The sequence below is a fragment of the Stenotrophomonas sp. GW821-FHT02D01 genome, assembly GCF_059421765.1.
The window spans coordinates 226,912-282,241 of record NZ_JBWKVP010000004.1; the positions used below are offsets into that span (position 1 = coordinate 226,912).

The window sequence follows — 55,330 nt, forward strand, 5'->3', positions numbered from 1 at the left end:
TCGAAGGTCACTTCATCGAGCGGTTTCTCGCCGTCGAACAGCATCGACGGGTACATCGGCAGGATCGCACCGGCACGCACGAACACCGGCAGCGTGGCCAGGTCCACTTGGCGGTCCAGCTGGCGGCCATCGGCGGCGGCCTGCACGCGGCGGCCATCCCAGTAGTCGATCCAGCCGCCGGCGGGCAGGTGGATGTCGCGGCGCCAACCACGGCTGGCGGCCTGGCTGCGGTACACCGGTGCAACCAGCAGGTCGCGGCCGAGCAGGAACTGGTACTTGTAGGTTTCATCCTGCGCGTGCGGATCGCGCGGGTTGTCCCACATCAGGCCACGCACCGGCGGTGCACCGGTCTGTGCGGCCTCATGCACCAGCCCATACATGTACGGGGTCAGGCGCATCTTCAACTTCAGGTAATCGCGGTTGATGCTGCGGTAGGGCTCGTCGTACCACCACGGGTGCTTGCGCGCATTCGACGACCAGCCGCTCATGCCCATCAGCACCGGGGTGAACGCCTTCCACTGCAGGTCGCGGGTGAAGGTCTCGGCGCTGCCGCCGAAGATCGCGTCCACATCGCCGCTGGCGTAGGCCATGCCGGACAGGCCCGAACCCACCAGGGTCGGCACATGCCAGCGGATGTAGTCCCAGCTGCTGCTCTGGTCGCCGGTCCAGGCCACGGCATAGCGCTGGATGCCGGCCCAGCCCATCACCGTCCACAGGAACGGGCGCGAATCGGAGTTGTCGAGGATGCCGTTGAACGCCTGGCGGTTGGCATCCATCGCGAACTGGTAGCCCTTGCCGGTCCAGGCCACGTCCAGTTTCTGCACGCGGCTGCCGGCCTTGCCCACTTCCCAGGCGATCTTGTCGACGCCGTTCTCGGTCCACAGGCCGGTGCGGAAACCGTACCCGGCCAAGCCCTTCACCGTCTCCGGCAACTGCTTGTAGCCGCAGCCATAGCCATCGTTGGGCAGGATCCAGCCGCCGGGCATGTCATTGGCGCGGTACTGCTTGGCTACGCTGTCGATCACATCGGGGGTGGTGCCGGTCGGGCCGTCGCTCCAGCCCTCGGGCACGGTGCCGGGCTTCTTGCTGTTGTCGCCGTCGTTGTAGCAATCGGCATCGCCGTAGGACAGCGCCCAGCGCGCGACCATGTTCGGGCGGCCGGTCAGCTGGGTGTAACGCTCTATCAGCTTCGGCAGATCGGCGCCAACGAAGTAATACGCATCGAAGCGGTCTTCGCGATGCAGCAGGGTGGCCTGGTCGCTCTGCCGCAGGTCGTAGCTGCCATCGCTCCACGTATTGCGCAGCATGCCCCAGCCACGGCTGCTCAGCAGCATCGGTGCCGGGCTCGGGCGATCCCCCTCTTCCCAGCCACCGGAGTACGAGACTTCCAGTTCGCGGCCCTTGAACTGGTAGCGGCCGTTCTGCTGGCCACCGCCGTAGTAGCCTTCATCGGCCTGCGAGGACAGCACCTGCACGCTCTGCGCGGCGTCCAGGTCCAGCGGTTGCAGTTCCTGCCACAGCGCGGTGGCCTGGCCGTTGTCCAGGCGCTCCAGGCGCAGGCGCAACGGCTGCCGCTGCACATGCAGCACGAGTGCAGCGGTACGCACGCGGATCTCCTGCGCGTCTTCTTCCAGCTGTGCCTGCACGTTGGCCTTGGGCTGCGGCAGCACGATCGGCGCGGCCTTGTCGCCGGCACCGGTCAGCTTGCCGTTGCGGCCGGCCTGTACGCGGATGATGTCGGTGGCCGGCAGTTCAATGCGGATACGCGTGCCGTTGTCGGTCTGCAGGTCCCAGCCATTCACACCGTCGGTGCTGGCACTGGCGCTGACCGAGCGCAGGTTACCGACCGGTGCGGCCTGGGCCGACAGGGACGCCGACAGCAGTGCCGGCAACAGGGCCAGCAGCAGTGGCGAACGACGAACGCAGATTTCCACACGGACTCCCAACCCGTTCACCGGGCGTTTCGAAAGCGGTTGGGCCGACTCTAGGGCAGCGATTCGAAAGATGTCAACAAATTGAAAGGAAAAAGGAAGATATATTTACATGAAACGAAAGTTGTTGCGGCGCAACACTTTGTGTAACCGCTTGCAGCCGCCTGTTAAGCATTGTGCGATACGGCATCCGGCGGTTTCTTTCGTTTCCAGAGTGATGCCGCGCGAGGAAAGTCATCACCGCGATATCTTTCTTTTTACTTTCGGTATTTGACATTTCGAAAGAAAACGCAGATGGTGCGCTGGCCCAACTGGAACCTCCGAATGGACGTCACCCTGCTTTCCGATGTGTCCGCCTGGCAGCGCCGCGGCGGAGCCGATACCGCTACCGAAATCGCCCAGCAGCCGGCGCTGTGGGAAGCCCTTGCACAGGATCTGTCGCGTGCCCGCGATCGCCTGCAAGCCTTCCTCGGCGACAGCCTCAACGACCCGAACCAGCGCGTGCTGTTCACCGGCGCCGGCAGTTCCGGCTTCATCGCTGAAATGGTGGCCGATGCCATCAACGCGCAGTGGCCGGCCGAGGTGCGCGTGGTGCATACCACCAGCCTGCTCACCCATCCTGCGCTGTACCTGCAGCGCGATCGTCCGACCCTGCTGGTGTCGTTCGGCCGCAGCGGCTCCAGCCCCGAAAGCGTTGCCGCCGTCGACCGCGTGCGCAGTGACGTGGACGATGCGCGTTTCCTGGACATCACCTGCAATGCCGAGGGCGAGCTGGCCCGCCGTGGCGCCGGCCGTGCCGACACCTGCACCCTGCTGATGCCGTCGGCCAGCTGCGACCGCGCCTTCGCCATGACCAGCAGCCTGACCTGCATGCTGCTGGCCGCGCTGACCGTGTTCGACCGTTCGCCGTGGGATGCGCGCATCGCGCGCCTGAAGCAGATCGCCGGTCTGGCCCGCGAAGGCCAGGCGCAGTGGGACGCGCCGGTGGCCGCGCTGGCGCAGCGCCCGTTCAACCGGGTCATCTACCTTGGCAGCGGCCCGCTGGAAGCACTGGCGCGCGAGGCTGCGCTGAAGGTGCTGGAGCTCACCGCCGGCCGCGTGCTGGCGCTGGCCAACACCCCGCTCGGCTTCCGCCATGGACCGAAGTCCACGCTGGACGGCAGCACCCTGGTGGTCGTGCTGCGCAGCGTGCAGCCGCTGGCACGCCGCTATGAGCAGGACCTGCTGGAAGAGCTGCGCCGCGACGGCGTGGCTGGCCAGGTACTGTCGATCGGCCCGCATTCGGATATCGGCGCCGACGATGACTACACCCTCACCGTGCCTGCCCTGGATGACCCGTGGCTGGCGCCGGTGTGGCTGGGCTTTGCGCAGCTGTACGCGCTGCAGCGTTCGGCCGCACTCGGCCTGACCCCCGACAATCCGTTCCCGGACGGCACCGTCAACCGCGTGGTCAAGGGTGTCACCATCCACCATGGCTGAGCTGATCGCCAACGCCTGCTACGGCATCGACATCGGTGGCACCAAGATCGAGCTGGTGGTGTGCGATGCGGCGATGCAGGTCACCTGGCGTCGCCGCGTGGCTACCCCGCAGGGCGACTACGACGGCTTCCTGCAGGCGGTGGTGACATTGGTTGCTGAAGCCGATGCTGCGCTGGGTCGCAGCGATGCGGCCATCGGCATCGCCCTGCCCGGCGTGCGTGATCGTCGCAACGGCCGCCAGCTCAGCGCCAATGTGCCTGCGCTGACCGGTCAATGCGTGGCGGCTGATCTGCAGGCACGCCTGCAGCGTCCGCTGCATTTCGGCAACGACCTGCAGTGTTTTGCGCTCTCCGAGGCGCATGGTGGCGCCGCCGATGGCTACCCCAGCATGTTCGGCGCCATCCTCGGCACCGGTGCCGGTGGCGGCTTCTGCCTGCAGGGGCGCCTGCTGTCCGGCTTCAACGGCCTGGCCGGCGAATGGGGCCACTGGAGCGTGCCGGGCCACCTGCTGCAGCGCCATGGCCTGCCGCTCATCGATTGCGCCTGTGGCCTGCAAGGCTGCGTGGAGCGCTACGTGTCCGGCAGTGGCCTGGCGATGATCGAGCGCCACCTCGGTGGCAGCGCTGCCGATGCCAGCGTGGTGGTCGCCCTGGCCGAGGCCGGCGATGCGCGTGCACGGCAGGCACTGGACATCCATCGCGACCTGCTCGGCCACAGCCTGGCCGCACTGGTGCTGGCACTGGACCCGCACGTGATCGTGCTCGGTGGCGGCCTGTCCCAGTACGCACCGCTGTACCAGCTGTTGCCGGCGGCCATCGCCGCGCATCTGTTCAACGGCGTGCAGGTGCCGCCCATCGTGCCGCCGCGCTTCGGCGATGCCGGTGGTGCACGCGGTGCCGCCCTGCTGGCCTGCCAACCCTCGTTTTCCTGATGTCCGGAGCTTGACCATGTCCCCGTTGCAGACCCTGCTTGCCTCCCACCGCGCCGGCCACAACGTCGGCCTGTACAGCGTCTGCTGCAGCAACGAACAGGTGCTGCGCGCGGCCATGCACGTGGCGTTGGCGCACGATACCGTGCTGCTGATCGAAGCTACCTCCAACCAGGTCGACCAGTTCGGCGGCTACACCGGCATGACACCGCCGCAGTACCGCGACTACGTCGGCACCCTGGCCGATGAGGAGAGCTTCCCGCGCGAGCGCTTGATCCTCGGCGGTGACCACCTTGGCCCGAACGCCTGGCAGAAGCGCCCGGCCGCCGAAGCGATGACCCATGCGCGCGTGCTGATCGAGGCCTACGTCGCCGCTGGTTTCCACAAGATCCACCTGGACTGCAGCATGTCCTGCGCCGATGACCCGGTGCCGCTGCCCGATGCCATCGTTGCTGCACGTTCGGCCGAGCTGGCCGAGATCGCCGAGCGCACCGCCGCCGAGCACGGCCTGCCGCCGCCGGTCTATGTCATCGGTACCGAAGTGCCGATTCCCGGTGGCGAAGCCTCGCTGGCCGGTGGCCTGCAGGTGACCACCCCGGCCGCCGCTACGCAGACCCTGGCCATCCACCGGCAGGCCTTCGACACCCCGCTGCTGCGCGATGCATGGCAGCGTGTGCTGGCCATGGTGGTGCAGCCGGGCGTGGACTTCGACCACAGCAGTGTGCACGAGTACGACGCGGCCGCCGCCAGCGAGCTGGCCGACTTCCTCGAACAGCAGCCGCGCATCGTGTTCGAAGCGCATTCGACCGATTACCAGCGCGAAAGCGGCCTGCATGCGCTGGTGCGCGACCATTTCGCCATCCTCAAGGTCGGCCCCGCGGCCACCTTCGCCTACCGCGAAGCGCTGTTCGCACTCGCTGCCATCGAAGCCGAGCTGCTGCCGGCCGCGCAGTGCTCGCGCCTGCCGCAAGTGCTGGACGAGGTGATGGTGGCGCAGCCGAAGTCCTGGCAGTCGTACTACCAGGGCGACGAAGCGACCCTGCGCCTGCTGCGCAGCTATTCCTTCAGCGACCGCTGCCGCTACTACTGGGGCGAGCCGGCGCTGGTGCAGGCCGTGCAGACCCTGTTCGCCAACCTGGAACAGCACGCGCCGCCGCTGGTGCTGCTCAGCCAGTACCTGCCGGAGCAGTACCGCGCCGTGCGCGAGGGCACCCTGGCCAATACGCCTACTGCGCTGGTGCAGCATCGCATCGGCCTGTGCCTGGGCGAATACGCCCGCGCCTGCAGCGCCAACCAGGCTGGAACCCGCAAGCACAACGAAAGTTCGGCTGCCGCCGATCTTGCGAACGGCTAATCTCTACCTTTCCCCGCGAAACCGAGAATGGCCATGCGCAACACCCGCTCCCGCCGGCAACAGATCCTGCAGCTGCTGATCGAGCACGGCTCGGTGCAGGTGGCCGATCTGGTCGAGCGCTTCGGCGTGTCGGCGGTGACCATCCGTGCCGACCTGACCCACTTCGAATCGCAGGGGCTGGCCACGCGTACCCACGGCGGTGCCACCCTGGTGCGTACACCGCCGCAGGAACAGGACATCCACGAAAAGGATGCGCTGAACCTGCCGCTGAAAGACTCCATCGGTACGGCGGCCGCGCGCCTGGTGCAGGCCGGTGACAACATCATCATCGACTCCGGCTCCACCACGATGACCCTGGCCCGCCATCTGCGCGAACACCGCGATGTGACGGTGATGACCAACGGCCTGAACATCGCCTGGGAACTGGCCAACGCCGCCGGCATCACCGTGCTGCTGACCGGCGGACTGCTGCGTCAGCAATCGCTGTCGCTGCAGGGCAGCCAGGCCGAAGCCAGCCTCAACTCCTACAGTTTCGACACGCTGTTCCTGGGCGTGGATGGCCTGGACCTGCAGTTCGGCCTGACCACCCACGACGAAGCCGAAGCCCGCCTCAACCACCGCATGGTCGAACGCGCGCGGCGCATCGTGGTGCTCACCGACGCCTCCAAATTCGGACGCGTCAGCCTGCACCGCATCGCCCGCCTCGATCAGATCCACGCCATCATCACCGACGCCGGCATCGACGACGCGACCCGCGAGGGGCTGCAGCGGCTGGGCATCGAAGTGATCATCGCCGAGCCTCCCGCATGACCGATATCCGCTCCCTGCACGGCCGCATCCTCACCCCGTTGGGCTGGCGTCGCGGCCAGGTCCAGTTCGATTCACACGTGCGCCAGCTGCAGGTAGACGACCACAGTGGCGGCGATGACCCGCAGCTGCCGGTGATCCTGCCCGGCTTCATCGACCTGCACGTGCATGGCGCCGCCGGCGTGGACCTGATGCAGGGCGGCGACGTGGCCCGCACCATCGCCCGCACCCATGCGCGCTTTGGTACCACCACGCTGCTGGCGACCACCATGACCGCCGGCCTGGACGAGATCGAATACGCGCTGCAGGGCGTTGCGGCAACGATGGCAGCGCCCGATGCCGATGCCGCCTGTATCGCCGGTGTGCACCTGGAAGGCCCCTTCATCAGCCCGCAGCGGCTGGGCGCACAGCCCAATCGTACGATCGAGGCGACGATGGCGCTGGTGCGGCAGCTGCACGCGCTGGCACCGATCCGGGTGATGACGCTGGCGCCGGAGATCGGCGAGCACACCGCGCTGATCCCCGCGCTGTCCGCACTGGGCATCCGCGTGCAGCTCGGCCACAGTGCCGGCACCTACGAGGAAGGCGTGGCCGCGTTGCAGGCCGGCGCTTCCGGTTTCACCCATCTGTTCAATGGCATGACCGGCGTCGACCACTACCGGCCGGGCATCGCCGCCGCTGCCCTGGCGCATGCGCAGTACGCCGAGATCATTCCCGACCTGCAGCACATCCATCCCGGCGTGATCCGTCTGGCCGCACGCGCGATTCCGCGCCTGTATGCGGTAACCGACGCGACGGCCGCCACCGGCATGCCCGATGGCGAGTACGCGCTGGGCGAGCAGCGCGTGCACAAGTGCGGCGGCTGCGTGCGCCTGGCCACCGGCTCGCTGGCCGGCAGCGCGCTGACCATGGACCAGGCGCTGCGCAACCTGGTGCAGGTGGGTCTGGATCTGGCTGACGCATCGCAGCGCGTGTCCACCTTCCCGGCCGATTACCTGGGCTTGAGCGATCGCGGCCGCATTGCGCCCGACGCCCGCGCCGACCTGGTGGTGCTGGATGCGGAACTGCGCCTGCAGAAAGTGGTGGTGGGCGGTCGATTGATCGATCTGGACTGACACACGCCATGCGGCCCGGATGCCGCACACAAGACGCGCAAGCGCATTGCATCAGCCACGCACCATCCCGTTAGTCCAGGAACGAGCCGATGACCGCAGCCACTGCACCTGCCGTACCCGCTTCCACCGCCCCGCGCTGGCCCGTACGTTACCTGCTCTTCATCGGCGGCCTCGGTGGCCTGCTGTACGGCATCGACATCGGCATCATCGCCGGTGCCCTGCCCTATCTTGAAGCCACCGCCAGCCACGCCTGGCAGCTCAGCAGCCAGCAGCTCGGCTTCGTCGTCGCTGCGGTGCTGCTGGGCAGCGTGCTGTCCTCGCTGTTCGCCGGCATGATCGCCGACCTCATCGGCCGCCGTGGCGCGATGCTGCTGGCCGGCGTGCTGTTCACCGCCAGCATCCCGATCATGGCGCTGGCGTCGGGTTACACCCCGCTGCTGCTGGGGCGCCTGCTGCAGGGTGTCAGCGGCGGCCTGATCGGCGTGGTCATTCCCCTGTACTTGGCCGAGGTGCTCAGCCCGGAACGACGTGGCCGCGGCGCGGCGATGTTCCAGCTGCTGCTGACCGTCGGCCTGGTGCTGGCGGCTTTGATCGGCCTGTACCACGCCCATGCCGTGGACGCTGCCACAGAGTCGGTGCGCTCGCTGCCGGTCGCGCAGCAGGCGCAGGAGCTGTTCACGGTGAAGGACCACGCCTGGCGCACCATCTTCTGGACCTGCCTGGCACCGGGCCTGCTGTTCTGCGCCGGAATCTTCTGGCTGTCCGAATCACCGCGCTGGCTGGTGCGTCGTGGCCGCATCAATGATGCGCGCCGGAGCCTGCAGCGCGTGCTGCCCGCTGCCGACGTCGAGCCCACCCTGGCGCAGATCCAGGCTCCGGAATCGAGCAGCAGCAGCGGCAAGCGTGACCCGCTGCTCAGCCGCCGCTACGTGGTGCCGTTCGTGTTGGCCTGCGTGGTGCTGGCCTGCACCCAGGCCACCGGCATCAACTCGGTGCTGGCCTATGCGGTGAACATTCTCAACCAGGCAGGCCTGTCCGGCTCGGTGGCCAATGGCGCCGACGTGGCGATCAAACTGCTCAACGCGGTGATGACCGTCGCCGCGCTGCTGCTGGTCGACCGCAAGGGTCGCAAGTTCCTGCTGATGCTGGGCAGCGGTGGCATCTGCGTGGCCCTGCTGGCCGCAGCAACGCTGTTCTTCCAGGCCGAACGGGGCCGCGCCGACGTGCAGCCGCACCTGCAGGCCGCAGTGAGTGGCGATGGCCTGCAACTGGTACTGGATGACGCGCAGTGGCAGCGGCTTGCCGGTGGCATCGACCGCGAAGGCCGGCCGCTGCAGCTGACCGTGTCCTACGCCTATGGCGACTTCACCAACGTGCGCGCGCTGCGCAGCGACAACCTGACCGACCGTGAGCTGCGCATCGAGCGTGCCGGCACCGTGCAACCGGACAGCGTCATCGGCGCGTTCTTCCGCACGTTGCACCTCAATCCGTTCGCCGACCCGGCCAGTGCCGCGCAGGCACCGCTGCGCATCGAACAGGCCCGTATCGGCCCGATTCCGCCGCCCGCGCATGGCTGGGCCGTCGCTGCCTGCATCCTGGTATTCGTGGCGTTCTTCGCGGTTGGCCCGGGCGTGTGCGTGTGGCTGGCGCTGTCCGAACTGATGCCCAACCGCATCCGCTCCAACGGCATGAGCATCGCGCTGCTGATCAACCAGTTCGTGTCCACCACCATTGCCGCCATCTTCCTGCCGACGGTGGGGCACTACGGCTACGCCAGCATGTTCCTGTTCTGGGCGGGCTGCACGTTCGTGTTCTTCCTGGTGGCCGCATTCTGGCTGCCGGAAACCAAGGGGCGCTCGCTGGAAGAGATCGAAGCCGGGTTTGCAGGAAAGCAGCGCTGATTCAGCGCTGCTGTGGCGGCGCAGGGCCGCCGTGCACGATGTAGCGCGCCATGTCGTGCACTTCGGCCACGCTCATGTTGGTACCGGCCACCTGCATGGACTCGCCAAAAGGGCCCGCTATGGTGGCCACGGACAGCACGTGGTCATCGACGGTAAGCGCCACCTGCTTGCCCACCAGGGCCTCGGTCGCGTGCAGCAACCGGCCGGCGGACTCCTTGCGGAACGTCAGTTCCAGTACGGGCTGGTGCGCGGCGTCCAACGCCGCTCGCACGTCGACGATATCGGCACTGGTGAGCATCGGCGGCGCTTTCACGGCGATGCTGCGCCCTTGCCACTGCAGGGTAGCGCGACCATCGGGATCGACCTCACGCATCTGCACCTGCACCCCCTCCCGCGGCGGATGCCGGGTCTCCGCCGGAAGCACCCGGTTGCAGCCCGCCAGCAGCAACACCGCGAGGCCGCCGCCGAGCAGCGCCAATCTGTTCCAGGCCCGCATCAGCGCAGCTTCCTCAGCTTGAACGCAACCAGCACCTGCAGCACGCCGTACAGCAGGCTGCCGATGCCGATCCACAACGTGGTCACCGCTACGCCGGCATACGGATTGGCCGCGAACAGCAGGCCCAGCACGATGGCCAGCACGCCACTGAGGATCAGCAGCCACTCCCCCTGGATCTGCCTTCGCACGCGGATGGCGAAGACGATGCGGTAGATGCCCGCCACCAGCAGCCATGCCGCCAGGAACAGCACCAGCACGCTGGCGGTGGCCAGCGGATTGATCACGGCCAGGATGCCGAAGCCCAGCGAGGCGACCACGTACAGCAGCAACCAGCCGCGCGAGGCGCCGCTGGCACCGGTGATCAGCGCCAGCAGGCTGATGACGCCCTCGACGATGGCCATTACACCCAGCGTCCAGGCCAGCGCGATGGCCGCCGACATCGGCCAGCCGATCGCGATGATGCCGAAGCCCAGCGCGACCAGACCGTACAGCAGCAGGATCCACCAGCTGCGTCCAACGGCCGACAACAGGGGAGACAAGGGGGAATTCATGACCACTCCTTCGATCCGGGTTCGTGGCCATCCTAGCCCTTGCGGATGAAAGGGGTGATCACGGAACGCGAGCGCAGACCCACGCCCGCACGTCTTCAGACCCCACCAACCGCAACGTCTCTGCAATTTCCAGCACGGTACTGCCGGTGGTCATCACGTCGTCGACGACGGTCAGCCGCGCCGGTACAGCACCGCGCACATCGAAGGCGTCGAACAGGTTGTCGCGGCGCTGCTCGGCGCTGCGTTCGGACTGCGGCGCGGTGTGGCGGCGGCGGTACAGCCCGCGCCACGTCGGCAACTGCAGCAGGCGACACAGTTCGGCGGCCTGGTCATAGCCACGCTGACGCAGTCGCTTGCGGTGCAGTGGCACGGGTACCAGCGGCGCGCACGACCACGGTGGCGGGTTGCGCAGCATCAACTGCGCAAGCAGGCGTCCGGCAGCCAGGTCCTGGTGGAATTTGTAGCGGACCAGCAGCTGATCGACCGGCGGCAGGTACAACAGGCTCGCATGGGTCGCGGTCTGCGGTGGCGGCTCGTCGCGGCAGGTTCCACAGATGGGCAGGGCTGCATCCGGTAGCGGCAGCGCGCAGCGAAGGCAGGCGCGACCCGGCCACGGCAGCTCGGCAAGGCAGGCGGGACAGAGATCGAGGGCGTCATGGCCGCGCTCGCTGCAGACCAGGCAGCGCAGGGGCAGCAACAGGCGAAAGGCCGCCTGTAATGGTTCACCAAGGGCAGAAGGCAGTGGGAAGCGCATGCCGCAGCATCGCCCTGCAAGCGCAGGCTGCCCATCGGTGAAGGGGCTGCCTGCATGTCAGTACAGGGAGCGTTGGCCGATGGGGGCTGCACCTTGCCAGGCCGTAGACCTGCATCGCACCTGCTACCACGCGCCTCCATCCACATACGGCCGGAACTGCAGAACCATCACTGGCCGATCCTGCGCCAGCTATCATCAGGATAGGCACAGTTGCCCTGGATGGATCTCTACCGCATGGACGGACTGACGCTGGTCAAAGCAACTGCGCAGGACGCAGATGTGGTCTTCAGATTGATGCAGCTGTACTACTTCGAAGCCTCGGCCTGGAGCGGTGAAGATATCCTTGCCGATGGTCTTTACGACTGCGCACTTGCCGATGTCCAGGCCCGCCTGCACGAAGAACCGGAGTGGACCCGTCTGCTCTGGCTCGATGGCCTTTTGTGTGGATTCGTCCAGGTGGATGACGTCGAGTTCCAGGGAAGGCGCCTGCCAGAGTTGGCGGATCTGTTCATCCTTCCAAAGCATCGCGGCAAAGGCATCGCATCTGCGGTAGTTGCAGACCTTGTGCGGCCAGCAACGGGGGAATGGTTGCTGGCCACATTCCGCAAGGATCATGCGGCGCACGCATTCTGGGAGCGGAATCTTGCAAAGATGGGTATGGCATGCAGCGTCCCAACCGGGTCAGAAGGAACAGACTTCCGCTTGTTCCTGATCAGGTCGAAATGAACAGGCGCGCCAGCGCGATCGGCGGTGCATGCGATTCGCCCCGGCAAGCGTCCGCCTTGCCTCGCATTCGACCAGAATGCCGACCTTCGCCCCTTAGCGCATCCCGCAGGTCGCGCCGACACATTGCCCGTTCTCCATGAACCGCACCTGCGAGTGTCCCGGTTCCCCGGTAGGGGCCGGCACCCCGGGCGCCACGAAGAACGTGGCCGCGTGCGCACCATACAACCCTGCGGGGATGGCGAAGGCTTTCAGCACGGTATAGCTACGGAAGGGCGTGCCCTGCTCCCGCTCGGCATTGGCGCCTTCGATGCGCGGGATGTCCGCTGCACCCCCGTTGCGTCGGCCGGCAGCCTCCCAGGCACGCAGGTCGGCCACCGTCGCCGGGCGCAGGATCCCGCTGCGCACCGCTGCATCAATTCCGGCTTGCCCTGCTGGCGGTGCGCCCTTCATCTGGAATTCGGCCACTGGCTTGGCCGTGGCATCAGTCACCAATTGCGCCCCGGGCGGCAACGCGCCGATGACCGCGCGGCCGTCGCGTGCCGCGTAGGCCACGTCAACCGGGCGACCGAACACCTCGCGGGCCAACGGGTTGAGCTTGTTCGAGCCCTCTCCTCCCACATAGGCATAACTGCAGGGGCCACGATCCTCGTAGGAGCTGATCAGCACCGGCAGGCCAGCAGGCAGGCCGGTCAGCCGCTGCCGGTGGTAGCCGGTCACCAGCACCGCCGCAATCTGCGTACCGCGCGTCCAACCGACACTCCACACGGTGGGTTCGTAAGCGCCCAGCAACAGCACCACAGGCGCATTGGGTTCGTGCACGGCCACCTGGATGGTCGTGGCCTGGTGGCCGCTCTGGTCGATCTGGAAATCGGCTTTCTTACCGCCGTAGGCCCCCGCCGCGTAGACCTTCGCATCGGCCGGGAGCACCAGGCCGTCGATCCGGCAAGTGCTCGGCGGCGTATCCACCGTCACCGGAGCGTCGAACGGGAAGGGCTGTGTGGCCGCATCGGAATGCACGATCACGGGCGCTACCTGGATGGGGCCCGCCGGCTTCGCGTCTGCAGCGCCAGGTGCGTGGGCTCCCTGGCCCGTTGATGCCTGCACATTCGGCTCGGACAGTGTTGGCTCGGTGCACCCAGCCAACAGCACCATCCCGGCGACCGCGACGTACATTCTGGTGCCGGTAATGACGTTGCGTTTCATGTTGTGATCCTTCATTTCAAGGAACGGGCGCTGATCGGGAACAGCTTGCCTCATGCAGCCGCCGGTCCTTGGCGGGTTATTTCAGGAACGGCTGAACATCGACAATCCGCACGTCGTGCATCTGCTCGAGATACGCATCCAGGTACGCCTTGTGTGAGGCGCCGACAATCACCAGCGTACGCATTCCCGGGGTCGGTCCCATCAGGTCGCGGATGTTCGCCGCCATGCGCAGGTTGCGCGTCTCCCACGAGGTGACGTAAAGGCGCCCGTAGCCCTGCGGAGACGGCTCCTCCAACGCGGCACCGTAGTCGCTTTCGAAGGCGACCGATGCCACATCCGGTGCGTTGTAGCGGCGATACAGTGCCAGTGCCTTCTCCGGCGCATCGACCTGCGCTTCCAAGTCGCCGAACATCGTCCTCCGCTGTTTGGACGCCGGGTTGTCCCAGGCCTTCCTGACCGCAGCTGCATAGGCCTTGGGATCGGGACCATACTGATCGGAGCTGTGGTCATCCATCGGCCACAACCGCTCGTGGCCAAGACGGACGGCGAGGGCTGCGGCGATGAGCGTGTTTTCATTGCGGTTGACGCGCAGCGCTTCCAGCGCCGCAACCAGGTCCTGGTCCAGGCCGTCGCCTGCCTGCCGATCCGCTTCGGGGAGGCGCAGCCATTGCACCAATGCCGAATCGCGTTCGCCGGCGGCCAGGAAGGTAGCGGCAAGCCTGCGCCGTTGCGCGGCCGTGGGATGTACGGGCCAGGTCGCCAGCATCGTCTCTGCCGCCGCGTTCGCCGCCGGCACATCAAGTCCGGTTGCCTTCTCCGCCGCCGAAACATCGGGGCAGTAGTCCTTCACCGTATATCGGTAGCGGGAGGGGTATCGCCGCAGCAGGTCGCACTGCTGGCCCGGCACCGCCTCGATCGCGATGGCCTTCGGCTGCCACGCTGCGAGCCGGTCGATCAGGGTGCCCAGCGATGAGGGATCGAAGGTCTTCGGCAGTACCGCCAGATGCGCGCTGCCGAGCACCATCACTTCGTTTGGCACCCCGTGCTGCGGCCCTTTGTGGGCGCGAGGGTCAAAGGTCTGCGCCTGCGCCATTCCTGCAAGCATCGATCCCGCCAGCAGCGAGCCGATCAGTGCACGTCGCCCCCACATCCCCTGCATCATTCCCTGTTGCATATGGCTCGCCGTTGAAGCGCTTGTCCAGCGCATAGCGGCGCAGATTCGATCGCCGTAGGTCCTTTGTCAACAGTCCTTGTTCTGTGCTCCCGCAAGACTACGCTCGGTCGAATGGCGCCCTTGATGGGATCCCGCGGGGAGCGGACTCACGCACGCGCGAGAGCGATCCATCGGTAGCCTGCGTAGATGGCCCCTGCTGCCACCGGAAACAGGCTTGTCCAGAGTGGCAGGCCGAGTACGAAGAGCATGAGCGCGGTGACGGCGAGTGTGAGAATCGACAATCCGATTACCCGGATGTCGAACAGCGCGACGTCCGCTGCATCCTTTCCCACGGCGTTCTTCGGCCGGTTCCTGCCGGCGCGCTGCCGACGCAGCAGCCATATATCGGAGACGAAGCTGGCTATCCCTTCCAACAGATCACCGATGAAGCCAGACATGGACGATCCCTGACGGCTGGAGTGAAGGGGTAGATCTTCATGGCGCGCGCGTTGGTGCGTCAAGCGATCGATCACAGGGCCCGGGGAGCCGATCCAGCTTGATGCATCCTGGCACCGGCTGCTTGACAGGCTGCCGGGATGTCCGGACCCTTCGCGGCATGACAATCGACGTCGAACACCTGAGCCTGCGCGAACTGAACGCCCTTGTGACTGCTGCCGAGCAGCGGAGGGCGCTGGTTGCCAGCCGCCGCCCCGTGGCCGTTGTCCGTCGCAAGCTGATCGCCTTCGCCGCGCAGTGCGGCTACACGATTGAAGAGCTGATCGGGGGCGCGCCCGCCGAGGCCGCTGCACCGGTCCGCAAACCTGCCACACGGCGCAAGGCAGGCAAGGTGGCGGCCAAGTACCGCGACCCGGACAACAAGCGCAACACGTGGTCGGGACGTGGCCGGATGCCGCGCTGGCTTGCCGAGAAGACCAAGCATGGCCGCAGCCCTGCCGATTTCCTGATTCCCGGGTTGGGCCGGTCCGACGTTCGAAAGTCCAGCGCGATCGGGCAGAGAACCGTCTTCAAGCAGAGCTGACCCGTGGGTGCTCGGCGCACGAAGCGGACGATCGCCGTGGCACCAACGCGTGCATTTCCAGTCGGGCGGTGCAGGCAGCTCTATCGCATCGTAGCGACGGCCGTGGCCTGCAACTCCATCCAGCCGCTCACTCCTCGCCCAGGGCCACCGGCAGCGGCACCTTGCGGATCAACTTGAGCGCGCGTCCTTCCAGCACGTAGAAGAAGGCGAAGTTGCCGGTCCTGGCATAGTTGTCGTCGAACTCCCCGCCCTCGGCCACTACCAGCGCGCTGTGCGGATCGACCTTGACCACCATCGGGCCAAGCTCTCCGCCCAGCGATGGGGCGGCCAGCTTGCCGGTGCGCTTGCTGACGAAGGTCATCGAAACACAACTGGTTCCGCAACCCCAGCCCACCAGCGTGTACTCGCCGGCAAAGCCGACCTCTCCGTCCTTCAGGGCTGCTGACAGGCGTGTCCTGAACATGCGGGCGCGCGGATCGCTGAGGTCCAGCGATGCGGCCGGCCCGCTATGGATCTTTGTCACGGGGTAGTCAGCGAACCTGGGACTGCCGCCTTCACCATTGAAGATCGCCTCGCGGATTCGCGCGTTTTCTGCGACCTGTGCGGCAGTCGGACCAATGGAACTTGCAACATCCGTGGCATCCGGGGCGCTTGCCTGCATCGCCTGCACCTGCGTCACTGAGCAAAGGGCCAGTCCTGCGCCGGCCATGGCCAGCAGGACGACCAGCGATGTGCGACTTCTGGACATGCTCATCTCCTCAAGACGCCTTATCGCTCTGCACATGCTTCGGCGGCAAGCGAGCAGATCTGCACGACAGCTGCGACCTGCGGTGTCTTTCCCACGTGCCCGCAATCCTGCAGCCAGATCAATGCGTGCTGCCCCACCTTCAGATCGGTTTCATCGATGCCGCCGCCATAGACGGTCCACAAGCCGGTGCCGTCGTTGACGATGGTGCGGTGAACCGCGCCTGCGCGGGTCTGGACCGTCAGCTGGCGATCGCGGATCTTCACGATCGTTCCCGTCACCGAGGGCGGCGAGGGAGCGATGTCACCGCCGTCGGCGACCGGCAGCACGCACTGCGTCGCCGCAATGGCAACGACGGGAACGGTGGTCAGCATCAGGGCTGTGGCAATCGCCGTCGCCTGCAGCGCGTTCGCCGCCACGGCCTTCAGTACCGCAATCAATGGGTTGTTCATGGCAATCCTTTGCGTGAGCGCCCAGTCTACCCCTCGCTCGCACTGTAAACTTACATGAAATAAAAAAAGTTGACAGCGCACTACGACCCACCCAGACTGCGCCCTCGCTCCAGCCCTTCCAAGGTCCCGCCATGGCAACCGCCATCCGCCACGACTGGCACCACGACGAACTGCAGGCGCTGTTCGACCTGCCCTTCCCGGACCTGCTGTTCCGCGCCGCCGCCGTCCACCGCGAGCACTTCGACCCGGCCCAGGTGCAGGTATCCACGCTGTTGTCGGTGAAGACTGGTGGCTGCCCGGAAGACTGCGCGTACTGCCCGCAGGCGCAGCGCTACAGCACCGGGGTCAACGCACAGAAACTGATGGACACCGACGCGGTGCTGGCCAAGGCACGCCAGGCCAAGGCGGCCGGTGCCTCGCGTTTCTGCATGGGTGCAGCGTGGCGTTCGCCGAAGGACCGCGACATCCCCAAGGTGGCGGCAATGATCGCCGGGGTGAAAGCGCTGGGCCTGGAAACCTGCGCCACGCTGGGCATGCTCAGTGGCGAGCAGGCGCGCGCGTTGAAGGACGCCGGCCTGGACTACTACAACCACAACCTCGATACCGCGCCGGACTACTACGAGTCGATCATCCACACCCGGCAGTACCAGGATCGCCTGGATACGCTGGGCCATGTCCGTGATGCGGGGCTGAAGACCTGCTGCGGCGGCATCGTTGGCATGGGCGAAACGCGCGCGCAGCGGGTCGGCCTGCTGCTGGCGCTGGCCACCTTGCCGGCGCATCCCGATTCGGTGCCGATCAACAAGCTGGTGCAGGTGGCCGGCACGCCGCTGCATGGCAGTGCCGAGCTGGACCCGTTCGAGTTCGTGCGCATGATCGCCGTAGCCCGCATCGCCATGCCGCGTTCGATGGTGCGCCTGTCGGCCGGCCGCGAGTCGATGAGTGACGAGCTGCAGGCGCTGTGCTTCCTGGCCGGCGCCAACTCCATCTTCTATGGCGACAAGCTGCTGACCACCGGCAACCCGGAGAGCGAGCGCGACATGGCCCTGTTCGCACGCCTGGGCCTGCAGCCGATGACGGTGCAGGTGGACGCCGACGGTCATGACCATGGCGGCACCGTGCATGCTGATATCAGCGCCGATGCCCCCGGCTGTGGCTGCGCCCACGCGGCCTGAGCCGGCGGCCAAGCAGGCGTCGCGGCAACGCGCTACCCTAGCCGCCCCGTCGCCGCATCCAGCCGCCATGGCACGCCCCGACCTGACCGCCCGCCTCCAAGCCCAGCGCGCGTTGCGCGATGCACAAGGCCGTCGCCGCCCGCGGCGCACGGTCACCCGTCGCGATGGCGTGCGCCTGGAAGTCGATGGGCGCTGGCTGACCGGCTTCTGCAGCAACGATTACCTGGGCCTGGCCCAGCAGTTCAGCGTGGTCAACGCACTGCAGGATGCCGCTGCGCGCGAAGGCGCCGGTGCCGGTGCCTCGCATCTGGTCTGCGGCCACCACGCGCTGCACGACGCATTGGAACGCGAAGTGGCCGAGTGGCTCGGTTACCCGCGTGCATTGCTGTTCGGCAGTGGCTTCACCGCCAATCTGGCCGTGCAGCAGGCGCTGCTGGGCGAAGAGAACGATGTCTGCGTGCAGGACAAGCTCAACCACGCCAGTCTGCTCGATGCCACCCGGCTGGCCGGCGCGCGCCTGCGCCGCTACCCGCACCTGGATGCGGAAGGTGCGATGCGCCAGCTCAAGCATGCGCCCGATGGCGCGGCGATGCTGGCCACCGACGGTGTCTTCAGCATGGATGGCGATATCGCGCCGCTGCGTGCGCTGTCGCTGGTCGCGCGCCTGCAACAGGCGCTGTTCTATGTGGACGATGCGCATGGCGTGGGCGTGCTCGGCGATGGCCGTGGCGCGGTCGCCACCGCCGGCCTGGGCGTGGACGATGTACCGCTGCAGCTGGTCACCCTGGGCAAGGCGCTCGGCGGTTCCGGCGCGCTGGTGCTCGGCCGCGAGGACCTGATCGAGCACCTGGCCGAAACCGCACGCCCCTACATCTACACCACCGCCATGGCGCCGGCGTTGGCGGCATCCGCACTGGAAGCGGTGCGCCTGGCCCGCCGCGATCATTGGCGCCGGGCGAAGCTGGCCGATCTGATTGCCCTGTTCCGCGGCGAAGCGCGACGTCATGGGCTGGATCTGATGGCATCGGAAACGCCGATCCAGCCGCTGTTGTGTGGCGACGACCACACTGCCATGGCGATGTCGCAGGCGCTGGAACAGGCCGGCTGGCTGGTCGGTGCGATCCGCCCTCCGACCGTGCCGGAGGGCAAGGCGCGCCTGCGCGTCACCTTGTCCGCGCTGCACACCACCGAGCAGGTACGCGGCCTGGTCGAAGCCATCGCCGTTGCACGCGACCGCGTGGCCTTTGCCGCGCGTGAAGTGCTGCCGCCGTCGTTGCCGGCGCTGGCCTGAGTGATCGTGTAGTTCCCCATGCATATTGAAGTGACCGGCCATGGGCCGGACCTGGTACTGATCCACGGCTGGGCCCTGCAGGGCGGCGTGTTTGCGCCGCTGGTGCAGCGCCTGGCCGATCGATTCACGCTGCATCTGGTCGACCTGCCCGGCCATGGCCACAGCCGCGACGACAGCACCCCGCTGCGCCTGCCGTTCGTGGTCAACGCCATTGCCGCGGCCACGCCGCCGGCGGTGTGGTGCGGCTGGTCACTGGGTGGTCTGTTTGCCCTGCATGCGGCGGCCACGCTGCCGAAGGTGCGCGGGCTGGCGATGATCGCCGCCACGCCGCGCTTCGTGCGCGGTGATGACTGGCCGCATGCGGTGGAGCCATCGGTATTCGAGCAGTTCGGTCGTGACCTCGCGCAGGACTTCAGTGGCACCCTGGAACGTTTCCTGGCCCTGGACGTGATGGGTTCGGCGCATGCCCGCGAGGAACTGCGCACGCTGCGCCAGCGCCTGGTCGAACGCGGAGCGCCCACCGAACGCGCACTGCACGAGGGCCTGCAGCTGCTGGAGAACACCGATCTGCGTGGCGCCCTGCCCGCACTGGGCAAGCCCAGCCTGTGGATTGCCGGCGAGCGTGACCGTCTGGTCTCGCCGGCGGCGATGCAGGCCGCTGCTGCGCTGGCGCCCGGTGGGCAGTCGCTGACCGTCGGCCATGGCGGCCACGCCCCCTTCCTCGGCCACGCCGATGACGTTGCAGCGGCCCTGCAACACTTCGTTGCCGGCCTGTCACCGGCCGATGGCAGACAATGAGCCTTCCTAAGCTTGTGCAGGACTGACGCATGGATCTGGGCATTTCCGGCCGCTGGGCACTGGTCTGCGGCGCCAGCAAGGGGCTTGGCCTTGGCTGCGCGCGCGCATTGGTGCGCGAAGGCGTGAACGTGGTCATCGTCGCCCGCGGTGACGCTGCGCTGCAGGCCGCGGCTGAAGAACTGCGTGCGCTGCCCGGTGCCGCTGAAGTGCGTGCGATCGCCGCCGACGTCACCACTGAGGCGGGCCGCGCCCAGGCGCTGGCCGCCTGCCCGCAGGTCGACATCCTGGTGACCAACGCCGGCGGCCCGCCGCCGGGCGACTTCCGCACGTTCGAGCGCGACGACTGGATCGCCGCGCTGGACGCCAACATGCTGGCGCCGATCGCGCTGATCCGCGCCACCGTGGACGCGATGATCGAACGCGGCTTCGGCCGCATCGTCAACATCACCTCGTCATCGGTGAAGGCACCCATCGACGCGCTGGCGCTGTCCAACGGCGCGCGCAGCGGCCTGACCGGCTTCGTCGCCGGGCTGGCGCGGCGCACCGTCGTCCACAACGTCACGATCAACAATCTGCTGCCCGGCCAGTTCGATACCGACCGCCTGCGCGCCAACTTCGCCCACGCCGCCGGCCAGGACGGGGACGTGCAGGCGGTGGCCGAACGCCGCCGCCAGCAGATTCCCGCCGGCCGCTTCGGCACGCCGGACGAATTCGGCGCCGCCTGCGCCTTCCTGTGCAGTGCACAGGCCGGTTACCTCACCGGGCAGAACCTGCTGATCGACGGCGGCGCCTACCCCGGTACGTTCTAAGAGACTTCTGCAATGCCGTCCCACTTCGATGCCCGCCATGTCCGCCGCGCCTTCGCCCGCGCCGCCACCAGCTACGACGCTGCCGCCGCCCTGCAGCGCGAGGTGCAGTCGCGGCTGCTGGAATCGCTGGACTACCTGGAGGCACGCAAGCCGGAGGTGGTGCTGGATATCGGCGCCGGCACCGGCCATGCCAGTGCGCTGATGAAGAAGCGCTGGCCGAAGGCACAGGTGATCGCGCTGGACGTGGCACTGCCGATGCTCGACCAGGCCAAGCGCCAGGCCGGCTGGTGGAAACCGTTCCAGCGCCTGGCCGCCGATGCCACGGCGCTGCCGTTGGCCGACAACAGCGTCGATGTGATCTTCAGCAACCTGTGCCTGCAGTGGGTGGACGACCTGCCGGCGGTGTTCGCCGGTTTCCGCCGCGTGCTCAAGCCCGGTGGGCTGCTGGTGTGTTCGACGTTCGGGCCGGAAACGCTGGTCGAGCTCAACGAGGCCTTCGCCGCCGCCGATGACCGCCCGCACGTGAGCCGCTTCGCGCAGATCGCCCAGTTCGGCGATGCGCTGATGATGGCCGGCTTCCGCGACCCGGTACTCGACCGCGACCTGTTCACCCTCACCTACGACGACCTGCCCTCGTTGATGCGCGAGCTGCGCGCGATGGGCGCGACCAACGCACGGGTCGATCGCCGCCATACGTTGACCGGCCGGGGGCGGTTCGCGGCCGCAGCGGCGGCGTACGAGCCGATGCGCCGTGCCGATGGCAAGCTGCCCAGCAGCTGGGAAGTGATCTACGCCCATGCCTGGGCGCCGGATCCGGGCGCGCCGATCCGCGAAGGTGGGCATGACATTGCCTCGGTTCCGGTGTCGGCGATCCCGATCCGGCGCAAGCAGACCTGATGCCGGCACGCGATCCGCACTGGTAGATGCCGACCTTGGTCGGCGCTGTGCTTCCCGTGCCGACCAAGGTCGGCAATTACCAACAGCAGGTCCCGGCCGGCCCCATTGCACGCCTGCGCTCAGGTATTGGCCGGTGAACTCAACGGCGGCCGCACCAGGTCGCGGTGGAAGAAGTAGATCTCCTGCACCAGGAAGCGCCAGCTGGTATGGAAGCTGCGGAAGCGCGTGCTCGGCGTGGACGAGGCCAACGCCTGGATGCCCAGCGCCTTGCTCAGGCGCAGCGCGCGCGCCATGTGCAGCGGGTCGCTGACGATGATCACCGAATGCAGCTTGCGCTGGTCCATCAGCCGCTTGGCCTCGACCAGGTTCTGCACGGTATTGCGCGAGGCGGTCTCGATGAGGATCGCCTCATCGGGAATGCCGTGCTTGAGGGCATAACGCCGGGCCACCTGCGATTCCGAGAAGCGCGCACCGGTGCCGCCGTAGCCACCGGTGAAGATCAGCAGTGGCGCGTAGCCGGCGTCGTACAGATCCAGGCCGTGGCGGATGCGCTCTTCAAACACCGGCGAGGGCTTGGCATCGTAGGCCGCCGCGCCCAGCACGATGATCGCGTCCGCCTTGGCCGCCTGGTCGCGTTCGCCGACCCAGACGATCCAGGCGGTCACGCCCAGCAGCCAGATCACCAGCAGTACGAACAACCGCCACACCCAACCGAGCAGGCCGGTACGTTCGCGATGGCGGCCGCGGCTCATGGCGCTCCCCAACGCAGGGAAGGCAGATCGACATTGCCGCCGGACAGGACCAGTCCAACGCGCAGGCCGGCGAAGCGCGCAGGCTGCGCAAGCACCGCCGCCAGCACGATCGCCGAGGACGGCTCGACCACCTGCTTGAGCACGTCCCACAGCAGGCGCATCGCCGCCACGGTGGCGGCATCGTCAACCACGATGACCTCGGCACCCGCGGCCTGCAGCAGCGCGAAGTTGGGTGCGCCGATCAGCGTGCGCAGTCCGTCGCAGATCGTGTCCGGGGTAAATGCCTCCTGGCGCTTGCCGGTCGCCAGCGAACGGGCGGTGTCATCGGCACCGGCCGGCTCGGCCAGCACCAGCCGGGTGTCCGGGCTGGCGTGCTGCAGGGCCAACGCGGTGCCACTGGCCAGGCCACCACCGCCCACCGGCACCACCAGCACGTCGAACGGACCCTCGCTGTGCAGCAGCTCCAGCGCGGCCGTGCCCTGCCCGGCGATCACCGCGGGGTTGCTGTACGGATGAACCAGAGTGGCGCCGGTATCGGCCTGCACCCTGGCGCAGGTGGCCTCGCGGTCGGCAATGGTGGCCGGGCAGCGCCAGAGGGTGGCGCCATGCCGGGCAATGTTGGCCAGCTTGGCGGCCACCGCCCCTTCGGGCACCACCACATGGCAGGGAATGCCCCGTGTGCGGGCAGCCAGCGCCAAGGCGGCGCCGTGATTGCCGGAGGAATGGGTTACCACGCCGGCACTGGCGTGATCGGCATCCAGCGACCACACCGCATTGCACGCACCGCGGAACTTGAACGCGCCGCCACGCTGCAGGTGCTCGGCCTTGAACGCCAGTTGCGCACCGGCCAACGCGTCCAGCGTGCGCGAGCGCAGGACCGGGGTCACGCTGGCATGGGGCGCGATCCGCGCGGCGGCGGCGAGGACGTCATCAGCGCGGGGCAACAGTGAATCGCTCATGACGCAAGATTAACGTATGGCTCCGCGCTGGCGAGGGCGCCATCGGTCATGCCAGCATGCAGTCCTACACCGCCATTCATCCTGGCCGGCGGAATTAAGGGCTGATTCAACGCCGGCGGCTGAAGCTGCCTGCATACCAGTCCTCTGGGGGGACCCATCATGAAAACGCGCCTGATGCTTGCCGGTGGCCTGCTGCTGGCCCTGACCGGTTGCACCACCTATGACTATGTCGGTGGCCGCAGCGGTGGCTACTACCACGGTGCGCCGTCGGTGGAGTACCGCTACCCCTATGGCTACCCGGCCGACTACGGCTATCCGTATTACGGCGGTGGTGGCTATTACGGCTATGGCGGCCCGTACTACCAGCGGCCGATCTACCGCCCGCCGTACCACAACCACCGCCCGCCACCGCGTCCCGGCAATGGTGGCGAAAACCGCCCGCCACCGCCGCCGCGCCAGAACAATGGCGGCTCGCCCTGGCGCAACATGGATTCGATGCGTCGACCGCCGCAGCCTGCACAGCGGGTCGAGCGCCCCTCGCCGCCGCCGCAGGCGCGTCCGGCTCCGGCTCCGCGTGCGCCGAGGATGAACAGTTCCCCCTGGCGTGCCATGGATCGTGAGAGATAGCGCACAGTTGACGCTTGTTCCATCTTGCATTTCACACGGTCCAAGCCTCAATCTACGCAGGTGGTGACGGCCAGCGTCACAAAGTGACAAAAGCGTTAAGGGCCCGTCCCAAACAGCTCTGCGTCGATATCCGACAGGAACATCTGGATCCCCCCTGTTCCGGCCCTGTCGGATGTCGGCACCTTTAAAGACGAACGGCCCTGCACTGCGGGGCCGTTTGTTGTTTGGGACACGAGGGCGCGCGGGCAGTAGATCCACGCCATGCGTGGATGCCGCTTTCCCAGCCGCCCCAAAAAACAGGGCCGGACAGTCCCCCGACTGCCGGCCCCTCTGCTTCCCCACCGTGCGCCTGTACCGGCCCCTGTTCCAATTCCGGTCACCAGCGCCTGCGGCGCCAGCCACGGTGGGTGCTATTGGGTTATCTGCAAAAATCCTGCCAACTTTAGGGTTGATTTCGACGCCGGCCGGCCGGCGCCAACGTCCCTGCCCCGATTGGCGCTAAAATCGCCACCCCGGCGCCGCCTCCGGCTGCGCCTGCCCCTTGCTGAACAGCCCCCATGATCGATTCCTTCCATCGTTACGACGTCATCGTCATCGGCGGTGGCCACGCCGGCACCGAGGCCGCGCTGGCTGCGGCCCGTACCGGCGTGCGCACCCTGTTGCTGACCCACAACATCGAAACGGTGGGAGCGATGAGCTGCAACCCGGCCATCGGTGGCATCGGCAAGGGCCATCTGGTCAAGGAAATCGACGCCCTCGGCGGTGCGATGGCGCATGCCGCCGACCGCGCCGGCATCCAGTGGCGCACCCTCAACGCCTCCAAGGGCCCGGCCGTGCGCGCCACCCGCTGCCAGGCCGACCGCAACCTGTACCGCATGGCGATCCGCGCCATCGTCGAGGGACAGGCCAACCTGACCGTGTTCCAGGCGGCGGTGGATGACCTGGTCATCGAGGGCGACCACGTGCGCGGGGTCATCACCCAGACCGGCCTGCGTTTCGATGCCGAGGCCGTGGTGCTGACCGCCGGCACCTTCCTGGCCGGCAAGATCCACGTCGGCCCGACCCAGTACGCAGCCGGCCGCATGGGCGATCCGCCCGCCACCACGCTGGCCGCACGACTGCGCGAGCGGCCTTTCCAGGTGGACCGCCTGAAGACCGGCACGCCACCGCGCATCGACGGCCGTTCGCTGGACTACAGCGTGATGGACGAGCAGCCCGGCGACACGCCGCGCCCGGTGATGTCCTTCCTCGGCTCGGTGGATGAGCATCCGCAGCAGGTCAGCTGCTGGATCACCCACACCAGCGAGCAGACCCACCAGATCATCCGCGACGCCCTGCACCGCTCGCCGCTGTACAGCGGCCAGATCGAAGGCATCGGCCCGCGCTACTGCCCCTCCATCGAGGACAAGGTGGTGCGCTTCGCCGAGAAGGCCAGCCACCAGATCTTCGTCGAGCCCGAAGGCCTGGGTATCGTCGAGATCTATCCCAACGGCATTTCCACCTCGCTGCCGTTCGACGTGCAGCTGGAGATGGTGCGCAGCATCCGTGGTTTCGCCAACGCGCACATCACCCGGCCTGGTTATGCCATCGAATACGACTTCTTCGATCCACGCGGGCTGAAGGCCTCGCTGGAAACCAAGCTGGTCAACGGCCTGTTCTTCGCCGGCCAGATCAACGGCACCACCGGTTATGAAGAAGCTGCCGCACAGGGCCTGCTGGCCGGCCTCAACGCCGCTCGCCAGGTGCGTGGCCTCGAGGGCTGGTGCCCGCGTCGCGACGAAGCCTACCTCGGCGTGCTGGCGGATGACCTGATCACCCACGGCACCAACGAGCCGTACCGCATGTTCACCAGCCGTGCCGAGTACCGCCTGCAGCTGCGCGAAGACAACGCCGACCAGCGCCTGACCCCGGCCGGGCGCGACATGGGCCTGGTCGATGATCGTCGCTGGCGTGCCTTCGAAACCAAGCAGGCTGCCGTGGCCGCCGAGCGCACGCGCCTGGGCGCGCTGTGGGCCACGCCGGCCAACGCGCTGGGCCGCGAAGTGCAGGAAACGCTGGGCGTGGCGGTCAGCCGCGAAACCAACGTGCTGGACCTGATCAAGCGCCCGGAACTGGATTACGCGCAGCTGATGCGGGTGCCCTCGCTCGGCCCGGCCGTGGCCGATGGCAAGGTGGCCGAACAGGTGGAGATCGGGGTGAAGTACGCCGGTTACCTGGATCGCCAGCGCGAGGAGATCGAGCGCCAGCAGCGCCATGAAGCAACGCCGATTGCCGGCGATTTCGACTACGCCATCGTGCGCGGGCTGTCGGCCGAAGCGCTGCAGAAGCTCGAGCGCGTGCGTCCGCAGACCATCGGCCAGGCCCAGCGCATTCCGGGCATGACCCCGGCGGCGATCTCTCTGCTGCTGGTGCACTTGGAGCGCGCACGGCGCGGACGCGTGGCATGAAAAAACGGTAGTGCCGGCCGCTGGCCGGCAACCCGATACACCTTCGGCAGAACCTCTGCGGGTGCCGGCCAGCGGCCGGCACTACCGGCGGGGCTGCTTCCTGCACGCGGTATCATCATCGCGATTGCCCTGTTCTTCCGGAGATGCCGATGACCCCGCTGCGCCCCTTCCGCGACAAGATGCCGGTGCTCGGCCAGCGCGTGTATGTCGATCCGGCCTGCACGATCATCGGTGATGTCGAACTGGCCGATGACGTATCGATCTGGCCGGGCACGGTCATCCGTGGCGACGTCAATTTCGTGCGCATCGGTGCACGCACCAATGTGCAGGACGGCACCATCATCCACGTCAGCCACCACAGCCCGTACAACAAGGCCGGCTACCCGACCCTGATCGGCGAAGGCGTCACCGTCGGCCATGGCTGCATCATCCACGCCTGCAGCATCGGCGATTACAGCCTTATCGGCATGGGCGCATGCATCCTCGACGGTGCCCGGGTCGAGCGCCATGGCTTCGTCGGTGCCGGTGCGGTGGTCGGCCCCGGCAAGGTGGTGGGCGAAGGCGAACTGTGGGTGGGCAACCCTGCCCGTCCGGCGCGCACGCTCAGCGACAAGGAGATCGAGTCGCTGCACTATTCGGCCGACCACTACGTGCGGCTGAAGGACGAATACCTGGGCTGAGGCCGCCTCGCCAATGGCCGGGCTCTGCTAAAGTCTGGGCCCGACCAGGAACCGTCGAGACCCCCATGCCCGTGGCTGCACGCCGGAGAGGACTCCAGCGCCCACTTCGGCGGCCATCGCGCTGATGGCCGCGCCGATGCTCGATACCTACCGCGAGGTGGTAACGCCGGAAGGCGTGCCGCTGCAGTTGCCTGCGGCCGGCCCGATGCCGCGTGCGCTGGCCTGGCTGATCGACCTGGCCGTCCGCTTCGGCGCGCTCACCGCGCTGTCCATTCCGCTGGCCCTGCTCGATGAGTTCGGCCGCGGCCTGTACATGGCGCTGATGTTCCTGCTGATGTGGGCCTACCCCATCGTCTGCGAAGCGCTGTGGGGCCGTACCCTCGGCAAGCGCGTGCTGGGCCTGCGGGTGCTCGCGCAGGATGGCGCGCCGGTGGGCTGGATGGCCTCGATCACCCGCAACCTGCTGCGCACCGTGGACATGCTGCCTTTCGGCTACGCACTGGGCCTGATCAGCAGCCTGTTCGATCCGCATGGCCGCCGCCTGGGCGATCTGGTTGCCGGCACGATGGTGGTACATGCACCGCCACATTACCTGCCGCCGCCGGCCACCATCGACAGCGCGCTGGCGCCGCCGCAACCGCTGCGGCCGGAGGAACAGGCGGCGGTGATGGCCTTCGCCGAGCGCGCGCCACGCCTGTCACCCGCACGCCAGCAGGAACTGGCCGGCATCGCCGAGCCGTTGACCAGCGCGTCCGGCCAGGTCGGCGTGCTGCGCCTGTATGCAATGGCCAACTGGTTGCTGGGACGACGATGAAGCAGGAGCAGTTCGTCGCCCGCCATCAACAGGAATGGCATGACCTGGAGCAGTGGCTGCAGCATCGCGCCGGTGCCTCGCGGCGGCGCCGGCGCAGGCCGGGTGCGGAAGAAGCCGGCGATGTCAGCTTCCCGCAGCGCTACCGACGGCTGTGCCAGCAGTTGGCGCTGGCCCGCGAACGCGGCTACAGCCCGCAGCTGGTGCAACGCCTGCAGCAGTTGATGCAGCACGGCCATGGCGTGCTGTACCGCACGCCGCCGACCCGCTGGCGGCGCGCGCTGGAATTCCTGGTTGCTGATTTTCCGCTGCTGGTGCGCAGCCAGGCGCGCAGCATGTGGGCAGCGCTGGCGATGTTCGCAGTGCCGGCGCTGGCCTGTTTCGTGCTGGTGCAGGTGTACCCGGACAGCATCCACCTGCTGATGGACAACGGCCAGATCGCCGAGATGGAGCGCATGTACGATCCATCCGCCGAGCGCCTGGGCCGCGACAGCGGCACCGACTGGATGATGTTCGGCTACTACATCATGAACAACATCAGCATCGCCCTGCGCACCTTCGCCAGCGGCCTGCTGGCGGGGTTGGGCACGTTGCTGGTGCTGTTGTTCAACGGCATCACCATCGGCGCGGTCGCCGGCCACCTGCAGCACATCGGCCATGGCGGCCCGTTCTGGCGCTTTGTGGCCGGCCACGGTGCGTTCGAGCTGACCGCGATCGTGATTGCCGGCGGCGCCGGCCTGCAGCTGGGCATGAAACTGCTGGCTCCCGGGCGGCGGCGCCGAGTGGATGCGCTGGTCGAAGGCGGGCGCATCGGCGCGCGGCTGTGCCTGGGCGTGGCCTTCATGCTGCTGCTGGCCGCGTTCGTGGAAGCGTTCTGGTCCTCCATCGCCGACATTCCGGCCGCAGTGAAATTCAGCGTGGCCGGGGTGCTGTGGGCCGGCGTGCTGCTGTGGCTGTGGCGCGGTGGACGCGGAGGTGGCCATGCGGATTGACCATCTGGACGTGGTGCTGCGCGCGCGCAGCAGCTGGGAAGCGATGGAGCTGGGCAGCGCGCTGGCCCGCCGCCACGCACGCGGTGTGTGGGGCAGCTGGCTGCTGGCCAGTGCGCCGTTGTTCGTGCTGTTCAATGCACTGGCCTGGCGGCTGGATGCCTTCGGCTGGGCGTGGCTGGCGATGTGGTGGTGCAAACCGCTGTTCGAACGCGCACCGCTGTACGTGCTCTCGCGCGGCATCTTCGGCGAACGGGTCGGTCCGCGCGCTGCGCTGAGCGCGCAGCGGCAGTGGGGTGGCAGCGGCTTCTGGGGCTACCTGGGCTGGCGTCGTTTCAGCGGCCTGCGCAGCCTGTGCCTGCCGGTCAATCTGCTGGAGGGCAACGCGCCCGCACACCGCGGCGCTCGCCGGCGTGCAGTCGCTGCCGGCGCCGCGGGCCCCGCACTGGTGCTGGGGGTGATCTGCCTGGCATTCGAGCTGGTGCTGGTGGTGGGCGCGATCGCCACCCTCTTCATCTTCATCCCGCTGGAACTGCTGCCCGAATCCTGGCGCGCAGCGTGGGCGATGGTCAGCGTGGAGGCGCCTGCGTGGGCCAAGCTTGGCCTCAACCTGTTGTGCTGGCTGGCGGCGGCGCTGATCGGGCCGTTCTACGTGGGCGCCGGCTTCGGCCTGTACTTGAACCGACGCACGCAGATGGAAGCCTGGGACGTGGAAATCGCCCTGCGCCGCCTGCGCGAACGCCTGCTGCCGGTCGCCTCTTCGTTGGTGCTGCTGTTGTGCCTGGCGCTGCCGTTGGCGCCCGTGCACGCACAGGACGCCGACACGCCGGACGCCGCGCAGGCCGCCACGGCCAACGCCGATGAAGACGAAGAAGCGGAAGACGCTGAAGAAGCCGAAGAAGCGGCCACTGCGGAAAACGATCCGGCCAATACACCGGCGCTGATCTTCGGCGACACGCCGGTGGATACCGCTGGCTTCCGCCAGGCCGTGAACCGCGCCTACGAAGATCCGTTGCAGCGGCCGACGCGGCAGGTCAGCCGATGGAAGCCGATCGAAGACGCCGCCGAGAAGCAGAAAGACAAGAAAGAGCTGCAGAAGGACGGCAGCAGCAACGCGGACCGTACGTCGCGCAAGAGCCGCCAGTTGTGGCTGGCCCGGCTCGCCGAATGGGGCCTGTGGGGGCTGTTGGGGGTCCTGCTGCTGGTGCTGCTGTTGACCGCGCGGCTGTGGCTGCCGTGGTTGCGCGGTTCCGGCCGCCGCAAGGAAAAGCAGGCACCGCAGATCACCGAAGAGCAGGTGGAAATGCCGGTGGTGCTGCCGCCGGATGTGGCGACCCAGGCTGGGCTGCTGTGGGACCAGGGACGGCCACGGCAGGCGCTGGCGCTGCTGTATCGTGCCAGCGTGCGCACGCTGGTGGAGCGCACCGGCATCGCGTTGCCGCCCGGTGCCACCGAAGCACAGTGCCTGCGTGCCTCGCGGCGCATGTCCGACAGCACCGACCGTGAACTGTTCGCGCGCATCGTGCGCATGTGGCAGTACGCCGCCTACGGCGGGCGTCTGCCCACCCGCAGCGATTTCGACGCGTTGGCCAGCACGCTGCGCCAGCAGTACGGGTGGCAGGCATGAGCCCGCGCCTGTTCTGGTCGTTGCTGCTCGGCGTGCTGATCCTGCTCGGGGTGCCGCTGACCATCCTGTTCCTGCGCACGCACGAAAAGGTGACCGAGACCATCGTGCTGCCGCCACAGGGCGAAGCCAGCTACAACCCGCTGTATGTGCTGGGCCAGGCGCTGCGCGCTGACGGCATCGAGGTGCAGTCCCGGCAGCGGCTGGACCTGGCACAGATGCCACTGGCCGCCACCGATACGGTGGTATTGCTGCAGGATACCGCCGACATGCCGCCGCGCACCGCACAGGCCCTGCTGGACTGGGTCGGCACGGGTGGCCATCTGCTGCTGCGCACGCAGCCACCGGCCGAGGACGATGCCAGCAGCACGCAGGGCCCCCTGCTGGACAGGATCGGCGTGGACAGCCTGTTCCATGGCAGCGACTGCCAACCCTTCCACGTGGTGGATGATCCCAACCACGTCGAGTTCTGCGGCGGCCGGCGCTTCAGCCTGGGCTTCCAGGCCAACGCCACGGCCGAGCGCCGCTGGGGTGGCCAGGAAGGACTGGTGTTCGCGCGCCTGCCGCACGGCAAGGGCCGCATCGACGTGCTGGCGGACATGGACGTCATGCGCGGTGAAGGCCCGTCCGCATCAACACGCCGCACGGTCGACGCCGATGCCGTTGCCCGCGATGGCCTGCATGACCTCTCGCACCGCGACCTGACGCGCTACCTGCTCGATCCCAACTATGGGCGCGGCACGATGTGGCTGGTGTACGGCAGCCGCCCGCCCTCGCTGGGCGCGCGCATCTTCTACCAGGGGTGGCCGCTGTGGGTGCCGCTGCTGCTGGCGATCCTCGGCTGGCTGTGGTCACGCGCGCAACGCTTCGGCAGTGCCCTCCCCGCGCCGGTGATCGAACGCCGTTCGTTGCTGGAACACGTCCGCGCCAGTGGCGAACTGCTGCTGCGCTTCGGCCATGGCACGCGCCTGTACCTGGCCGTGCAGGCACTGTTCCTGCACCGCTTGCGCCTGCGCGCGCCCGTCGCTGCGGCACTCGACGGTGCTGCGCGCGACCAGGCCATCGCCGCAGTGTTGCAATGGCCCGTCAGTCGAGTCGCCAGTGCACTCACTCCGCCTTCGCCGCATGATTCCTCCGCCCTGCGCGAGCGCATCCGCTTGCTGCTCCAGATGAGATCCCTGCTATGACCGATGCCCCTGAACTTCCGGCGGCCGCCACCGCCCGCCTGATCGAACGCGTCGACGCCATCCGCCAGGCCGTCGGCCATGCCTTCATCGGCCAGGCCGATGTGCTCGACCAGATCCTGGTCGCCCTGCTGGCCGGTGGCCACGTGCTGATCGAAGGCGTGCCCGGCCTCGGCAAGACCCTGCTGGTGCGCGCGCTGGCACAGGCACTGGAACTGGACTATGGCCGCGTGCAGTTCACCCCCGACCTGATGCCCAGCGACGTCAGCGGCCATGCGGTGTACGACCCGAAGAGCGAGAGCTTCAAGATCCGTCGCGGCCCGGTGTTCACCAACCTGCTGCTGGCCGACGAGATCAACCGGGCCCCGGCCAAGACCCAGTCCGCGCTGCTGGAAGTGATGCAGGAAGGCCAGGTCACCATCGAAGGCAAGGCCTTCACCTTGGCACCGCCGTTCATGGCGCTGGCCACGCAGAACCCGCTGGAACAGGAAGGCACCTATCCGCTGCCGGAAGCGCAGCTGGACCGTTTCCTGCTGAAGGTGCTGATCGACTATCCGCAGCTGGAGGACGAGAAGCGCATGGTCGCGGCGATCACCAGCGGCCGTGCCGCCAGTGATTTCGACCTGAGCCAGGTGCCGCGCGTGCTCGGTGGCGGCGAACTGCTGGCGCTGCAGCAGGCCACCGCGGCAATCACCGTGGATGACGAAGTGATCGACTACGCGGTACGCATCGTGGCCGCTACCCGGCAGTGGCCCGGCATCGCCGTCGGCGCCGGCCCGCGCGGCAGCATCGCCCTGGTGCGTGCCTCGCGCGCGCAGGCGGTGCTGGCCGGTCGTGACTTCGTCACCCCCGATGATGTGCGCGACATCACCCGCCCCGCCCTGCGCCACCGCATTGCATTGGCACCGGAGCTGCAGATCGAAGGCCAGGGTGCCGACGACGTGCTGGGTGCGCTGCTGGCCAAGGTGGAAGCGCCGCGCCGATGAGGCCTGCGCCGCTGCTGCTGGCGTTGTTGTTGGCCTGGGCTGCGCTGGGCGGCGTGATGCTGGCCGGGCTGCTGCCACGCTGGAGCTGGGCGCTGGCCGGCGCACTGGTTGCGGTGCTGGCACTGGTTGATCTGTGGCGGCAGCGACGACGACCATCGCCCAGCGTCGAGCGCGACGTGCCCGAAGCCCTGGCACTGGGCGTACGCCGCGAGATCGGCCTGCGCCTGCAGTCCGGGCAGGCCATGCAGGTACAGGTATTCGATCTGGTGCCAGGCGGTTGGCCACTGGAATCACTGCCGCAACGCGTGCAGTTGCGGGCGGGCCATGCCAGTTCGCTGCATTACCACGTGCAGCCGCAGCAGCGCGGCCGCTTTGCCTTCGAAGGCGTGCAGCTGCGCATCCGCTCGCCATGGCGGTTGTGGTGGCAGCAACGCACGCTGCCACCGGCGCTGGAGGTGCGGGTCTATCCCAACTTCGTGCCACTCACCCGATTTGCGCTGTTCAGTGCCGACCAGGCCTCGCGACTGGTCGGTGCACATGTGAAGCGCCGCCGTGGCGAAGGCACCGACTTCCACCAGATGCGCGAGTACCGCATCGGCGACAGCCTGCGCCAGCTTGACTGGAAGGCCACCGCCCGCGCGCGCAAGCTGATCTCGCGCGAGTACCAGGACGAGAAGAACCAGCAGCTGCTGCTGATGCTCGACAGCGGCCGGCGCATGCTGGCCAGCGAAGGTGGGCTCTCGCATTTCGACCATGCCTTGAACGCCTCGCTGGTGGTGGCCTACCTGGCATTGCGCCAGGGCGATGCTGCCGGCCTGTTCGCGGTAGGCGGCGAGCGTCGCTGGGTGGCGCCGCAGCGCGGCATGGACACGGTGCAGCACCTGTTGCGCGCCAGCTACGACCTGCAGCCGCAGGCCGTGGCCACCGATTACCTGGCTGCCGCCACCGAAGTCTCACTGCGCCAGCCCCGGCGCGCGCTGGTGATGCTGGTCAGCAACGTGCGCGACGAGGACATCGAAGACCTGCTTGCGGCGGTGCGCCTGCTGCAGCGCCGTCATCTGGTGTGCGTAGCCAGCCTGCGCGAGCGCGAGCTGGATGCTGCGCTGGAAGGTGAGGTGCACACGGTGGAAGATGCCGCGCAGGCTGGTGCTGCCGCGCTGTACCTGCAACAGCGCGCGCAGGCGCACGACGCGCTGCGTGCCGAACGGGTGATGGTGCTGGACGTCACGGCCGATGCCCTGCCCGCCGCGCTGGTGGAGCGCTATCTGGCGGTGAAGCGCGAAGGGCTGCTGTAACCGGTAATGCCGGCCGCTGGCCGGCGGATCACCACAACCGCCGGGCATGGCCCGGCGCTCGACGCTCCGCCTTGGTAGATGCCAACCTTGGTTGGCACACAATCAACGGCGCCGACCAAGGCCGGCATTAACCAACGGCGGTTGCCGGCCAGCGGCCGGCACTACCCCTGCAGCAAGCGCTTCTGCAACCGCTCCACCGCGCGCTGCAGCAGCACGCGATGCCGCGCCAGCTTCATCCACTGCGGCAGCCGCGAGAACATCGAGCGATGATGCCCTTTGGTTTCACGCAGTGTCGCGACAGCGTACTCATGAAGCGACTGCAGATGCTCGGCGTTATAGGCCCAAAGCAGACCTGCGCGGGTCGGCTCGACCAGATGCAGCGGCAGGCCGAAATGTGGATCGGCGGGCTCGGCATCGCGCAGCGGGGTGGCCGACACGTCGACATCGCTGCTGCGCCCACATTGCCCACATCGCGCGGGAAAGGTGGCCGGCAAACGAACACCCGACGCTATCCGGCGATGCACGTACAGCCATTGGTGCCCGCAGTACCCGCACGGCCGGCGTCCCTGCATGCACACCGCGCCCACCCAGTCGCCACTGTCCAGCGCAACGCTGCAGCCGGTGCAGCGGAAACGCACCGTCCAGCGGTAGGGCTGCCAGCTCGCCAGCACCCAGCCCGGCGTATCGCAGCGGTGGCAGCGCACCGCGATGCGGTCGGCGAACGCGTTCAGGCCGCGACCATCGTCGAAATGACGGCCCGACACGGGAGCAGGACGCCCGCGCCGACCGGGCGGGCGCCGCACCGCCATCAGACGTAGATCCGCGTCGGCGCTTCGTCGATGATCGCGTGCGGCACGAAGCGCGCACTGTCGCGGGTGATCGCGCTGTCGTCCTCGCGGATGCCGATGCCGCAGGCGTGGTCGCCGATCACCCAGCTGCCGATCAGCGGGTAACCGCCTTCGAAGCGGGTGAGCGGATGCGCACGCTGGAGGATCGCCGGACCGTCGTACGGACCGTCGCTGCGCTGCGTGCTGCCGTCGGCCAGGTGCATCTCGATGTTGGCACCTTCGCGCGAGAACAGCGGCTTGCGCACCCAGCCCGAGGCCAGCGCGCTGCCGTCATCGAAATGTGCTTCCAGCAGGTTCGGATGGCCGACGTTGCGCTGCCACAGCAGCGGCAGAATGCCCTTGTTGCTCAGCACCGCCTTCCACGCCGGTTCCAGCAGCTGCACGCCCGAGCCCGGCAGCGCGCGACCGAATTCCTCGGCCATCAGGTCTTCCAGCGGGTACAGCTTGAACAGCGTGCCGATGACCGTATCGTCCAGCGCGGTGAAGCGCCCGTCTTCGGACAGGCCGATGTCCTCGATGGCGATCGCCTGCCCGTGCAGGCCCGTCTGCGAAGCGCAGTCGCGCAGATACTCGACCGTACCGCGGTCTTCGTCCGAGCTGCCCACCGCACTGAAATACAGCGGCGGCGGCAGCTGCGTGGCCAGTTCGCCGAAGCGTTCGACCAGGGCTTCATGGATCGCGTTGAACTGGTCGGCGTGCTGCGGCAGGCGGCCGGCGTTGCGCTGGTCCTCCAGCCACTGCCACTGGAAGAAGCTGGCTTCGAACAGCGAGGTCGGCGTGTCGTAGTTGAGTTCGTACAGCTTGGCCGGGCCGGTGCCGTCGTAGGCCAGGTCCAGGCGCCCGTACAGGTGCGGCTGGCGCTGGCGCCAGCTGTCGGCGATCCAGTCGCGGTAATGCGCGGGGATCGCCAGCTGGTCCATCAGGCGCTCGCTGGCGATGACATCGCCGACCAGGTCCATCGCCATCTGGTGCAGTTCGGCGCTGGGGTCTTCGATGTCCTGCTCGATCTGGCGCAGGGTGAACGCGTAATACGCGCTTTCATCCCAGTACGGCTGGCCGTCGATGGTGTGGAAGCGGAAACCGGCTTCCTCCGCGCGCGCCCGCCACTGGGCGCGCTCGGCAATACGGATACGTTGCATGGGTCGATCAGCCGCCGACGCTGCTGCCGCTACGGCGCGCACTGGTGCTGCCGAAGCCGCTGCGGCTGGCGGTCACCGCACGGTTCGGTTCGCTGCTGACCGGGGCCAGCCCGGCCTTGCCCGCGCCGATGCCGCTGGCGGTGTTCAGGCCGCCGCTGCCGCCCGGGGCAGGACGCGCCCAACCGGCGCTCTTGTCCTGGTAGGCCGGCGCCGAAGCCGGCGCCTGCGGGGCCAGGCCACCGCGGTTGCTCAGCATCTGCGACATGAAGAAGCCCATCATCATCGGACCGATGAACGAGGTGCCGGCCGAGGTGTGCTGCTGCACGCACTGCTCAGGCTTGTAATCCTGTTCGCAGGCTTCCTTGGTCGCGTACTTCGGTGCTGCGTCGGCAGACTTCTTCTGCGCCTCGGCAAACGCATTGCGGCACGCCGAAGGATCAGCGGTAGCCGTGGTGCAGGCCTCAACCGAGGTATACAGGCCTTCCTGCACCTGCACCTGCTCTTCCTTCTGGCAGGCAGTGAACAGCAGCGGCGCAGCGCTCATCAGCAGCAGCGCGGTGGTGCGGGAACGTTTCATGGCCTCATGCCTTCAAGTCGGAACAATGCCCCATCATGCCAAATCCGGGCCAACAACCGGAATCGGCAAAGTAGGAAAGATGAACGGAATTTCATTTTCGTCGTCCTCTCCCTCGATCCGTCCACGCATGGCGTGGATCTACTGGCCCACGGCCACCTGTCGGAGGCGGGGTGGGTCCGGTTGCGGGGGCGTGAGCGCCATGGATGGCGCGACCGAGCCTACATGGACGTATTTACGGCGTCCCCCGCCACCGGACCCACCCCGCCATCCCGCGGATAGCCCGCTTTTGATTTTGACGTTGACGTTGATTCGGCAGGTGCAGGGCGCAGCCCTGCCGGACCGCCTCCGGTGGTTGCAGCAGCAACCGAAAAACTCCGCCATGATCAACCGACCCCCACGTCGTACGGCCCGCCCGTTCCGCCAGCCATGCCCGAATACCGCTCCCGCACCTCCACCGCCGGCCGCAACATGGCCGGTGCCCGCGCCTTGTGGCGTGCCACCGGCATGAAGGATGGCGACTTCCACAAGCCGATCATCGCCATCGCCAACTCCTTCACCCAGTTCGTGCCCGGCCACGTACACCTGAAGGACCTTGGCCAGCTGGTCGCGCGCGAGATCGAACAGGTCGGCGGCGTTGCCAAGGAATTCAACACCATCGCCGTGGACGACGGCATCGCCATGGGCCACGACGGCATGCTGTACTCGCTGCCCAGCCGCGAGATCATCGCCGACGCCGTCGAATACATGGTCAACGCCCACTGCGCCGATGCGCTGGTGTGCATCAGCAACTGCGACAAGATCACCCCCGGCATGCTGATGGCGGCGCTGCGCCTGGACATCCCGGTGGTGTTCGTCTCCGGCGGACCGATGGAAGCCGGCAAGACCAAGCTGTCCGAGCACAAGCTGGACCTGGTCGACGCGATGGTCGTCGCTGCCGATGACAGCGCTTCGGACGAGAAGGTCGCCGACTACGAGCGCAGCGCCTGCCCCACCTGTGGCTCGTGCTCGGGCATGTTCACCGCCAACTCGATGAACTGCCTGACCGAAGCACTGGGCCTGTCGCTGCCGGGCAACGGCACCACCCTGGCCACGCATGCCGACCGCGAAGCGTTGTTCCGTCGCGCCGGCCGCCTGATCGTCGAACTCTGCCACCGCTGGTATGGCGGCGAAGACCCGCGTGCGCTGCCGCGCGGCATCGCCACCCAGGCCGCGTTCGCCAACGCCATGACCCTGGACATCGCCATGGGCGGCTCGACCAATACCATCCTGCACCTGCTGGCCGCCGCGCAGGAAGGCGAGGTCGACTTCGACCTGACCCACATCGATGCACTGTCGCGGCGCGTGCCGCAGCTGTGCAAGGTGGCACCGAACACGCCGAAGTACCACATCGAGGACGTGCACCGCGCCGGTGGTGTGTTCGGCATCCTCGGTGAACTGGATCGCGCCGGCCTGCTGGATACCTCGGTGCCGACCGTGCACAGCGCCACGCTCGGTGAAGCACTGGATCGCTGGGACGTGATGCGCAGCGACAACGACACCCTGCACACCTTCTTCAAGGCGGGTCCCGCCGGCATTCCCACCCAGGAGGCCTTCAGCCAGGCCACGCGCTGGCCGTCGCTGGACCAGGATCGCGCCGAAGGCTGCATCCGTGCGCTGGAACATGCCTATTCGCAGGAAGGCGGGCTGGCCGTGCTGCGCGGCAACCTTGCCGTCGACGGCTGCGTGGTGAAGACGGCAGGCGTGGACGAATCGATCCACGTGTTCGAAGGCAATGCGCGCGTGTTTGAAAGCCAGGACGCCGCCGTGGCCGGCATTCTTGCCGATGAAGTGAAGCCCGGCGACGTGGTGGTGATCCGCTACGAAGGCCCGAAGGGCGGCCCGGGCATGCAGGAGATGCTGTACCCGACCAGCTACCTGAAGTCGAAAGGCCTGGGCAAGCAGTGCGCATTGCTGACCGACGGCCGATTCTCCGGTGGCACCTCGGGCCTATCGATCGGCCACGTTTCGCCGGAAGCGGCCAGCGGCGGTGTGATCGGACTGGTGGAGGATGGCGACCGCATTCGCATCGATATCCCGGCCCGCCGCATCGACCTGCTTGTGGATGAGGCGACGCTGGTCCAGCGCCGCGCCGACGCCGATGCACGGGGCTGGAAGCCGCGCGCACCGCGACCTCGCAAAGTCACCAGCGCGTTGAAGGCCTACGCCCTGCTGGCCACCAGCGCCGACAAGGGCGCCGTACGCAACACCGCCCTGCTTGGCGACTGAAGACGGGTAGTGCCGGCCGCTGGCCGGCAGCCTCCCTCGTAGTCCGCTAAGGTATCCCAATATCACCGACACGGAGGTTGTGATGACGTCACTTTTCGTCGCCCTGGCCGTGGCCATGGGCGCGAGCGCCGAACCGCCGCAGGCCCCTGACTGCAGCTACGACCGCGCGGCGATGCTGGCGATGGAACCGGGCATGTTCGACCAGGACATGGACGGGGGCTGGCGCCCGCTGGCCGATCGCGGCTGCACCCGGGAAGCCGCGGACCTGCTGGCCGCGTATGCGGCATTGCCCAAGGCGACGGGCAACACCACCCTCATCTGGCACGAAGGGCAGCTGCGCGCGGAGCTTGGGCAAACCGCGCAGGCGATTGCGCTGATGCAGCGCACCTACAAGCCGAAGGACACCGACCCCGGCTACTGGAACGCCTACGTGGACGGCACGATCGCGTTCCTGCGGCGTGATCGCAGCGGACTGGAAAAGGCACGTGCCGCGCTGGCCGCGATACCGACGCCACCCACGATGGCGGAGAACATCAAGAACGGTCGTTTCCACTTCACTACCAAAGGCGGGCAGCAGATGGATGCCCCTTGGCCGCCGAATCTCGATGTGCTCGATGCCTTCCTGCGCTGCTTCGACCGCGATTACCACAATGCGATGGGCAACCCGGCCTGCCGGAAGCCGGAAGGCGGTTGAGGCTCTCCGCCGGGCATGGCCCGGCGCTACCAGCGCGCGGGCTCAGCCGATGGTGCGCTTGAACGGCGGCAGCGCGTCGATGATGCGCTTGCCGTAACGGCGGGTCAGCAGGCGCGAGTCGAGGATGATCACCCGCCCGGTGTCGGTGGAGGTGCGGATCAGGCGGCCGGCGAACTGGGTCAGCGTGCGCAGCGCATGCGGGATCGCGATCAGGTTGAACGCATTGAGCCCACGCGCTTCCACCCATTCGCTCAGGGTGGCGGTCTGCGGATCGGTCGGCACCGCGAACGGTACCTGGGTGATCACCACCGTGGTGCAGGCCTCACCGGGAAGATCCAGGCCTTCGCCGAACGAGTTCAGCCCGAACAGCACCGACCCCTCGCCGGCGGCGACACGGCGCAGGTGTTCATCGATCATGCGCGTCTTCGACATCTCGCCCTGCACCAGCACCTGCTTGCGCTTGGCGGCCGGCATCAGGCCCGCCACCTTTTCCATCTTCCAGCGCGAGGTGAACAGCACCATCGAGCCCTTCGTCCAGTCCAGCTCCTTGCCGATGTAGCGCGCCACTTCGCGCGGATGGCCTTCGCGGTCATCGGGCGTGACCGGGAACGGCGGAACGATCAGCTCGGCTTGGTTGGGCAGGTCGAACGGCGAGGACAGCGAGACCATCTCGGCGGTTTCGGGGATGCCGTTGTCGATCGCCAGCGCCTGGAAGTCGCCGCCACCGGTCAGCGTCGCCGAGGTCATCACCACCGAATCCACTTCATCCCACAACAGCTTGCGCAGCACGTGCGCGGCCGACACCGGCGAGCCATGCAGCACCAGGTCGCCATCGCGGGTGGCGGTCACCCAGCGCGCCATCGGTGGCGCGCCTTCCTTGTCTTCACGGCGCCAGACCTGCCACAGGTTGTACTGCTGCTCGATCATCTCCAGCGCCATGCCGAGGTTGCGCTGCAGGCGCTCGCGCGCCGGATCGTCCGGCTTGCCCTTGGCGACCTGCGCGGTAGCGGCGTGCGCCCAGTTGTAGAGGCTGCGGGTATCGTCGGCCAGCGCCTCGATCGGCTCGCGCCAGGCCTCGGGCAGGCGTCCGTTGGCCGCGCGCCACATCGGCTCCTCGTCGGCCGGCGCCGGCATCCATACCGCCTCGACGTGGTCGCGGAACGCACGCAGGCCCTTGGCCACGTTGCTGGCCGCGTCGATGGCTTCGTTCGGCAGAAGGTTGCCGAGGCGATCCTTGTCGACCGCGCGGTAGGCACCGGCGATCAGGATCTGCAGCCGGCCGGTGCGCTTGGCCATTTCATCCAATGCCAGGCTGGCCGCGCCCTGATCAATGGCCACATTGCCAACATGGTGGCCTTCGTCGAGCACCAGCAGCATGTCCGACGGCGCGGCGATCATCGGCTGGCCGTTGTCGCTGTCACCAATGGACAGCGCCGACAGCAGCAGCGCGTGGTTGGTGACCACGATCTGCGCATCGCGCACGGTGTTGCGCGAGCGCAGCACCGCGCACTGCGCCGAGTACGCGCAGCGTCGCCCCGCGCAGCCTGAGGCCGGGGTGGTGATGCGGCTACGCAGGCCAGGACTGATGGTTTCCGGTGCGTTGTCGATGTCGCCGTCCCAGCTGCCGCTGGTGAAGGCCACGGTGAGGCGCTTGGCGATGTCCATCTCGATCGGCGCCAGCGGGCGGTCGAACAGCGGCTGCTCGTCCTCGAACATGCCGTTCTGCGCGCCCTCGCCGTGCGCCTCGGCGGCGTTGCGCGTGCACAGGTAGCGGGTGCGGCCCTTGGCCAGGGCAACGGTCGCCTCCAGGCCGGTGGCCTTGAGGAAGTTCGGAATATCGCGCTCGACCAGCTGCGACTGCAGCGCCACGGTACCGGTGCTGATCACCAGCTTCTTCTTGCTGGCCAGGGCAATCGGCACCCCGGCGGTCAGGTAGCCCAGGCTCTTGCCAACGCCGGTCGGCGCTTCGACCACGCCCACGCCACCGCTGGTGGACAGCGCACGCGACACCACGCCGATCATCTGGCTCTGCGAGCGGCGGGTGGAGAAGCCGGGGGTGTTGGCCTGCAGCGTCGTGTACGCCTTGCGGATCGCGTCCTTCAAGGTGTCATCGAGCTTGCGTGGAGCGGCGACGGTTTCGGTCACGCCAGAACTACCGTAGCGGGGTCAGGCCGGCCATTGTCGCATGGCCGGCCACGGCCTCCGAGGCGCGAGCGCTGAACAGGGTCAGCCGCGTCGCACGATGGCTGGATGCACGCCCCGCAACACTTCCGACGCGGCCAAGGCCGTCATCGGAGTCAGGGCGTAGCGGCGCGCTGCCGCAGCAACCGGACCAGTGCCCAGACCAGCAGGACCGTGCCGACGGCATCCAGCATCGCCAGGCCGAAGTGCACCACGCCCAGCACGGTGCTCAGCTGCGAGATCGCACTGAAGTCACCCTTGCTGACCATCCACATCGGCACCAGGTTGGCCAGCAGGCTGCCCATGCTGGACGCCAGCAACAGCAGCAGGCCGGTCAGCGCGCCGGTGCGTGCCGGATCGCGCGGCGCGCCCATCACCCAGACCAGGCCGACGCACAGGGCAATCAGCACCGGCAGGCGTACGCCGACCATGGTCAGCAGGGAGACCATCAGAGCCTGGGTATCCATCGATCAGTCCTGCCCAGCGAAGGCGCCGGCACCGGCGCGCAGCTGCTGGTAGACCTCGTCGGTCTGCGGGCGTACGGCATGCCACTGCAGGAAGCTCTCCGCCGCCTGCTCCACCAGCATGCCCAGGCCATCGACCGTGTTGCGGCACTGCGCGGCGCGCGCCCAGGCCAGGAAGGCGATGGCGGCCTCGCCGTAGTTCAGGTCGACGGCCGTGGTCATCGAATTGACCAGCGACAGCGGCAGCTTGAACTCGGCGTCGCGATCACGGCCGGCCGAGGTGGCGTTGAGGATCAGCTCGAAATCACCGAGGTCGCGCAGATCATCCCAGTAGCGGCTGAGCGCGCGGCCCGGCTCGCCCATGGCATCGATCAGTTCATCGGCACGTTCCGGCGTGCGGTTGACCACCACCAGTTCGGTGATGCCGGCATCCAGCAGCGCCGGAGCGACGCTGCGCGCCGAACCACCGGCACCCAGCAGCAGCACGCGGCGGCCGCGCAGGTCCAGGCTGTGGCGGTCGGTGAGGTCACGCACCAGGCCGATGCCATCGGTGGTGTCACCGTGCCAGCGGTCGCCCTTGCGCAGCAGGGTATTGACCGAGCCGGCGCGGCGCGCGCGTGCGGTCAGCGTAGTGCACACCGAGAACGCCGCTTCCTTGTGCGGTGAGGTGACGTTGGCACCGACACCTCCTTCGGAGGCGAACGCCTCCAGCCCGGCCAGGAATGCGTCCGGGGCGAGATCGATGCTGCGGTAGTCGAGGGAGATGCCTTCCTGGCGACCGAACGCCGCATGGATCTGCGGCGACTTCGAGTGGGCGACGGGGTGTCCGAAGACGGCGTAACGATCGGTCATGGAATCCTCAAGCTGGCTAGACTGGTGCTCTTTCGTGCATGGACCTGGATGATGCGTATCGCCCCGACCCTGCTGGTGCTCGCCGCCAGTCTACTCTCTGCTCCGGTGGCGATGGCGTTGAACGAGTACGGCATCGAAGGCATGGGCGTGGTCTCCACCCGTGCCGATGAAGGCCGGGCCACGATCAGCATCGATGGCCAGCGCATCGTCTTCGCCCGCCGTGGCGAGGCCGGCTGGGGGCTGTGGCAGGCGAGCGTGGTCGACGGCCGCTGGCAGCAGGCGCAGGCGTTGCCGCTGGCGGTGTCCGGCGAGGTGCGCGATCCGTATTTCAGCCGCGATGGCCGCTGGCTGCTGTTCGCCGCAGGCCGCGAGGGCCGGTCGGGGCTGTACCGGGCGGCGATCGCTGCCGATGGCAGCGTGGGGGCGCCGCAAGCGCTGGCAGGCGATGGTGGCCGCCATGAAGAGCGCGGGCCGGCATTGAGCGCGGACGAGCGACAGCTGCTGTTTGCCCGCCAGCAGGGCCGTGGTGCCGGCTGGGACCTGTTCGTGGCCTCGTTGGACGCGCAGGGCGTGCGAGGCCCGGCGACGGCATTGCAGGCATTGAACAGCCCCGCCGATGAAACCGATGGCGACTGGCTGGGCAGCGCTGGCGCGGTGGCCTTCAGCCGTGGCAGCGGTGACACCGCGCAGGTCTGGACCAGCGGTTGTGCATGGACGGGCGCTGCGCTGCAGCCGATCGGACTATCGTTCAACCAGGCCAACGGCTGGACCGGCGCGCCGGTGGTCGACAACGCCAAGCCGGGCGAAATGATGGTGGCCAGCAACGCGGCGAAGTCGCCCCGCGCCGGTGGCGTGGATGTATACCGGCTGGCCGTGCCGAAGGTGGCGGCAGTGCCCGGGTGCATGCAGTAGATCCACGCCATGCGTGGATGAGCGTTTGGTGGATGCCGACCGCCCCCCTCCGGTAGGTGCCGACCTTGGTCGGCACAGAAACAAACCGCCAACCAAGGTTGGCGACTACCAGTAGATCCACGCCATGCGTGGATGGCCCGGGTCCCGGGCCACGGCGCTCAGCGCGACAGCACCTTCGCACGCTGCTGCTCGTACTCCGCTTCGCTGAGCTGGCCGTTGTCCTTGCGCCGGTTCAGTGCGGCCAGTTCGGCCTGCACGCTTTCCGGCACGGCCTGCTCGCGGGCAACCCGGGCCGCAGCGGAGAGCTGCTCCGGCGGGCGCCGCGCGGCGCGCCAGGCAGCAACGAACACGCCGACGATGATGGCCCCGAACACCAGCGTACCGGTGCCCCAGATCAACCATTGCATCCAACCCATTTCAGGTCCCATCGCGTGTTCCTCCGTCCGTCGTGGGCGCTATTGTCAGCGCTCGCGCAGCCAACGCGCCACCTGCGGCGCGAAATAGGTCAGCACGCCATCGGCGCCGGCACGCTTGAAGCCCAGCAGCGATTCCAGCACGCAGGCGCGCTCGTCCAGCCAGCCGTTGGCGAACGCCGCCTTCATCATCGCGTACTCGCCACTGACCTGGTAAGCGAAGGTCGGAACCCCGAAGGTTTCCTTCACCCGCCGCACCAGGTCCAGGTACGGCATGCCCGGCTTGACCATCACCATGTCCGCGCCCTCCTCCAGGTCCAGGGCGATCTCGCGCATCGCCTCGTCACCGTTGGCCGGGTCCATCTGGTAGGTCTTCTTGTCGGCCTTGCCGAGGCTGGCCGCGCTGCCCACCGCATCGCGGAACGGACCGTAGAACGCCGACGCGTACTTGGCCGAGTAGGCCATGATGCGCACGTTGAGGTGGTGGTCGGCGTCCAGCGCACGACGGATCGCACCGATGCGGCCATCCATCATGTCCGACGGCGAAATGATGTCCGCGCCTGCCTCGGCATGCGACAGCGACTGCTTGACCAGCGCTTCGACGGTGATGTCGTTGAGCACGTAGCCCTTGTCATCGATGATGCCGTCCTGGCCGTGCGTGGTATACGGATCCAGGGCCACGTCGGTCATCACCCCCAGCTCCGGGAAGCGCGACTTCAGCGCGCGGATCGCACGCTGCGCCAGGCCGTCCTCGGCCCACGCCGCCGAGGCGTCCAGCGACTTCTGCGAGGCATCCAGCACCGGGAACAGGTCGATCACCGGGATGCCCAGTTCCAGCGCTTCCTCGGCCACCTTCAGCAGCTCTTCGATCGACAGCCGTTCCACGCCCGGCATCGACGGCACCGCAACGCGACCGGCCGGTTCGTGCACGAACACCGGATAGATCAGGTCGTCGGTGGTCAGCGTGTTCTCGCGCATCAGGCGGCGCGAGAATTCGTCATGGCGCATGCGCCGCGGGCGGTAATGGGGATGAGGCATGGCAGGCTCCGGGGAGTGGCTATTGCAACAGGTAGCCCTGCGGCAGCAGGGGTGCGGGCAACGGGCGTTCGCCGAGGGCGTCGAGCTGGTCGATCTCGATGGTGCGCACCAGCGCGTCCAGCGGCAGGTCGTTCGGCTCCAGGCCGAACGGGTCTTCCATTTCTTCACCCAGCTGGTCCAGGCCGAAGAAGGCGTAGGCCAGCACCGCCGACAGCACCGGCGTGGCCCAGCCCAGCGAGCTGGCCAGGCCGAACGGCAGCAGCACGCAGAACATCCACGCGCAGCGGTGCAGCAGCAGGGTGTAGGCGAACGGCAGCGGGGTGGTCAGGATGCGTTCGCAGCCAGCCTGGATCGAGGACATCGCGTGCAGGCGCTCTTCCAGCTGGACGTAAAGAATGGAATCGAGCATGCCAGCGCGACGGGCCTGGGCCAGTTCGGCGGCGATCATCGCCAGCAACGCATCGGGCACGTTCTCGCGCTGGGCGAGCTGCCCGCGCTGTTCCTCGTCCAGCCATGGCACCGCTGCCAGCGCGACGTCGCGGGCGCGCAGGCGCGCGGCCAGTGCATGGGCGAAGGCGGTGGTCAGGTAGCCGAGGCACTGGCGGCGCGGTGCGTCGTCGGCCAGCAGCACCTGTACCTGCCGCGCCAGCGAGCGCGATTCGAACACCAGCTGGCCCCACAGCTTGCGGCCCTCCCACCAGCGGTCGTAGCAGGCGCTGTTGCGGAAGCTGAGGAAGATCGACAGGACCAGGCCGAGCAGGGTGAACGGGGTGACCGAGACGCGCTCGATGCCGATCGGCGGCGCCAGTTCCACCACCGCGGCGACCGCGATGGACAGGATGAGGATGGCCAGCACCTTCGGCGCGATCGCCGGAACGATGGAGCCACGCAGGATGTACAGCAGTTGCCAGCCGTGGGGACGGGAACGAATGATCATGGGAGCAGCCGCGCAGGGCGCGGTTCGACAGGCACGCGGGGGGCTCGCGCAGCCGCCCATTCTACTCCCTGCCCGGCCGGCGGCCGTGTCCCTGCGACGCCCGGTCGCACCGGCCCGACCGGCTCAGATCACGCCGCCGCCCAGCCCCAGGCGCAGGATGCCGACCACCACCACGATGCCGTTCAGGATCAGCCCGGTCCACGCCCGGCCGCGCTTGCTGGGGTGGGTGAACAGGATGCCGAGCGCGGCGATGATCGCGCCGACCGCGGCGAACGGGATCAGGAACCAGTTGCCCCAGCCCAGCAGCGGTATCAACGCCAGGATCATCCACAGCAGCGCCAGCACGCCCCACAACAGACTGATCACACCCATAGCGCCCTCCGGTGGTTGTTCATGCGCCAACCATAGCCGTTCCCGGCAGCGCCGCCTACCGCCGTTGCCGTCAGCCTCACCGGCCCCGTGCTAGCGTGCGGCCATGGGTCGAGCCCCGATGTTGGCGCCGATTCAGAGTGCCCGGCTGATGATCCGAACCAGTCCTACAGGGGTATACGCCATGAACATCCGTTGGGTCGCCTTGGCGGCCATGCTGCTGACCGTTGCCGGTTGCGCCAGTACCTCCAAGGTCATGCTGGGCCGCGCCCGCGCGCCGATCGATCCGTCCCAGGTGCAGATCTATTCGACGCCGCCCGCCGGTTCGCAGGAAATCGCCCAGCTGGAATCGTCTTCGGCGGTGGGCTTCGGCACGCAGGGCCAGACCGATGCCGCCGTGGCTCGCCTGAAGCGCGAAGCGGCTGCACTGGGTGCCAACGGCGTGATCCTGATGGGCGTGGGCAGCAGCGGCTCACCGGTCGGCATGTCGGTGGGTGCCGGCAGTTACGGTTCGCACGTGGGCGGCGGCGTGGGCATCGGCATACCAACGACGCAGAAGCGCGCCGCCGGCGTGGCGATCTGGGTACCGAATCCGGCGCCGCCGGCACGCCTGCCGACGCAGACGATCACCCCGCAGCGCTGAGCGGCGGTAGTGCCGGCCGCTGGCCGGCAACCGCAGGCAAAGGCAATGCCGGCCAGCGGCCGGCACTACCGGTCAGTTCTTCCTGTATTTCGGGACGAACTGCTGCTGCACCGCTTCGGCCAGCTGGTCCGGCGGCAACAGGCCCTGGTCGAGCAGGAAGTTGTTGAACGCCAGGCGGTCGAACTTCGCGCCCAGTGCCAGCTCGGTCTGCATGCGCAGTTCGAGGATGCGGGTGTAGCCGTAGAAGTAGCTGCCCGCCTGGCCCGGCATGCGCACCATGTAACGGTCCAGTTCCTGGGTGGCCATCGCCTTGGACAGACCCACCTGCTCGATCAGCACACGCTCGCCGTTGGCACGGTCGGTCAGGCCGAGATTGAGCATCGGGTCCAGCATCGCGCGGGCGGCACGCAACAGGCGGAACTGCAGCGCGATCATCTGCCCGTCCAGCGGCTCGTACGGCACCATCTCCGCCTCGGCATACAGCGCCCAGCCTTCCACGTTCACCGAATTGAACGCGAACATGGTGCGCGCCAGCGACACGCCACGCTCGACCATCGCGGTGAACTGCAGCTCGTGGCCCGGGCGGCCTTCATGCGCGCTCAGCGTCCAGGCCGCCGAACCGAAGTTGAAGTCGTCGTACTGCGCACCCGCACCGGCAGCCGGGTTGCCCAGCGGCAGCACGAAGGTGCCCTGCTGCCCGGTGTTGTTGACCAGCGGCGCAGGCAGGAAGTGCGGTGCCGGGCTGGCAGCGCTTTCGGCGGCCGAGCCCAGGCGCATCTGCATCGCGCGCTGCGGCACATCGACAATGCGGTGCTCGCGGATCAACGGATCGATGGCATCGATCACCTTGCGGTAGTGGCCTTCAAGCTGGTCATCGGCAATCTTCTCGCCCTTCAGCGCGCGGATCACCGCCACCGGGTCGCTCGGATCACTGACCTTCAGGCCCTTCTCTTTCACCACCAGCGGCGCCAGCTGGCGCATCGCCGAGCGGGTTTCCATGAACTCCAGCTGCGCGCGCTGCATCAGCAGCTTCGGGTCGATATCAATGCCGACCTGCTTGAGCTGGTAGGCGTACAGCGGAGCCGGCAGGCGCGCATCGGCACGTGCCTTCGGCAGCACCTCCTTGCGGGTCCATGCGGCGTAGTCCTTCATCTGTGCGGCAAGCGCCTTCATCGCCTCGTCGGCACCAGCGACCTGGTACTTCTTCAGCAACGACTCGATGCCGGTGATGTAGGTCTCGACGTTGTCCAGCGACTGCTGCACTTCGATCTTCGTCGGCTGCAGCAGCGTGCTGTCCTTCAACCGCTCTTCGTAACGCTGGCGGGCCAGCGTGGTGAACGCGGTGCCGCCCGGCTGCAGGCCCGCATACGCCTTGAGGCGATCAACCGCCTTGGCCCGGCGCTCGGCCGGCACCTGGTCGGACAGCAGCAGGTTGAGGCCGCTGAACACGCTCTGCGGCGCATCACGCCACGGCAGCAGGTACTTCTGGTTGAGCTCGCTGCCCTCGATGCTCTGGTTGGCGGCGGCGATCATGATCTCCAGGTCCTGGCGGACGTTGGGATCCTTCTCGCTGGCCAGCTTGGCCTTCAGTTCGTCGCGGGCCTTGGCCATCGCGGCGCGGTAGCGCTGGTCGTTGTCCGGGCCGAGATCGGCGACCTTGTCGTCGTAGCCGGGCACGCCGAAGAAGCCGGTCTCTTCGGGCTGGAACGGCCCCTGGGCGTCCAACAGGATCTGCGCCAGCGCGTTGCTGCGCGCGACCCAGGCCGGGCTGGCCGGCGTGGAGGCCTTGGCGGCCGGTGCGGCCAGGGTCGGTGTGACCGACAGCAGCGGGGCGGCGGTCAGGGCCAGGGCGATGGCAAGCGCGATCGGCTTCATGGAGCACTCCAGGACAGGGTTGCCCGCACCCTACGCGCTCATGGCGGTGGCGACAATCGGCCGGAGGTCACGGGGTGCGGATATGAGACATCGGGGCTCTGCGATAGCGGATCCGGGTAGAAGTCGGCAACGACGCCTTTCGTCTCGCGCAGGACTCTTGCGTTGTCATGAAGATCAGCCGATCCAGTTGGCAGGCCCTCATGTTGGATCACCGGGGATGACCATAGATTCACCCGCGGGCAGGCCCGGTCAGTGCATGGCGGTACGCCAGCCAGGCAACGCCTGCTCGTTGAAACGATAGCCGTGCCCGTATGCGAATCTGGGCGGATCAAGTGCCGCGTTCTCGGGATCATGATCTGCTCCCAGCAAATGGCCGATCTCATGCGCAAGGGTGTGCTGGTCCAGATCCCGGAAGCGCGTTGGCCGCCGTCTGCAACTCCAGTTCAATACCGCTCGCTGCAAATCCTGCATTGGCCTCGATCACCGCAGCCCTGACCTGCTCGATTGCCGGATCAAGCCCGTCCACCAGCGCGCCTGCCGCAAAGCCGTACGCAACCCGAATCACATCGCGCTCTTCGCCGCTCCCTCCGCCGGCGATTCCTGGAGGAAGGTCTGGAGCAGGCCGATCTGGTCGCCGGTCCCTCACATCGTCACGCTCGTCCCGTAGAGCGCGGCGCACATCGCGCTTTACCAGTCGATCACCGTCCAGCGTGTAATGCCAGAACCCATGGCTGAATCTCGCATGTGTTCCTGAAGCGTCCGACCAGATTCTCACGTACGTGGGCTGCCCAAGCTTCCTTTCAACATCCGGCGCTACGGACTTCACCCTGCCCACCCACTGCAGGCCTGAGATCGAGCGTACCTCTCGTTGGGCACCTTCGTCACCCGCAGGCCGGTAGATCACACTCTGGACGCTCTCGAACAGGGGTTCGGAAGGATCGCGGACAAGGTGAAGAACCCTGTCGTGGAGATCCACGGTGATCTCATCAGCAGCCAAGGCGGCCTCATTCACGCGAACCCGGCGCACCCAGTCCACATCATCTCCTGCTCTGCGCAGTTGCTGCTCTGCCACAGCCAATGGCGCGTCCGAGAGCACCTCCACGAATGGTTCAGCAGCCATGCCGGGTGTGACCAAAAGCAGCGCAAAGACCGTCAGCCCTACCACGCTCCTGATTGCATACGTTCGCATTGCACGCTCCTTCCAGGATGAAGTGAAGCGTTACAGCCAGATCTACGCTGCAACGGATCAATCATTGGAGTGAGCCTGCGCCAGCATTCCTGGACGTCGTTCGCACTATCAATCCACGCTATCGAAGCAGTGAAGATTGAAGGCTGCGCCAATAGAGAACCGGCTCACCAGCGTCGTGCGGTGTCGGAATTGAGCGGTCTCCCATGAGACGTACTGAGCCGAGCCGAGGCTTGATCGGGAAGAGTAAATTCAACTGTGGCGGATCGCGACAGTCTCTGATTCCGCGGCCGTCGTACAGTCACAGCGCCAGCGTAAGCGGGCATTCGCCACGATCGCGACAGGCCTGCAGTTCGCATTCGCCGGCCGCTTCGGCATCATCCAGCGCGCTGAGGTCGAAAGTCTGCTTGTCTTCGGCCAGCACGTACATCACCGGGTAATCCCACACGTCGTCGCTGCGGGTGCCCTTCACGAACAACCGCCCGTGCGCATGCGGCCCTTCAAGGGCCACGGTCAGGCCGACATCGCGCTCGCCGTTGATGGCGGTCTGCATGCTGCCCAGCGGCAGCGTGCCGGCCTGCAGCGGTTCGCCGAATACCTGCACCAGTTCGACACTGCAGCCGGCGCGACGCATCGCCTCACGCATCGGCGCACTGTCATGCGCGGCTTCGGTCCAACGCAATACGCTCCAGGCGATGGCGCCGCCCAGTGCGGCCAGGAACAGCAGCACCGCCAACGGCATCGCCCAGCGCCAATGCCGGCACCACCAGCCGGAAGCCAGGGTGGAGGGAGCAGGAATCGGCGGCGGCAGGGTCATGGGCGGGCTCCTTCCCGGACGATGATCAAGGTTTCAGGCAACGCCCCAGGAAAGCTTCGGCAACACGGTAGCGATGCAGTGCGTCGGCACCGGACAGGCCGTGCTTGGCACCGGGGTAGGTCATCAGTTCAAACGGCTGGCCGCGCTTCTGCAGCGCGCTCATCAGGCTGGTCGAATTGGTGAACAGCACGTTGTCGTCGGCCATGCCGTGGATCAGCAGCAGCGGCGAGCGCAGACCCTCGATGTGGGTCAGCACGCGTGCTTCGCGGTAACCGGCGTCGTTGCGCGACGGCAGGTCCATGTAGCGCTCGGTGTAGTGGCTGTCGTACAGGCCCCAATCGGTGACCGGTGCGCCGGCCACGCCACAGGCGTAGCTGTCCGACGCCTTGGCCAGCAGCATCAGGGTCATGTAGCCGCCGTTGGACCAGCCCTGCACGCCGATGCGCGCCGGGTCCACCCACGGCTGCTGCTTCAGCCACGCCACGCCGCGCAGCTGGTCGGCCACTTCCACCGTGCCCTGCTTGCCATACAGCGCGCCGCCGAAGTCACGGCCGCGGCGCGGGGTGCCGCGGTTGTCCAGCGAGAACACCACATAGCCCTGCTGGGCCAGGTACTGGTTGAACAGATGGTCGCCACGGCCGGGCCAGCTGTCGGTGACGGTCTGGCTGGCCGGGCCCCCATACACGTACACCGCCACCGGGTAGCGCTTGACCGGATCAAAGCCTGCCGGCTTGATCACGCTGTAGTTCAGCGGGGTCTTGCCGTCGGCCGCGGTGAGCGTGCCGAATTCGACCGGGCGCTGCGCGTCGCGGTAGCGCGCATACGGATGCTTGGGATCGGCCAGATCGTTCTCGACCAGGGTGGCGATCTTCTCGCCATTGGCGCGGAACAGCTCGATCTGCGGCGGCGTGCTGCTGTTGGACCAGCTGTCCACGTACACGCTGGCGTTGCGCGCGAAGCTGGCGCTGTGCATGCCTGGCGCCTTCGACAGGCGCTGCGGCTGGCCACCCTGCAGCGGGACGGCGTAGATCTGGCTTTCGCGCGCCGATTCGATGCCGGCACGGAAGTACGCCAGGCCGGCCTTTTCATCGACCGCCAGCAGTTCATCCACCGACCAGTTGCCGTGGGTCAGCGCGGTGGCCTTGCCCTTGCTGTCGATGCGGTACAGATGCTGGAAACCGGTGCGCTCGGACGACCACAGCACGCTGCCGTCATCGAGGAAACGCAGGCTGTTGTGCAGCGGCACCCAGGTCGGGCTGGTCTCATGGGCCAGCACGCGCTGCTGGTTCGAGGCCAGGGTGACTTCCACCAGGTCGAGCTTCTTCTGGTCGCGCGACTGGCGCTGGAAGCTCAGGTGCTGCGGATCGCGCCAATCGACGCGGGCCAGGTAGATGTCCTGTTCCTTGCCGAGGTCGATCCACTGCGTCTGCGCATGTTCGGCCGGCGAGATCACACCCAGCTTCACCTGCACGTTGGCATCGCCGGCGGCCGGGTAGCGCTGTTCGATCACATCGGTGCGGTCGGCATAGACTTCGTAACGCTTCTGCACCGGCACCGGGCTTTCATCGATGCGGGCGTAGGCGATGGCCGAATCGTCCGGCGCCCACCAGTAACCGGTATGGCGGTCCATCTCCTCGTCTGCGACGAATTCGGCGATACCGTTGCCGATGGTCGTGCTGCCATCACCGGTCAGCTGCATCTGCTTTCCGCTGGCCAGGTCGATCACCCACAGGTTGCGGCCGCGGATGAAGCTGACGAAGCCGCCCTTGGGCGACAGCTTGGCATCGGTGGCAAAGCCTTCGCCGTGGGTCAGCTGGCGCACTGCGGCCTTGCCTTCCTGCTTGAGGTCGTACAGGTACAGCTCGCCACCCAGCGGGAACAGCAGGCGCTGCGCGTCCGGCGACCACTGGTAGTCGACGATTCCGGTCATGGCGGCGATGCGCTGGCGCTCGCGGCGGGCCTTTTCCTCGTCGCTGAGGGTTTCGGTGCCGGGCAGCACCACCTTCGAATCCACCAGCAGGCGGGTCTGGCCGCTGCCGATGTCATAGCTCCACAGGTCCAGCTGGTTGCGGTCGCTGTCCTTGCCGCGCAGGAAGGTCACGCGCGAACCATCCGGCGCCACCTTCGGCTTCATCAGGGTCGGGCCGGACAACGGCAGCGGGCCGGTGATGGCTTCCAGGGTGAGTTTTTCAGCGTGGGCGACGGTACTGGTGGCAAGCATGAGGGCGAGCGAGGCGAACAGATGGCGCATGGAGGATCCCGGCAAACGGCAGGTCCGCCACCGCGACAGGCGCGGGACGGTCAGCGTCCATCCTAACCAAGCCGGTGCAGGAAGACAGCATGACCTTCTGCCCATGAGGTCCTCCCATAATGAGTGCCGACCAACGGTCGGCACCCACCGTCCCGGGTCAGCGCTTGCCGAACAGGTGCCTGCGCTCTTCGTCGCTGAGCGGCTTGCCTGCGTCCGGGTTGACCTGCTGGCGCAGCGCATAGGCGCGCTGGGTCGCCGGGCGGGCGGCGATGGCCTGGTGCCAGCGCTTGAGGTTCGGGAACGCGTCGAAGTCCGCCGGCAGCTTGTCGTAGGCGCCAACCCATGGGTAGCTGGCCATGTCGGCGATGGTGTACTCCTCGCCGGCCAGGAAGGCGTGCTCGGCCAGGCGCTTGTCCATCACCCCGTGCAGGCGGCGCACTTCATTGTCGTAGCGCTCGATCGCATACGGGATCTTCTCCGGCGCGTATACATTGAAATGGCCCATCTGCCCGCTCATCGGGCCCAGCCCGGCCATCTGCCAGAACAGCCATTCCAGGGTGGTGACGCGGCCACGTGGGTCGGCCGGCAGGAAGCGGCCGGTCTTCTCTGCCAGGTACAGCAGGATCGCGCCGGACTCGAACACGCTCTGCGGGGCACCGCCGTCGGCCGGGGCGTGGTCGACGATGGCCGGCATCTTGTTGTTGGGGGAAATGGCCAGGAATTCCGGCTTGAACTGGTCGCCCGAACCGATGTTGACCGGGTGGATGCGGTACTCCAGGCCGGCTTCTTCCAGCAGCAGGGTCACTTTGTGGCCGTTCGGGGTAGGCCAGTAATACAGGTCGATCATGGCGGCGGCTCTGGGGTACGGAAAGGAACCTGAAGTCTAGTGCGTGCGTTGGCTTGGCACCGTCATGGCGGGCCGGTAACCTCGCCTCTCCCCCGAAACGCAGCATCCTCCGCATGAGTGCAAACCGACCGCTACTGTCCCCGCTGTCCAGCCTGATCTTCGCTACCCGCTGGCTGCAGCTGCCGCTGTACCTGGGTTTGATCGTTGCCCAGTGCGTTTACGTGTTCCTGTTCGGCAAGGAACTGTGGCACCTGATCTCGCACTCGGTGTCGATGGGCGAGCAGCAGATCATGCTGATCGTGCTGGGCCTGATCGACGTAGTGATGATCTCCAACCTGCTGGTGATGGTGATCGTCGGCGGCTATGAAACCTTCGTCTCGCGCCTGCGCCTGGAAGGCCACCCGGACCAGCCGGAATGGCTGAGCCACGTCAACGCCAGCGTGCTGAAAGTGAAGCTGGCGATGGCGATCATCGGCATCTCCTCGATCCATCTGTTGAAGACGTTCATCGCAGCCAGCCCGCTGAACGGCCTGCCGCTGTGCAAGCCGGAGCAATGGGCTGCGGCGGCTTCGTCGGCATCGGCAAGCTTCTACAACGCCGGCGCCGATACCTGCACCACCCTGACCCCCGATGGCGTGCTGTGGCAGACCATCATCCACTGCGTGTTCATCCTGTCGGCGATCGGCATCGCCTGGACCGACAAGCTGATGTCCAACAGCCACAGCAAGGCTGTCGCGCACTGACATCAACGCCGGCGGCGGCACGACTGCCGTTGCCGGCTCCGCTCCCGGCCCTTGTGCGCAAGGGTGGCCGGGATGCTAGATTGCACCCTCGCTACAGGCGACGGTGACGCTGGGAAACGTCCCCCGCCACGCCCGGACCTTGCGTCCCGGCCATGCGTATCTACGTTTTTCGTAACGTCGTCTTCTTAGAGGGGAGCAGGATGTCGCACGTCGCAATGATCGCTGCCGCGCGCCGGTGGTTGCCGGTCGCTCTGGCTTTGGCCCTGGCTGCCTGCTCGGGCAAGGATGAAACACCGGCTCCGGCCGCGCCGGGCGCCGCTG

At 67.5% G+C, this 55,330-nt stretch carries 55 protein-coding genes (2 of these 55 running past the window's edge); 28 read left to right on the forward strand and 27 right to left on the reverse strand.

Translation table 11 applies throughout. The features are described from left to right. On the reverse strand, positions 1-1,934 hold the 5' portion of the coding sequence (locus AC07UW_RS10710) for a TIM-barrel domain-containing protein (RefSeq protein WP_495212097.1). It extends 1,426 nt beyond the left edge of the window; only the first 1,934 of its 3,360 coding nucleotides appear in the window; the start codon lies at positions 1,932-1,934; its stop codon lies off the left edge, out of view. Between the two features lie 321 nt (positions 1,935-2,255). Between AC07UW_RS10710 and AC07UW_RS10715 the strand changes: the two genes are divergently transcribed. From AC07UW_RS10715 to AC07UW_RS10740, 6 genes are all read left to right on the forward strand, one after another. Continuing rightward, on the forward strand, positions 2,256-3,410 hold the full coding sequence (locus AC07UW_RS10715) for an SIS domain-containing protein (protein WP_495212031.1): 1,155 nt from the start codon (positions 2,256-2,258) through the stop codon (positions 3,408-3,410). Further along, positions 3,403-4,341: an ROK family protein gene (locus AC07UW_RS10720; protein ID WP_099844048.1), complete on the forward strand. Its 939-nt coding sequence runs from the start codon at positions 3,403-3,405 to the stop codon at positions 4,339-4,341. Before AC07UW_RS10715 ends, AC07UW_RS10720 begins: the two co-directional genes overlap by 8 nt. Positions 4,342-4,357: 16 nt before the next feature. After that, positions 4,358-5,692 carry a D-tagatose-bisphosphate aldolase, class II, non-catalytic subunit gene (locus tag AC07UW_RS10725; RefSeq protein ID WP_223497035.1) on the forward strand — a complete coding sequence of 445 codons (1,335 nt, stop codon included), beginning with the start codon at positions 4,358-4,360 and terminating at the stop codon, positions 5,690-5,692. A gap of 33 nt (positions 5,693-5,725) precedes the next feature. Beyond that, positions 5,726-6,502: a DeoR family transcriptional regulator gene (locus AC07UW_RS10730; protein WP_032976943.1), complete on the forward strand. Its 777-nt coding sequence runs from the start codon at positions 5,726-5,728 to the stop codon at positions 6,500-6,502. Then, positions 6,499-7,614 carry an N-acetylglucosamine-6-phosphate deacetylase gene (locus AC07UW_RS10735; RefSeq protein ID WP_280884133.1) on the forward strand — a complete coding sequence of 372 codons (1,116 nt, stop codon included), beginning with the start codon at positions 6,499-6,501 and terminating at the stop codon, positions 7,612-7,614. Before AC07UW_RS10730 ends, AC07UW_RS10735 begins: the two co-directional genes overlap by 4 nt. Before the next feature lie 89 nt (positions 7,615-7,703). Next, complete coding sequence (locus AC07UW_RS10740; RefSeq protein ID WP_428703704.1) at positions 7,704-9,515, forward strand: MFS transporter; 1,812 nt, start codon at positions 7,704-7,706, stop codon at positions 9,513-9,515. A 1-nt stretch (position 9,516) separates the two neighbouring features. Here AC07UW_RS10740 and AC07UW_RS10745 read toward each other — a convergent pair whose 3' ends face one another. Genes AC07UW_RS10745 through AC07UW_RS10755 form a run of 3 tightly spaced genes read right to left on the reverse strand, consistent with a single transcriptional unit; the run spans position 9,517 to position 11,316 of the window. Further along, positions 9,517-10,011 (reverse strand): SecDF P1 head subdomain-containing protein, encoded by a 495-nt coding sequence (locus tag AC07UW_RS10745; protein ID WP_495212032.1) that lies wholly within the window; start codon positions 10,009-10,011, stop codon positions 9,517-9,519. After that, positions 10,011-10,562, reverse strand: a complete 552-nt coding sequence (locus tag AC07UW_RS10750) for an HdeD family acid-resistance protein (RefSeq protein WP_089237595.1) — start codon at positions 10,560-10,562, stop codon at positions 10,011-10,013. Before AC07UW_RS10750 ends, AC07UW_RS10745 begins: the two co-directional genes overlap by 1 nt. 58 nt (positions 10,563-10,620) lie before the next feature. Continuing rightward, the gene (locus AC07UW_RS10755) at positions 10,621-11,316 is read right to left on the reverse strand and encodes a ComF family protein (protein WP_495212033.1); all 696 of its coding nucleotides are present in this window, start codon (positions 11,314-11,316) and stop codon (positions 10,621-10,623) included. Positions 11,317-11,550: 234 nt separating this feature from the next. Here AC07UW_RS10755 and AC07UW_RS10760 point away from each other — a divergent pair, with 234 nt between their 5' ends. Continuing rightward, positions 11,551-12,042 carry a GNAT family N-acetyltransferase gene (locus AC07UW_RS10760; RefSeq protein ID WP_495212034.1) on the forward strand — a complete coding sequence of 164 codons (492 nt, stop codon included), beginning with the start codon at positions 11,551-11,553 and terminating at the stop codon, positions 12,040-12,042. Between the two features lie 93 nt (positions 12,043-12,135). Here AC07UW_RS10760 and AC07UW_RS10765 read toward each other — a convergent pair whose 3' ends face one another. The 3 genes from AC07UW_RS10765 to AC07UW_RS10775 all read right to left on the reverse strand — a co-directional run bounded on the left by AC07UW_RS10765 (position 12,136) and on the right by AC07UW_RS10775 (position 14,856). Continuing rightward, entirely contained in the window at positions 12,136-13,245 is a 1,110-nt protein-coding gene (locus tag AC07UW_RS10765; protein WP_495212035.1) for a hypothetical protein, read from the reverse strand. 76 nt (positions 13,246-13,321) lie between these two features. After that, positions 13,322-14,407, reverse strand: coding sequence for a DUF5694 domain-containing protein (locus tag AC07UW_RS10770; RefSeq protein WP_495212036.1), 1,086 nt, complete (start codon positions 14,405-14,407; stop codon positions 13,322-13,324). Positions 14,408-14,565: 158 nt separating this feature from the next. After that, positions 14,566-14,856: a hypothetical protein gene (locus tag AC07UW_RS10775; protein ID WP_495212037.1), complete on the reverse strand. Its 291-nt coding sequence runs from the start codon at positions 14,854-14,856 to the stop codon at positions 14,566-14,568. A 158-nt stretch (positions 14,857-15,014) separates the two neighbouring features. Between AC07UW_RS10775 and AC07UW_RS10780 the strand changes: the two genes are divergently transcribed. Further along, positions 15,015-15,437: an H-NS histone family protein gene (locus AC07UW_RS10780; protein ID WP_336022393.1), complete on the forward strand. Its 423-nt coding sequence runs from the start codon at positions 15,015-15,017 to the stop codon at positions 15,435-15,437. 127 nt (positions 15,438-15,564) lie between these two features. Here the strand turns inward: AC07UW_RS10780 and AC07UW_RS10785 are convergent, their stop codons facing one another. Together AC07UW_RS10785 and AC07UW_RS10790 are read right to left on the reverse strand one after the other, a co-directional pair. Further along, positions 15,565-16,185 carry a hypothetical protein gene (locus AC07UW_RS10785; RefSeq protein ID WP_495212038.1) on the reverse strand — a complete coding sequence of 207 codons (621 nt, stop codon included), beginning with the start codon at positions 16,183-16,185 and terminating at the stop codon, positions 15,565-15,567. Positions 16,186-16,205: 20 nt separating this feature from the next. Continuing rightward, positions 16,206-16,634, reverse strand: a complete 429-nt coding sequence (locus AC07UW_RS10790) for a hypothetical protein (RefSeq protein WP_495212039.1) — start codon at positions 16,632-16,634, stop codon at positions 16,206-16,208. A gap of 131 nt (positions 16,635-16,765) precedes the next feature. Between AC07UW_RS10790 and bioB the strand changes: the two genes are divergently transcribed. From bioB to bioC, 5 genes are all read left to right on the forward strand, one after another. Beyond that, positions 16,766-17,809: a biotin synthase BioB gene (bioB, locus tag AC07UW_RS10795; RefSeq protein ID WP_495212040.1), complete on the forward strand. Its 1,044-nt coding sequence runs from the start codon at positions 16,766-16,768 to the stop codon at positions 17,807-17,809. Between the two features lie 67 nt (positions 17,810-17,876). Next, positions 17,877-19,100, forward strand: coding sequence for an 8-amino-7-oxononanoate synthase (gene bioF / locus AC07UW_RS10800; protein ID WP_127564026.1), 1,224 nt, complete (start codon positions 17,877-17,879; stop codon positions 19,098-19,100). An 18-nt stretch (positions 19,101-19,118) separates the two neighbouring features. Next, positions 19,119-19,898 (forward strand): pimeloyl-ACP methyl ester esterase BioH, encoded by a 780-nt coding sequence (bioH, locus tag AC07UW_RS10805; protein WP_223497060.1) that lies wholly within the window; start codon positions 19,119-19,121, stop codon positions 19,896-19,898. 29 nt (positions 19,899-19,927) lie between these two features. Beyond that, the gene (locus AC07UW_RS10810) at positions 19,928-20,707 is read left to right on the forward strand and encodes an SDR family oxidoreductase (protein WP_223497062.1); all 780 of its coding nucleotides are present in this window, start codon (positions 19,928-19,930) and stop codon (positions 20,705-20,707) included. A gap of 12 nt (positions 20,708-20,719) precedes the next feature. After that, entirely contained in the window at positions 20,720-21,604 is an 885-nt protein-coding gene (gene bioC / locus AC07UW_RS10815; RefSeq protein WP_025877501.1) for a malonyl-ACP O-methyltransferase BioC, read from the forward strand. A gap of 119 nt (positions 21,605-21,723) precedes the next feature. On the opposite strand, the gene AC07UW_RS10820 is transcribed toward bioC, so the two are convergent. Both AC07UW_RS10820 and AC07UW_RS10825 read right to left on the reverse strand, forming a co-directional pair. After that, positions 21,724-22,356 (reverse strand): YdcF family protein, encoded by a 633-nt coding sequence (locus AC07UW_RS10820; RefSeq protein ID WP_025877503.1) that lies wholly within the window; start codon positions 22,354-22,356, stop codon positions 21,724-21,726. After that, positions 22,353-23,315 (reverse strand): pyridoxal-phosphate dependent enzyme, encoded by a 963-nt coding sequence (locus AC07UW_RS10825; RefSeq protein WP_223497064.1) that lies wholly within the window; start codon positions 23,313-23,315, stop codon positions 22,353-22,355. The genes AC07UW_RS10820 and AC07UW_RS10825 overlap by 4 nt, the downstream gene beginning before the upstream one ends. Before the next feature lie 159 nt (positions 23,316-23,474). On the opposite strand from AC07UW_RS10825, the gene AC07UW_RS10830 reads away from it, so the two are divergent. From AC07UW_RS10830 to AC07UW_RS10870, 9 genes are all read left to right on the forward strand, one after another. Next, complete coding sequence (locus tag AC07UW_RS10830) at positions 23,475-23,942, forward strand: hypothetical protein (protein WP_223497065.1); 468 nt, start codon at positions 23,475-23,477, stop codon at positions 23,940-23,942. A gap of 557 nt (positions 23,943-24,499) precedes the next feature. Next, on the forward strand, positions 24,500-26,389 hold the full coding sequence (mnmG, locus tag AC07UW_RS10835; RefSeq protein WP_495212041.1) for a tRNA uridine-5-carboxymethylaminomethyl(34) synthesis enzyme MnmG: 1,890 nt from the start codon (positions 24,500-24,502) through the stop codon (positions 26,387-26,389). 149 nt (positions 26,390-26,538) lie between these two features. After that, the gene (locus AC07UW_RS10840; protein ID WP_059065523.1) at positions 26,539-27,069 is read left to right on the forward strand and encodes a gamma carbonic anhydrase family protein; all 531 of its coding nucleotides are present in this window, start codon (positions 26,539-26,541) and stop codon (positions 27,067-27,069) included. 124 nt (positions 27,070-27,193) lie between these two features. Beyond that, positions 27,194-27,883, forward strand: coding sequence for an RDD family protein (locus AC07UW_RS10845; protein ID WP_032976856.1), 690 nt, complete (start codon positions 27,194-27,196; stop codon positions 27,881-27,883). Next, positions 27,880-28,872 carry a stage II sporulation protein M gene (locus tag AC07UW_RS10850; protein ID WP_033832487.1) on the forward strand — a complete coding sequence of 331 codons (993 nt, stop codon included), beginning with the start codon at positions 27,880-27,882 and terminating at the stop codon, positions 28,870-28,872. The genes AC07UW_RS10845 and AC07UW_RS10850 overlap by 4 nt, the downstream gene beginning before the upstream one ends. Next, entirely contained in the window at positions 28,862-30,496 is a 1,635-nt protein-coding gene (locus tag AC07UW_RS10855; protein ID WP_495212042.1) for a DUF4129 domain-containing protein, read from the forward strand. The genes AC07UW_RS10850 and AC07UW_RS10855 overlap by 11 nt, the downstream gene beginning before the upstream one ends. Further along, positions 30,493-31,680: a DUF4350 domain-containing protein gene (locus tag AC07UW_RS10860; protein WP_495212043.1), complete on the forward strand. Its 1,188-nt coding sequence runs from the start codon at positions 30,493-30,495 to the stop codon at positions 31,678-31,680. The genes AC07UW_RS10855 and AC07UW_RS10860 overlap by 4 nt, the downstream gene beginning before the upstream one ends. Beyond that, positions 31,677-32,663, forward strand: a complete 987-nt coding sequence (locus tag AC07UW_RS10865) for an AAA family ATPase (protein WP_495212044.1) — start codon at positions 31,677-31,679, stop codon at positions 32,661-32,663. Before AC07UW_RS10860 ends, AC07UW_RS10865 begins: the two co-directional genes overlap by 4 nt. Beyond that, the gene (locus tag AC07UW_RS10870) at positions 32,660-33,958 is read left to right on the forward strand and encodes a DUF58 domain-containing protein (RefSeq protein ID WP_140228313.1); all 1,299 of its coding nucleotides are present in this window, start codon (positions 32,660-32,662) and stop codon (positions 33,956-33,958) included. Before AC07UW_RS10865 ends, AC07UW_RS10870 begins: the two co-directional genes overlap by 4 nt. A 161-nt stretch (positions 33,959-34,119) precedes the next feature. Here the strand turns inward: AC07UW_RS10870 and AC07UW_RS10875 are convergent, their stop codons facing one another. Genes AC07UW_RS10875 through AC07UW_RS10885 form a run of 3 tightly spaced genes read right to left on the reverse strand, consistent with a single transcriptional unit; the run spans position 34,120 to position 36,522 of the window. Further along, positions 34,120-34,767, reverse strand: coding sequence for a hypothetical protein (locus tag AC07UW_RS10875; protein WP_495212045.1), 648 nt, complete (start codon positions 34,765-34,767; stop codon positions 34,120-34,122). After that, positions 34,767-35,945: a glutathionylspermidine synthase family protein gene (locus AC07UW_RS10880; RefSeq protein ID WP_025877526.1), complete on the reverse strand. Its 1,179-nt coding sequence runs from the start codon at positions 35,943-35,945 to the stop codon at positions 34,767-34,769. Before AC07UW_RS10880 ends, AC07UW_RS10875 begins: the two co-directional genes overlap by 1 nt. A gap of 7 nt (positions 35,946-35,952) precedes the next feature. Then, entirely contained in the window at positions 35,953-36,522 is a 570-nt protein-coding gene (locus AC07UW_RS10885) for a DUF1190 domain-containing protein (RefSeq protein ID WP_032976852.1), read from the reverse strand. A gap of 426 nt (positions 36,523-36,948) precedes the next feature. Between AC07UW_RS10885 and ilvD the strand changes: the two genes are divergently transcribed. Then, the gene (gene ilvD / locus AC07UW_RS10890; RefSeq protein ID WP_495212046.1) at positions 36,949-38,787 is read left to right on the forward strand and encodes a dihydroxy-acid dehydratase; all 1,839 of its coding nucleotides are present in this window, start codon (positions 36,949-36,951) and stop codon (positions 38,785-38,787) included. A gap of 82 nt (positions 38,788-38,869) precedes the next feature. Further along, positions 38,870-39,481 carry a hypothetical protein gene (locus AC07UW_RS10895; RefSeq protein ID WP_495212047.1) on the forward strand — a complete coding sequence of 204 codons (612 nt, stop codon included), beginning with the start codon at positions 38,870-38,872 and terminating at the stop codon, positions 39,479-39,481. A 42-nt stretch (positions 39,482-39,523) separates the two neighbouring features. Here the strand turns inward: AC07UW_RS10895 and dinG are convergent, their stop codons facing one another. From dinG to aroE, 3 genes are all read right to left on the reverse strand, one after another. Next, positions 39,524-41,626, reverse strand: coding sequence for an ATP-dependent DNA helicase DinG (dinG, locus tag AC07UW_RS10900; RefSeq protein WP_025877533.1), 2,103 nt, complete (start codon positions 41,624-41,626; stop codon positions 39,524-39,526). Between the two features lie 152 nt (positions 41,627-41,778). After that, positions 41,779-42,129: a hypothetical protein gene (locus AC07UW_RS10905; RefSeq protein ID WP_495212048.1), complete on the reverse strand. Its 351-nt coding sequence runs from the start codon at positions 42,127-42,129 to the stop codon at positions 41,779-41,781. 3 nt (positions 42,130-42,132) lie between these two features. Further along, positions 42,133-42,978, reverse strand: a complete 846-nt coding sequence (gene aroE, locus AC07UW_RS10910) for a shikimate dehydrogenase (RefSeq protein WP_033832490.1) — start codon at positions 42,976-42,978, stop codon at positions 42,133-42,135. Between the two features lie 48 nt (positions 42,979-43,026). Between aroE and AC07UW_RS10915 the strand changes: the two genes are divergently transcribed. Further along, positions 43,027-43,890, forward strand: a complete 864-nt coding sequence (locus tag AC07UW_RS10915) for a TolB family protein (protein WP_495212049.1) — start codon at positions 43,027-43,029, stop codon at positions 43,888-43,890. 158 nt (positions 43,891-44,048) lie between these two features. Here AC07UW_RS10915 and AC07UW_RS10920 read toward each other — a convergent pair whose 3' ends face one another. The 4 genes from AC07UW_RS10920 to AC07UW_RS10935 form a co-directional block, all read right to left on the reverse strand. Continuing rightward, a complete protein-coding gene (locus AC07UW_RS10920; protein WP_025877541.1) occupies positions 44,049-44,318 on the reverse strand; it encodes a gas vesicle protein GvpG in 270 nt (89 codons plus the stop codon). 33 nt (positions 44,319-44,351) lie between these two features. Then, positions 44,352-45,341, reverse strand: coding sequence for a porphobilinogen synthase (hemB, locus tag AC07UW_RS10925; protein WP_025877543.1), 990 nt, complete (start codon positions 45,339-45,341; stop codon positions 44,352-44,354). Between the two features lie 19 nt (positions 45,342-45,360). Further along, positions 45,361-46,278 carry a bestrophin family protein gene (locus AC07UW_RS10930; protein ID WP_495212050.1) on the reverse strand — a complete coding sequence of 306 codons (918 nt, stop codon included), beginning with the start codon at positions 46,276-46,278 and terminating at the stop codon, positions 45,361-45,363. A gap of 123 nt (positions 46,279-46,401) precedes the next feature. Then, positions 46,402-46,650 (reverse strand): hypothetical protein, encoded by a 249-nt coding sequence (locus AC07UW_RS10935; RefSeq protein WP_032952021.1) that lies wholly within the window; start codon positions 46,648-46,650, stop codon positions 46,402-46,404. 181 nt (positions 46,651-46,831) lie between these two features. On the opposite strand from AC07UW_RS10935, the gene AC07UW_RS10940 reads away from it, so the two are divergent. Continuing rightward, entirely contained in the window at positions 46,832-47,290 is a 459-nt protein-coding gene (locus tag AC07UW_RS10940; RefSeq protein WP_049467775.1) for a hypothetical protein, read from the forward strand. 72 nt (positions 47,291-47,362) lie between these two features. On the opposite strand, the gene AC07UW_RS10945 is transcribed toward AC07UW_RS10940, so the two are convergent. The 6 genes from AC07UW_RS10945 to AC07UW_RS10970 form a co-directional block, all read right to left on the reverse strand. Beyond that, the gene (locus AC07UW_RS10945) at positions 47,363-49,165 is read right to left on the reverse strand and encodes a DUF885 domain-containing protein (RefSeq protein ID WP_495212051.1); all 1,803 of its coding nucleotides are present in this window, start codon (positions 49,163-49,165) and stop codon (positions 47,363-47,365) included. 249 nt (positions 49,166-49,414) lie between these two features. Continuing rightward, on the reverse strand, positions 49,415-49,636 hold the full coding sequence (locus AC07UW_RS10950) for a M12 family metallo-peptidase (RefSeq protein ID WP_495212052.1): 222 nt from the start codon (positions 49,634-49,636) through the stop codon (positions 49,415-49,417). Further along, the gene (locus tag AC07UW_RS10955; protein WP_495212100.1) at positions 49,545-50,354 is read right to left on the reverse strand and encodes a hypothetical protein; all 810 of its coding nucleotides are present in this window, start codon (positions 50,352-50,354) and stop codon (positions 49,545-49,547) included. Before AC07UW_RS10955 ends, AC07UW_RS10950 begins: the two co-directional genes overlap by 92 nt. 298 nt (positions 50,355-50,652) lie before the next feature. Beyond that, a complete protein-coding gene (locus tag AC07UW_RS10960) occupies positions 50,653-51,168 on the reverse strand; it encodes a cytochrome c oxidase assembly factor Coa1 family protein (protein WP_313251011.1) in 516 nt (171 codons plus the stop codon). A 25-nt stretch (positions 51,169-51,193) separates the two neighbouring features. Then, positions 51,194-53,419: a S9 family peptidase gene (locus AC07UW_RS10965; protein WP_336022461.1), complete on the reverse strand. Its 2,226-nt coding sequence runs from the start codon at positions 53,417-53,419 to the stop codon at positions 51,194-51,196. 157 nt (positions 53,420-53,576) lie between these two features. After that, a complete protein-coding gene (locus AC07UW_RS10970) occupies positions 53,577-54,266 on the reverse strand; it encodes a glutathione binding-like protein (protein ID WP_033832494.1) in 690 nt (229 codons plus the stop codon). 113 nt (positions 54,267-54,379) lie between these two features. Between AC07UW_RS10970 and AC07UW_RS10975 the strand changes: the two genes are divergently transcribed. Further along, the gene (locus AC07UW_RS10975) at positions 54,380-55,009 is read left to right on the forward strand and encodes a TIGR00645 family protein (protein ID WP_025877555.1); all 630 of its coding nucleotides are present in this window, start codon (positions 54,380-54,382) and stop codon (positions 55,007-55,009) included. 200 nt (positions 55,010-55,209) lie between these two features. Continuing rightward, positions 55,210-55,330, forward strand: partial view of an energy transducer TonB gene (locus AC07UW_RS10980; protein ID WP_223497098.1) — the 5' portion only. It continues 887 nt past the right edge of the window; the window shows 121 of its 1,008 coding nt (coding positions 1-121); it begins with the start codon at positions 55,210-55,212; its stop codon lies off the right edge, out of view.

Bases quoted from the DNA above. Each gene is read 5' to 3' on its own strand.
- AC07UW_RS10715 (WP_495212031.1), top strand. From the start codon at position 2,256: ATGGACGTCACCCTGCTTTCCGATGTGTCCGCCTGGCAGCGCCGCGGC.
- AC07UW_RS10720 (WP_099844048.1), top strand. From the start codon at position 3,403: ATGGCTGAGCTGATCGCCAACGCCTGCTACGGCATCGACATCGGTGGC.
- AC07UW_RS10725 (WP_223497035.1), top strand. From the start codon at position 4,358: ATGTCCCCGTTGCAGACCCTGCTTGCCTCCCACCGCGCCGGCCACAAC.
- AC07UW_RS10730 (WP_032976943.1), top strand. From the start codon at position 5,726: ATGCGCAACACCCGCTCCCGCCGGCAACAGATCCTGCAGCTGCTGATC.
- AC07UW_RS10735 (WP_280884133.1), top strand. From the start codon at position 6,499: ATGACCGATATCCGCTCCCTGCACGGCCGCATCCTCACCCCGTTGGGC.
- AC07UW_RS10740 (WP_428703704.1), top strand. From the start codon at position 7,704: ATGACCGCAGCCACTGCACCTGCCGTACCCGCTTCCACCGCCCCGCGC.
- AC07UW_RS10745 (WP_495212032.1), bottom strand. From the start codon at position 10,011: ATGCGGGCCTGGAACAGATTGGCGCTGCTCGGCGGCGGCCTCGCGGTG.
- AC07UW_RS10750 (WP_089237595.1), bottom strand. From the start codon at position 10,562: ATGAATTCCCCCTTGTCTCCCCTGTTGTCGGCCGTTGGACGCAGCTGG.
- AC07UW_RS10755 (WP_495212033.1), bottom strand. From the start codon at position 11,316: ATGCGCTTCCCACTGCCTTCTGCCCTTGGTGAACCATTACAGGCGGCC.
- AC07UW_RS10760 (WP_495212034.1), top strand. From the start codon at position 11,551: ATGGACGGACTGACGCTGGTCAAAGCAACTGCGCAGGACGCAGATGTG.
- AC07UW_RS10765 (WP_495212035.1), bottom strand. From the start codon at position 13,245: ATGAAACGCAACGTCATTACCGGCACCAGAATGTACGTCGCGGTCGCC.
- AC07UW_RS10770 (WP_495212036.1), bottom strand. From the start codon at position 14,407: ATGATGCAGGGGATGTGGGGGCGACGTGCACTGATCGGCTCGCTGCTG.
- AC07UW_RS10775 (WP_495212037.1), bottom strand. From the start codon at position 14,856: ATGTCTGGCTTCATCGGTGATCTGTTGGAAGGGATAGCCAGCTTCGTC.
- AC07UW_RS10780 (WP_336022393.1), top strand. From the start codon at position 15,015: ATGACAATCGACGTCGAACACCTGAGCCTGCGCGAACTGAACGCCCTT.
- AC07UW_RS10785 (WP_495212038.1), bottom strand. From the start codon at position 16,185: ATGTCCAGAAGTCGCACATCGCTGGTCGTCCTGCTGGCCATGGCCGGC.
- AC07UW_RS10790 (WP_495212039.1), bottom strand. From the start codon at position 16,634: ATGAACAACCCATTGATTGCGGTACTGAAGGCCGTGGCGGCGAACGCG.
- bioB (WP_495212040.1), top strand. From the start codon at position 16,766: ATGGCAACCGCCATCCGCCACGACTGGCACCACGACGAACTGCAGGCG.
- bioF (WP_127564026.1), top strand. From the start codon at position 17,877: ATGGCACGCCCCGACCTGACCGCCCGCCTCCAAGCCCAGCGCGCGTTG.
- bioH (WP_223497060.1), top strand. From the start codon at position 19,119: ATGCATATTGAAGTGACCGGCCATGGGCCGGACCTGGTACTGATCCAC.
- AC07UW_RS10810 (WP_223497062.1), top strand. From the start codon at position 19,928: ATGGATCTGGGCATTTCCGGCCGCTGGGCACTGGTCTGCGGCGCCAGC.
- bioC (WP_025877501.1), top strand. From the start codon at position 20,720: ATGCCGTCCCACTTCGATGCCCGCCATGTCCGCCGCGCCTTCGCCCGC.
- AC07UW_RS10820 (WP_025877503.1), bottom strand. From the start codon at position 22,356: ATGAGCCGCGGCCGCCATCGCGAACGTACCGGCCTGCTCGGTTGGGTG.
- AC07UW_RS10825 (WP_223497064.1), bottom strand. From the start codon at position 23,315: ATGAGCGATTCACTGTTGCCCCGCGCTGATGACGTCCTCGCCGCCGCC.
- AC07UW_RS10830 (WP_223497065.1), top strand. From the start codon at position 23,475: ATGAAAACGCGCCTGATGCTTGCCGGTGGCCTGCTGCTGGCCCTGACC.
- mnmG (WP_495212041.1), top strand. From the start codon at position 24,500: ATGATCGATTCCTTCCATCGTTACGACGTCATCGTCATCGGCGGTGGC.
- AC07UW_RS10840 (WP_059065523.1), top strand. From the start codon at position 26,539: ATGACCCCGCTGCGCCCCTTCCGCGACAAGATGCCGGTGCTCGGCCAG.
- AC07UW_RS10845 (WP_032976856.1), top strand. From the start codon at position 27,194: ATGGCCGCGCCGATGCTCGATACCTACCGCGAGGTGGTAACGCCGGAA.
- AC07UW_RS10850 (WP_033832487.1), top strand. From the start codon at position 27,880: ATGAAGCAGGAGCAGTTCGTCGCCCGCCATCAACAGGAATGGCATGAC.
- AC07UW_RS10855 (WP_495212042.1), top strand. From the start codon at position 28,862: ATGCGGATTGACCATCTGGACGTGGTGCTGCGCGCGCGCAGCAGCTGG.
- AC07UW_RS10860 (WP_495212043.1), top strand. From the start codon at position 30,493: ATGAGCCCGCGCCTGTTCTGGTCGTTGCTGCTCGGCGTGCTGATCCTG.
- AC07UW_RS10865 (WP_495212044.1), top strand. From the start codon at position 31,677: ATGACCGATGCCCCTGAACTTCCGGCGGCCGCCACCGCCCGCCTGATC.
- AC07UW_RS10870 (WP_140228313.1), top strand. From the start codon at position 32,660: ATGAGGCCTGCGCCGCTGCTGCTGGCGTTGTTGTTGGCCTGGGCTGCG.
- AC07UW_RS10875 (WP_495212045.1), bottom strand. From the start codon at position 34,767: ATGGCGGTGCGGCGCCCGCCCGGTCGGCGCGGGCGTCCTGCTCCCGTG.
- AC07UW_RS10880 (WP_025877526.1), bottom strand. From the start codon at position 35,945: ATGCAACGTATCCGTATTGCCGAGCGCGCCCAGTGGCGGGCGCGCGCG.
- AC07UW_RS10885 (WP_032976852.1), bottom strand. From the start codon at position 36,522: ATGAAACGTTCCCGCACCACCGCGCTGCTGCTGATGAGCGCTGCGCCG.
- ilvD (WP_495212046.1), top strand. From the start codon at position 36,949: ATGCCCGAATACCGCTCCCGCACCTCCACCGCCGGCCGCAACATGGCC.
- AC07UW_RS10895 (WP_495212047.1), top strand. From the start codon at position 38,870: ATGACGTCACTTTTCGTCGCCCTGGCCGTGGCCATGGGCGCGAGCGCC.
- AC07UW_RS10905 (WP_495212048.1), bottom strand. From the start codon at position 42,129: ATGGATACCCAGGCTCTGATGGTCTCCCTGCTGACCATGGTCGGCGTA.
- aroE (WP_033832490.1), bottom strand. From the start codon at position 42,978: ATGACCGATCGTTACGCCGTCTTCGGACACCCCGTCGCCCACTCGAAG.
- AC07UW_RS10915 (WP_495212049.1), top strand. From the start codon at position 43,027: ATGATGCGTATCGCCCCGACCCTGCTGGTGCTCGCCGCCAGTCTACTC.
- AC07UW_RS10920 (WP_025877541.1), bottom strand. From the start codon at position 44,318: ATGGGACCTGAAATGGGTTGGATGCAATGGTTGATCTGGGGCACCGGT.
- hemB (WP_025877543.1), bottom strand. From the start codon at position 45,341: ATGCCTCATCCCCATTACCGCCCGCGGCGCATGCGCCATGACGAATTC.
- AC07UW_RS10930 (WP_495212050.1), bottom strand. From the start codon at position 46,278: ATGATCATTCGTTCCCGTCCCCACGGCTGGCAACTGCTGTACATCCTG.
- AC07UW_RS10935 (WP_032952021.1), bottom strand. From the start codon at position 46,650: ATGGGTGTGATCAGTCTGTTGTGGGGCGTGCTGGCGCTGCTGTGGATG.
- AC07UW_RS10940 (WP_049467775.1), top strand. From the start codon at position 46,832: ATGAACATCCGTTGGGTCGCCTTGGCGGCCATGCTGCTGACCGTTGCC.
- AC07UW_RS10945 (WP_495212051.1), bottom strand. From the start codon at position 49,165: ATGAAGCCGATCGCGCTTGCCATCGCCCTGGCCCTGACCGCCGCCCCG.
- AC07UW_RS10950 (WP_495212052.1), bottom strand. From the start codon at position 49,636: ATGCAGGATTTGCAGCGAGCGGTATTGAACTGGAGTTGCAGACGGCGG.
- AC07UW_RS10955 (WP_495212100.1), bottom strand. From the start codon at position 50,354: ATGCGAACGTATGCAATCAGGAGCGTGGTAGGGCTGACGGTCTTTGCG.
- AC07UW_RS10960 (WP_313251011.1), bottom strand. From the start codon at position 51,168: ATGACCCTGCCGCCGCCGATTCCTGCTCCCTCCACCCTGGCTTCCGGC.
- AC07UW_RS10965 (WP_336022461.1), bottom strand. From the start codon at position 53,419: ATGCGCCATCTGTTCGCCTCGCTCGCCCTCATGCTTGCCACCAGTACC.
- AC07UW_RS10970 (WP_033832494.1), bottom strand. From the start codon at position 54,266: ATGATCGACCTGTATTACTGGCCTACCCCGAACGGCCACAAAGTGACC.
- AC07UW_RS10975 (WP_025877555.1), top strand. From the start codon at position 54,380: ATGAGTGCAAACCGACCGCTACTGTCCCCGCTGTCCAGCCTGATCTTC.